Below are 53,042 nucleotides of genomic sequence, written 5' to 3'. Positions count from 1 at the left end.
ACGCACCACCTCGCGCCCCGCCGGCATCGCTGACGGCAATATGTTGCCATTGGCATCCTGCTCGGACTCCGACACCTCGCCCCAGCCCTTGGCCGGATCCATCCAGTTCGATCCCGTCAGCAAATTCGCAAACGACCGCTCGCCGCTCCAATAGGTCACCACCGCCAGATTCACGCCCAGTTGAAAACCGGACGCAGGCGGCGTGGAAACAGTTGGAGCCGGAGCCGGAGCCGGAGCCGGAGCCGGCGTCGGCGTCGGGGTCGGGGTCGGGGTCGGGGTCGGGGTCGGGGTCGGGGTCGGGGTCGGGGTCGTGACCGATGTGCCTGAAGGGACCACCGTCACATCGGATGTGGTCGCCGGCTCACCACCCGATCCACCGCAAGCACTCAATGAGAAAGCCGCCGACAGCATCGCGACGGTCGTCACGATGCTCCGACCGGAACGGCCCCCCGGTCGAGTGGATAGTATGAATTCGTGCCGTGACAATGGCCACACTCCCGAGGATCTGTTCATCGGGGAGGTACGAAAAAATGATTATTGCCCAATTAATTGGCGGTTTATTTCCTCGTAAGGAAGATTGACGATCCGGCAACTGGCACCGCGATTCGGCGTGTGCGACCCGATCACTTCCTGCATGAGGCATCGAACCGGTTCGATGCCGGGCAAGACGACCGCATCCGTCGGGCATCCGGTGTCGGGACCCGGTGGGTGACATCGACCTTCCGCGTGGCGGCCCGAAGAGGGGCACCACGGAAAATTCGGTGATGGACGAGGATTGCGCGCTGCTGGTATCGCTGGCGAACCGACACGGATCGACGGGCGGATCATCAGCCAGCTGATCGTACAACGCGACAAACGGTGACGTTGACGCACATGGACTGGCCAGGCCGGTCACATGGACAGGGAATAATGGGATGACCGCCGGATGATCTTCGTTCTCAAGACAAGCATCACCATCTCGCTGCTGTCCGGTGCGATGATCTACCTGTTGCGGATGCTGGTGAAGCGGCCGTTTCGCGACACCACGATCACCGCCACCTATGTGACCATCCTGTCTTTCCTCGGCCTTTGTATCGGCCAGGTCTTCATCGCCTTCACCGCGCTGGGCACGATCGTGGCTTATTTCGCCCGCAGGCGCACGATCGCCGCCGGTGTCGCGCTGTTCGTCATCATCACCATGCCCGCCGTGCTCAAGACCATCATGGCGGGGTCGCTTCAGCTCATCAACATCTCGACCGAAACCAGCGCGACCCTCGGACTGCTGGCCGGCAGCTTCATGTGGGGCGGCCGTTCCGGGCGACACGACGCGACCCGTGATCTTCCGGCCTATATGATCATCGCCGTGCTGACCTTCTCGAACGCGCGCGACACGACGATCACCAATGTCCTGCGTGTCGTGATGGAAAATCTGATCGCATTCGTGCTGCCCTATCTGTTGATCCGGAACGCGTTGCGTGACGCGATCAGCATCCGCAACGCGTTCCTGTTCGTCACGGCGGCGGGGCTGTGCCTGTCGGCCGTCGCGATCTTCGAGAGCGTCCGGGTCTGGCCGATCTATCAGGCCTATGGTCAGCAGTTCGGCACGATGTCGTTGGCCAACGTCAAGATGCGCGGCGGCATGCTGCGCGCGGGCGGGCCATTGATGAACCCCCCGCTGTCGGGCGCCATCCTGGCGCTGTGCTTCGTCACCGCCTTCGCCGCGCGCGACCTGTTCAGGACGGCGATGGGCCACCGGATCGTATTGGCGGTGCTGGTGGGAGGATTGTTCGCCATGCAGACGCGGGCGGCCTGGCTGGGCGCGGTGTTCGGTACCGTCGGGGTGGTCGTATCACGTCGGGGTATCAGGGGGATCATCGGCTATCTGCCCATCCTGATGATCGCGGGCGGCGGCCTCTATGCCGCCGCGCTGGTCAGTCCACGCGTGGCCGGGCTGGTGGGCTTTTCGGCGGATGCGCAGGGAAGCAGCCAGTATCGCGACCAGCTTACCGATCTGGGTGTGGAGATCGTCAAGCAGCATCCGCTGATCGGCCAAGCCCCGGCGATCGTGCAGATCCAGATGTCCAGCCTGCGTCAGGGCGAGGGCATCGTCGATTTCGTCAACGGCTATCTGGGGATCGCCCTGTTCTCGGGCCTGATCGGGCTGGGCCTGTTCGTCGGTGCGCTCCTGCTGCACGGTTACCGCGCCTATGCGGGCAAGCGGGTGGCACGGGCGCGCGGGGGCGGCAGTTTTGCCGATCTCGGACTGGGCGTCGTCGCCGCGGCGGGATCGATGTTCCCGTTCGTGCCCCCCGACTATCGCGTCGTGACGACGATGATGCTGTTGTTCGCCCTGAGCAATGCGGTCGAGGCACGCTCGCATCTCCAGCCGGCGGAGCGGAGGCCCTCGCCCCCGGCACCCCCCGCCCGCCACCGCGATGAGGACGACGCGCTCACCACGGCTCCCGCCTGAAACCGACCGAGGCAGGACGCATCAGATCGATTCTACCGTCATTGTCTCGCCACGCGGGGCAATGACGGAAGGGCCGGGGACGGAAGGGCCGGGGACGGAAGGGCCGGGGACGGAAGCGTCAGGCCAACGTCATCCCGCTCTAGCGGATGTCGAACAGTGCCATGATCGCCTGTTCGCCGCCATAACCGATGGCGACGCCGGTGAGGCCCACGACGATGAACAGCAGTTCGCGGGAAACGTTCAGGAACCCGTGCCGCCGCAGCGCGATCCACGCCACCACCTGAGCGGCGAACTCGACGGTGCCGACCGCCCAGACGATGCCGACCGGCCCCAGCTGCGACCATGCGATCCAGCCCATGATCGCCAGATAGCCCAGCCGGGCGAGATTGGTCACGAAGGTGAAGCGCGTGTTGCCGATCGCGATCATCACCTCGTTGGCGGCGTAATTGCCTGCCGCGAAGAAGGTCGAGATCGACAGGATCTGCAGATACATCGCCGCGCCCGCATAGCGCGGATCGTACAGCAGGGTGATGACGAGATGGGCGCAGCCGATGAACCCGCCGGCGGCGAAGGTATAGAACAGCGTCTGCGGCATCCGGACGCTGTAGAACTTCGTCCGCAACGCTTCCGGCGACTCGCGGAATATCTCGGCGTAAAGCGGATAGAGAACGCGGCCGGCATAGGCGGTGACCAGCCCGATCGGCGCCACCGCCAGGCCGGCAGCGATAATGTAGATACCCATCATGTCGAGCGGGAACACCCGCGCCAGCACCAGCTTGTCGCCCTGCGTGATCAGCAGCGTCAGCATCGTCGACCCGGTGATGAACCGCGAGAACTGCCATAATTCCGCCGCCCGTGCCTTCGAGAAGCGGAACCGCTGGCTCGAATCCGGATAGAGCCAGTAGCTGACCCCGACCGATAGCAGCTGCCCCAGCAGCGTCGACAGGATGATCGCCCAGAAGGAACGGAAGATCAGCGCGCAGATGATCGAGATCACCAGCCCCACGATCTGGCTGCCGACATCGATCGAGCTCATCATCTTGACCCGCCGGGCGCGCAGCGCGTTGAACGGCGCCATCGATCCCAGCCCGTCGATCAGCGACGTCAGCCCCGCGACCGCGATCGGCCATTGCAGCTCCGGTTTCCCCATGAACTGCGCGATCGGGCCGGCCAGGATCGCGACCAGGATCGACAGGGCGATGCCGCGCACCAGCTTCAGCGTCCACACCTCGTCGCGGAAATCGCGGTCGATGCCCTTTTCGTGACGCACGATGAAGGCGATGATGCCGACATCGGAGATCAGCGCGAAGGTGACCATCACCGAGGTGATGATCCCGACGATCGCGAACGCCTCCGCGTTCAGCAGCCGGGTCAGGATGACTGAACTGACGATCCGCAGCACGTTCTGGAGCAGCATCACGCCGACCACGACCGACGTGTCGCTCGTCATCCCGCGCCGCACGGCACGAAAGGCCGCCGCCGGGGACATCAGCGGGTTCGGGAGTATTCTGATCGGCATCGATGCTCGCTCGAAAGACGGGGTTCAGGGAGTGGTCGTGGGGCTCCGGCGAGCGCGGCGGTACACGTCCTGCCAGCGGCCGAGAAGATCGCGCCAGCGAAAACCGAGCGCCATCGCCTTGGTCCGCGCCTGCCCGGCCAGCTGGTCGGCGAACGCGCCGTCCTGGCCCAGCCGGTCCATCGCCGCCGCCAGCGCCGCGACCACCGCCTCGTCGCCGTCGGGCGGGATCATGATCGCCTCGTCGGTGGTCAGCAATTCCTGCGGCCCGGCCCAGTCGACGCAGATCACCGGCAGGCCCAAGACCATCGCCTCCTGAAAGGCGATGCCGTTGGCTTCGGCCAGCGACGGCATCACGAGCGCGCGATAGCCCGACAGCCGGTCGTGCAGCGCCGGCCCGGTCGGCATCCAGCCGATGAAGCGCACCCGCTCACCCAGCCCCAGTCGCTCGGCCAGCGCGGTCAGTTCGCCGCGTGACGGCCCGTCGCCGATGATGTCCAGCGTCGCACCGGCATCGGCGCGCGCCAGCGCCCGTATCGCGAGGTCGCAGCCCTTGTACGGGACCAGCCGGCCGAGATGGACGAACGACCGGTTGACCCCGGCATGGCTTACCCGTGGCCGGTCGACCAGCGCATCGGGGATACCGCAATCGAGCGTGCGGATCAGCCGATCCTCGTCGCAACCGCCCAGCAGCAGCGCCGCCGCGGTCCGGTCGCCTCCCGACACCAGCAACAGCGCGTCCCGCTTGCCGCGGAACAGCCGGCCGAGCAGCCATTGCAGCGGCCGGAGGATGGCCGCGCCGATCGCCTTGCCCGCCGACTCGCGATCGCGAAACGCGGGCGGATGGGTGACGTTGCCGTTCAGCGGCCCGATCACCACCGCCCGGCCCGGCATCCGGAAATAGGGCAGCACCGGCGAGATCGGCGAGGTGAAATGGACGATGTCGGGCGAGAAGTCGTTCGCGACCCGCACCGCCAGCCGGTGCAACTGCCAGGCGTTGAGCAGCGCCAGCAACGGCTTGACACGCAGCCGGTGGAGCCAGACCTGGGTCGGCCCGTCCTCGACATAATCGATCGTCAGATCGGGCTGGTCGGCCAGCATCTCGTCGCGGACGCGGGCGTGCGTCACCTGCCGGACGTCATGTCCCAGCGCCTTCAACTCGCGATGGATCTGCAGCGCCTTGATCCCCTCGCCGCCCATCCGCCGCGAGATGTTGGGGGCGACCAGCAGGACGCGACGGATGCCGTCGAGCGTCGCCGCGCCCGCGTCTTCCTGCTCGGCGAGCGGCATCAACCGCCGCCCATCACCGAATACAGCCCCAGCTTGCGCGCGATCTGACGGACGCGGATCTTCCGCTCGAACTTGCCGCGGGGATAATCGACGAACGGCCGCACCGGCGTCGGCGCCAGTCGCGGGGTACCGTTCGCGAACAGCCCTTCGCGCTCGGCATCGACCAGCCAGTCCTTGGCGATGCCGCCGGCATGGAACGCCTTCATCTCGCCGAACGCCAGTTGCCGCAGCATGTCCGGCCCGGTCTTGCCCAGCCGCCGCGCGATCCGGCCGGCGACGGTGTTACCGAAGCAATGCCAGGCGGCGGGATCGAAATAGCCGCCCCCCATCTTCTCGGCGAGCGCAGCCCAGACGATCGATTCGACATGCATCGACCGAACATGCGCATCGGTATCGAGCGTCGCCAGCAGCTCCTCCAGCACCCGATACGGCAGCGGCGCACGGAACTGACAGACACCGATGTCGGTATGATCCGCCATCGGAATGCCCTGGTCATAGGCATCGCGGACCAGCGGTTCGGGCAGCAGACAGTTCGGCCGCTGCCACATCAGCAGCAGGCCCGTGGCCGGGGTCGGCTCGAACGCGAAGCGGTTGGGGAAATAGACGTCGGGATCGAGGATGATGACTTCCTCGCCATCCGCGGCATACAGCACCGGATCGGTGATCTTGCGCCAGCAGGGATGGCCGCCACGGAAATGGCGGATCGCCGGATAGTCCGTGAATTGTGTGGCAGCACGTTCGTCGGCATCCGCCTGATCGAATACCGACAGCCGGTGCGGCGTGCCGACGACCAATGGCGCCATCGCGGCGCGCAGCGCATCGGCATCCGCCGGCGCGTCGGTCAGCAGCGCCAGATCGAGCGGCTCCGCGGCATTGCGGAACAGGCTGGCCATGCACGCCTGCGCATAGCGGAGCGATCGGGCGCCGAGGACGCAATAGACCTTGCGCGGTGTCGTGCCGTTCACCTTCGCCTCCTGTCCGATGTCAGTTGTAATAGTCGGAATAGCCGCTGCCCTTGCCGTAGCCATAGCCGTAATCGTCGCCGGTGAAGCCCTGGACATAATTGTTCAGGACCGTGCCGAAGCAGCGAACCGACTTCATCAGCCGCATCGAATCGCGCACCTGCTTGGCGGTGGTGACGCCGTCTTCGACGACCATGATGTACCCGTCGATCATCGCGCCCAGGATCATCGCATCGTCGTTGGCGAACACCGGCGGCATGTCGCACAGGACGATGCCCGGCTCCGGCCGTGTCCGGGCCGCCGCGATCAGTTCCTGGCAACGCGAACCGGCGAGCAGTTCCGACGACAGGACGTTGCGCACCGCGGTGGGATAGATCGTCAGCTGCTGCCCCTCGATCCCCCAGGCCAGATCGGCCAGCCGGTCGTCCCGCCCGGAAAGATATTCGGTCAGCCCGCGCTCGACCGGGATGTTGTAGCGCTCCGCCACCGACCCGCGCCGCAGGTCGAGGTCGAGGATCACGGTGTGCTGGTCGGGCAACCGGGCCATCGAGGCGGCCAGATTGCACGCGACGAAGGTCTTGCCGACCCGCGGCGTGGCGGACGTGATGCCGATCACGCGCACCCCCTCCCCCATCAGCCGGACAATCTGGGTCCGGAGCAGGTTGAACGAGCGCGATCGCTCGTCGCGACTGCGAAACCCGACGATCGCCTCGCCAAGATCGGCGGCGGGCAGGATATGCCGGGGCTCGGTACTGATCGTGACCGGGCCGGGAATGGAAGGCGACTGGATATTCATCGACTGGGCGTTCCCGTGCTCAGGCTGGGGTGATGGCGGCGGGCGCCCGCTTGCGGAAACGGGGCAACCGGTCGCGCCAGCCCTTCTTGCGCGACAGTTTCGGCACGATCACCAGCGGCGGTTCGCCGATCACGTTCTGCAGCGCACCGACCCCGCGGATCGGCCGGGCGATCAGTTCCAGCAGGAACGCGATCACCACGCCCAGGCCGGCACCCCCGATCAGGCCGCCCAGCACCAGCACCGGCCGGTTGGGCGAGATCGGCTTGTCCGGCACCACCGGGGGATCGATCACCGTCAGCCGTTCGCCCCGGCGCTGCTCGCTGATCTGTGCAGACCCGCGTGCGTTCATCAGATCGGTCTGCGCCGCCTGATAATTGGTGCGCAGCCCGTCCGCGCGCGCCTGCAACTGCGAAATCTGCTCCAGCACCGCCGGCGCACGCGCCTGTGCCTGCGCTAGTGCCGCGGTCCGCGACTGTTCGGTGCCCATTGCCGATCGCAGATTGGCGATCGAGGCATTGTTGGCAGCGATCTGGTTGCGGATCGCCCCGCCGACATCGGCACGGCTGACATTCTGCGCGCCCAGCCGCTTGGCCTCGGCGAGCCGTTGCTCGGCGGCACGGACGTCGGGATGATTGTCCGAATAGATCGCGCGGGCCGATGCCAGCTGGGTCTCGGCGGCGGCGACGACGGGATCGCGGTCCACCGCGCCGCTCTGCTGGCGTAGCTGCGCGGTCAGCTGGGCATTCTCGCGCTGGAGCTGGGCGATCTGCGTTTCGTATCCGCCGCCGCCCGCCTGGATCATCATCGAATTGCCGGTCGACAGCGCCATGCCGTTGGCCAGCTTGATGCTTTCGATCTGACGCTCGATGGCGCTGACCTGCCCGGCCAGATCGTTGGCGCGCTGCTGCAGGAACTCGACCGTCCCCGTCGCCTGCTCCGCCGTCTGCGATGCGTCCAGCTTCACCAGTCGTTCGACGAAATCCTGCGCGACGATCTGCGCCTTGACCGCCTCGGGATAACGGAACGACAGCGAGAAGGCGATCGTGTTCGATCCCGGGCCGCCGATATCCGCCGATACCGGGGTGATGCTGGTCGCCCCGCGCATCGTGTCGAGCACCTCGGACAGTTTCCCCCGCCGCCGCTCATCGGGATACAGGTTGTTACCCTCGACCAGTTCGATCAGGTCGGGCCGGCTGAGGATCTGCTGGCGCACGCTGGCGATGCGGCGATCGATCAGGTTGGTCGACGACGATGCCATCTGGCCACCGACATTGGCCGGAATCTGCGGGCTTTCGACCAGCAACGTCGCCGACGACTGATAGCTGGCCGGCGTCAGCGATGCCGCGGCGACGCCGATGACGGTGCCGGCCACCGCCGGCGCGATGATCCACCAGCGCCGCTGCCACAGAATGGCAGGCAGGTACGGGATGATCCCGGCCCCCTGCTCGTTGTCCATGTCCTGTGCGTAACCTTCGTTCATCATCGTCTACCCGCCGACCACGACAGTCCCAGTCGTGCCCCTATGTCCGATCCGTCCGCGAACGAGCTGTTGACCCGGCGATAGCTGACCTGCCCGACGAGCGACAGCCGCTGCCCGATCTGGCGTTGCAGGCTGACGTCGCCCGAATACAGATCCTGATTGCCGGCATCGGACAACCCGCCCGCCACATCGCGCACCACGCCGCCATCGACATGGTTGATATTGCCGCCGATCCCCAGCGACAGTTTCTCGGACAGCCGCTGGCTGTAGCTGAGGCCCGCGCTGGTCAGCACGCTGACCCCGCCCAGCCCGGTGGCGCTGGGCACGCGCGCCGCGTTGATGCAGCCCTGCCCGCGTTCCGTGATGCGACACAGCGATCCTTCGACCGACAGCGAGACGTTGGTGCCCGACGATCCGTCACGCACGATGCCGGCACCCGCCGCCGCGGTCATCGACCAGCGTGACGACAGGCTGCGCGAATAGGTGAAACGCGGCGTGTAGACCTGCGACGACAGGCCGCGGGCGTAATCGACCTTGCTGAGCGACAGCTGGAACCCGCCGCTCGAAATCTCGGACAGCGACCGCGAATAGCCGAGATTGGCCCCGTAGCTGTTGTAATTGGCCAGCTGCGCCTCACCATCCGGGTAGGTCGACCGCACACCGTTCAGCCCGAACGACAGGGTGGAGCGGGTATCGACCAGATAGCTGCCGCCGAACTGCGCCTGCAACGTGTTGCGACGCTGCCGCAACCCGATCAGGCCGACGTCGCCGCTGATGCCGCTGGCACCCGGCTGCGTGATGACCGGATTTACCACGATCGGCGCCGTGCCGACCGCCACCGGATCGACGGCGGCGCCGCCGGTCGTGCCAGTGCCCGTGCCCGTCGTGCCCGTCCCGAGCGGTGGCACCGCCAGGGCCGACGGCACGAAGAAGCCGCCGCCCGCCCCCAGTATCTGGCTGTCGTACGTCGCGGAGACGCTCAGCGAGGTTCGCGGGCTCAGCCGCGTGCTCGCGCTGCCGTTGACGCCGTAGCCGTCGTTGCTGCCCAGCCCGCCGGACAGATAGTCCGACCGGGTGTAGTTGGCACCGATCACCCCGTCGCTCACCCCGTCGACGAACCGGACCTGCGGCCGGACGTCCAGCTGGGTCGATGCCGCGGCCTCCGACGATTCGGTCAGCAGCGGGTTGGTGGAATAGGCTCCGCCCGCCGTGACCGTGATCGACGGCAGCGTGGTCTGCGCGACGACGGACGCCGGCATGACCGCGGCGATCGTGCCCAGCAGCAGGGCGGGCAGCGACACGGAAGCGGGTCGCGGATCAGAGCGGCCCCGGATCATCACGGCACCACGACGGTGTCGCCGCTCTGCAGTTCCGGCAGGCCGGACAGATCGCGCGCGCTGGGATTTCCCTTGATGAGGTCGGTCAGCCGGACCCGCGTCGGCTCCAGGCCGCTGCCCTGCTTGCGCAGGATCAGGACGTCGTTCGTGTTGGCAAAATCGGTCGGCCCGCCCGCGCTGAAGATCGCCTCCAGGACGTTCAGATAGCGGCCGGGGGTGAACGATCCCGGACTGCGGACCTTGCCGATCACCGACACCTGGAAACCCGACGGGGTCCGGATCGACACGGTCACCTGCGGCACCTGGTCACGGAACTGGCTGGCCAGCCCCTTGGAGATCGCGGCCTCCAGATCGGCGGGCAGCTTGCCCACCGCGTTGACCCGGCCGACCAGCGGGAACGAGAAGGTCCCGTCGGGCAGGACGCGGACGGTGCGCTGCAACCGCTCTTCGCCCCAGACATAGATTTCCAGTTCGTCGCCGGGGTTGACGCGATAGGGGGGAAGGGTTGCCGACCGGCTTGCCCCGGGCTGCTGCGCCAGCGCGGGCAGCCCAACGGCGACCGATGCCGCCGCGCCGGCCACTGCCAGCGCCCGCATCACGACCATCTTCATCAACAAATCCCCATGTCTTGATCTCGACCCGTGCCGCCTTAGCCCGATGGCGTTGAGAAAGCCATAAGGCGACAAAGCCATAAGGCACATGCCATTACCGCCCCGTCGTTCCAGTGGCGATCCGCCGCCGCCCGGTGCTACAGGTCGCCCGGACCAACGATCGGGAAACGACATTGAAACGCCAACGCCGGCATGATGCGCCAATGCCGACACCCCCTGTACCCCCGCGTCATGCGCCGTACCGTGCCGCCCTGTCATCCGTCGCCCTGATCGGCACGATGCTGCTGGGCGCGGGCTGCACGTCGCGTGCCGAGCGCGCGGCGGAGGCGATGGCGGCGGGCCAGCAACTGGCCGCCGCCGGCCAGTACGGCCCGGCCCAGGGGCAATTCGACATCGCCATCGCCGCGCGCGACGACCTGCCCGAACTCTGGCTGCTGCGCGCGCGCAACCAGATCGCGCTCAACGATTATGCCGGCGCCTATGGCTCGTTCCGCAACGTGCTGGATCAGGACCGCACCAACCGCGAGGCGCTGGACGCGGTGTCGCAGCTGTCGCTCGCCACCGGCCGGCTCGACGATGCGCGCGATTATTCGTCGCAGATCCTGGCGCTCGATCCCAACAATGTCGGCGGCCTGATCGTCGCCGCCACCGCCGCCTTCCGTCAGGGCCTGTACGATCAGGCGGAAGGCCAGTTGAAGCGCGCGCTGCAACTGGCGCCCGACACCGAATCGGCGCTGGTCCTGCAAAGCCAGTTCGCCATGCGCCGGGGACGCTTCGATCAGGCGGGCGCGGTGCTGCAGCCGATCTTCCTCAAATCGGGCGGCAGCCGCGACGTCCGGCGCCAGTTGATGACGGTGTACGAACATGCCGCCGACGCGAAGGGCATGCTGGCGGTGGCGACACGCAACGTCGCGGCCGAGGGCGACGACATCGCCCACCGCCTGACGCTCGCCCGCCAGATGCTGCTGACCGGCGACCGGGCGGGTGGTGCGGCCCAGCTGAACCGCATCCACGCCACCCGTCCCGGCGATGCGCGCCGCGATGCGACGATCGCGATGCTGGCCGATGCCGATATCCCGACCGCGACGCTGGCACCGGCGCTGGCGACATTGTCCGAACCCGATCCCGACCTGACCCTCGCGCTGGCCGATTACGCGCTGGTGCGACAGGATCATGCGGTGGCCGAACGGCTGCTGGCGCCGCTGATCGCCGGTCGCCCGGCGGGGGTCGGCACCGCCGATCTCTACGGCGCCCGCGCCCACGCGCTCGCCGGGCTCGGCCGTTATGGCGATGCGGCCCGCTTCGCTGCCGCCGCCCTCCGGTTCGATCGCGAGCAGACCGACGCGCTGATGGCCCGCGTGCTAATCCAGCTGGCGGCGCGCAAGGCCGCCAGCGCCCTGCGCGACGTGCGGATCGTGGCGGCGGAGAATCCCGATTTCGCGCCGGGCTATGCGTTGTTGCGACGCGCCCTGATCGCCGCCGGCGAGCCGCTGCTGGCGGATCGCGCGCTGTTCGACGCGGTGAACGCCAACCGCAACGATCCGGTCGCGCTGCGTCAGTTGGCGGCGATGCTGGTGGCCAACGGGCGGGAACGCGACGCGCTGGATTACGCCCGGTCCTTCTCGCTGCGCAACGTTGCCTCGGTCGCGGGCTGGACGATCCGGGGTGATCTGTGCCGGATCACCGGCGACAATGCCTGTGTGGGCCGCGCGCGCGCGATCGTGGCCCGGCTTCACGGCCAGTCGGTACCCCTGCCCCCCGTCCCGGCGGACGAGCGCACCGACCAGAACGCCGCCGATGCGGCCGACGTAAAGGACAATTGATGACGTCGACCACCAGCACCGCCCCGGCGAAGCGCGCGTTCCTCGGCCTGGATTACGATCTGCTGCCGATCGACGACGTGCTGGCGCAACTGGGCGCACGGCCCGCCGATGCGCCGTTCGTCTATCTCGTCACCCCCAATGTCGATCATGTCGTCCGCCTGCACGACGACACGTCCGACGATCGCGAGACGATCTGGGCGGCCTATCGCGCCGCCCGATGGTGCACCTGCGACAGCCGCATCCTGGCGGCCCTCGCACGGCCGCGCGGGATCGATCTGCCGATCGCGCCGGGCAGCGACCTGACGCCGCTGGTGCTCGACCGGCTGTGCCGCCCCGGCGACCGGATCGCGGTGATCGGCGGCCGCGAATCGACCGTGGCAGCACTAACCCGTCTCTATCCGGGACTCGATATCGTCCAGCATCGCCCGCCGATGGGGATGCGCCGCAATCCCGAGGCGATGGCGGCGGCAGTGCGGTTCGTGGTGGAGGCGCGGCCCCGCTTCACCTTCCTCGCGGTCGGATCGCCCCAGCAGGAACTGCTCGCCGATCTGATCGCGCGCGACGGCGGCGCGACCGGTATCGGCCTGTGCATCGGCGCGGCGATCGAGTTCGTCGTCGGGGAAAGCAAACGCGCGCCGCGGCTGTTCCAGCGGCTGCATATCGAATGGGCGTTCCGGCTGCTCGCCGATCCGCGCCGGTTGTGGAAACGCTATCTCGTCACCGGACCGCGCATCTTCCGCCTGGTCCGCGACCATCATCCGGGCGACACCCCCGGCGCGTGATCCGCGCCGGGGATACCGGATATCAGGTGGTCGGGGCCGCCGCCTTGGGCGTGGCACCGGCCTTCGGCGCAAAGCCGGGCTGATAGTCGATCTTGGCGCCGTCGCGCGCCTGCTTCAGCTGCTTCTGCGCGATGTCGCCCACCGCGGCACGGCGGATCGCCTCGGCGGCGATGCGGCGGGCCGGGTCGCCCGCGATCGGCTGGGTTTCCTTGCCGGTGATGACGCTCACCACACCGCGCCCGCCCGTCGCGACGACGAAGGGCTCGCCCGCCGGCAGGTCGGTGACCGTCTTCAGGAACTGCGCCGGGGTGCCGCCGCTGTCGAGCTTGGCGGGCTGGCGCTGGGTCGGGATCGACATGCTCTTCAGCCGCGTCACGACCGCGTCCAGGGTGTGATCCGCCTCCAGCGCCTTCAATCGGCTCGGGTCGGCCGGCAGCGGGAAGATCACCTGGTCGAGCGAATAGATGGTCCGCTGCGCGAACATCTCGGGATGCTGGGCGATGAAGCCGTCGATGTCGCTCGCACTCGGCACCGGGACGTTCTTGGTCACCTGCTGGCCGAGCATGTTGATCATCAGCTCGTCGTTCACCCGGCGCTGCTGCTGGAGATATTCGGGGTCCTTGTCGATCCCGCGTTCGCGCGCCTGCTGGACCAGCAGCTTGCGGTTGACCAGGCTCTGCAGGGCCGCGGTGCGGATCGCGTCCTTGTCAGCGCCCGCCGGCGCGTTCTTCAGCTCGCCGTTCAGTTCGGACAGCGATACCTCCTCGCCGTTCACCACGGCGACGACCTGCCCGGTGGCGGAGCGCTTGCACCCCGTCACCGCGATCGCCGATGCCATGATCACGATCGTTAACGCTTTGGATCGCATAACTGTCTTTCACTCCTAACCAACGTCCACTAACCGGATCGGGCAGGCCCACCGGATGGCAGGGCTCCCGTACGTACCGCCAGGGGCGGATCTTTGGAAGGAACCACGTGATGCAGACTATCTACGATTGGATCACGGTCGCCTTCTTCGCCGGATTGGTGGTCCTGCTGCTGCAGCGTTCGGTCGGACCGGAAGAAAAGCAGGATTCGATGCTTCACTATATCGTTCCGGCCGGTGGCTGCGCGGTGACCAACTATCTGGGTAATGAGGGATATCACGCCTTCGCGATTCTCGTCTTCGTGGGAATCCTCGCCTATACCTGGTATTTCCTGAAACCGTTCGCGCGCACCTGATCGCGGCGGCGTCCCCCTGTCCGTCGCGGACCCGCACCGGCCGGGGATCAATGGGGCCCGATCAGCATCGCCCGCCCCGCCCGGCCCGAATCGGCGACCAGCGTCTGCACGAACCGGGTCAGCGTCGCCATCGCCTCGCCGCGATCGTCCGAGATCACCGACACGCGGGCAAGCAGGCCGTCCGGGATGAAGCCCTGCAGATTGGCCTTCGCCATCATCAACCGCTGGTCGAACCACCGGACCGGCATCGAATCGCCGATCCGGGTCCAGTACATCACATATTCCCGCCGCGCGCCGCGATCCGCCGCCAGGAAGCGGACGGGGATCGAGAAACGGTCGTTGATCGGCACCGTCGCCGCGCTGTTCTCGATGATCGAGAAACCGGCGGCCGGATAGCACACCTCCGGCCGGTGGACCTGCAACCGGCCCTCCTGCACGCTGCTATAGGCCATCACCAGCATCACCGGATCGGCGCCGCCATCGGTATAGACGCGCGTCAGCAGCTGTTCGTACAGGGTGCGCGACAGCTGGTCCTCGGGCGGCAGCACCAGCCCCGACTGGGTGGCATAGCGCCACGATCCCAGTTGCTCGGGGATCAGCTTGCCGAACGCCTCCTCGCCGATCCGCGCGACGCTGCGCCGGGGAACGTAGAGTTCGGACAGCGCCACGGTACCGCCCACCGCCAGTCCGATGATGAGCTTGCGGCGCGACAGCAGGTCGGGCCCGGTACCGGCCGTCCCGCCGTCATGCCGGCCGTCGCGATCGCCGGTCAGGTCCTGACCCATGATGACATCGCCCGCGCTCATGGCTTCATCAACCCCGTCCGATGGCCGATCGCGGTGAAGATCTTGTCGATCAGGAAGATCGTCAGCACCGACACCACGAACATGAACAGCCCCGCCGCCTCGTGCAGGAAGCCCTGTGCCACCGCCTCGCCAGCATAATAGGTCAGCAGGACCAGGATCAGCACGCGCAGGAAATTGGCGAACACCGCGATCGGAAAGATCATCGCGATCAGCAGCAGCGTGTACCGCCAGCTCGCATTGTGCCGCAGATAGACATAGAAACTGCCGATCGCCGTCAGGCTGATGAGCGAGTTCAGCCCGGCGCAGGCGGCGGCGATCAGCAGCTCGAACTGGCCGATATAGATGCTGACGCCCGACGTCGCGACCGGATACCCCAGCCGGGCGAGCAGCCCCACCACGCTTTGCGAGATGACCAGCTTCACCGGCTGCGTGCCGATATCGACCACGGTCTGCGGGATCGGGATCAGGAACAGCGAATACAGGATCGGGAACCACAGCACCGCCAGCGGCCGCCGCCCGCCGACCGCATAGAGGATCGCGATGAACGACAGATACGCCGCCAGCCCCCGCACTTCGAGCAGGCCGGTGATCCGCGCCGCGGCATAGAGCATCAGGCAGGGCACGAGGAACAGCGCCGCCTTCCACGCGGCGGGTGGCGAGGCGACCGCCGCCGCCTGCCTGGCGCTCAGGGCGAAGATCCAGATCGCGGTGGCGAACACGATCGGGGCATGGGCCGCCTGATCGGTGCCCCAGCCCCGCGCCGCCAGATCGAGCAGGGTCGGCCCGGCGAGCAGCGCCAGCCCCAGCCAATAGATCGGATGGCGGCGGAATGCCGTCCACAGCGTCAGCGCGGTATCGCGCCACTCCTCGCGCCGGGTGGGGCGCGGGGGCGGGGGTGCCGCCGGCTGGCCGTTGCCCGGTATCGGGGCAGACGGCACGGCACCGGTCCAGCCCGGTTCGGGTGACGCGGTGTCGGGAGAAACGCTCAGGTCCATGATACCGGCAAGTCTAACCGCCAAAAGTTAAGGGCAAGCCCAGAAAGCGCGGGATCGACCGACCGGACCTTGCGGGCCGCCGATCGAATGATGGCCCGACCCGCCGGTACTGCCGGTCATGGCTGACGATCACCTCTTCCAACACCGCTCGCTGTAGAAGGACGGCACGGCCTTGGCAACCGGCCGCCCCCTCCGGTGCCATTGAACCCCAGATGTACAGACCTGCGCACCGTCCCTAAAAGGGACAGGGCGGCAAATAACGGGGGCAAGGGGAGCATGACCGGGCAGGGGGTCGGCACGAATCGCGGTTCCGACATGAAAAACCGTGATGTTTCCACAGGATCGCCGCGATGACGGACGCAGGTGACGGGCCGGAACGACGGGTCCGGCGACGCCGCATCGTGCGGATGCTGGGCGGCTGGGCGATCCTGGTATCGCTGTTCCTCCTCTGGCAGACGCTGACCTATCGCGGGCTGATGGCGCTGGCGGCGGAGTGGCAGTTCAACACCTTCGGCCGCTACTATCCCTCGCTCACCTATGTTCTGCTCGCGACCGTCATCGCATCGCCGGTGCTGTGGCTGTTGCGCGGCGGCGACCGCGACGGGGAGGTGGTCGGTGGCGAAGGGGCCGTCATCGCGCCGTCGCCGTTGCCGGGCCGCGCGTTCATCCGCACCATATTGGGCGTCGCCGCCGGCTGTGCGGTGATCTGCCTCGCCGTGCTGATCGCGATGATGTCGCTGCCGGGCGATACCGGCGCGGTGCAGCGGGTCGTGGTCGGATCGCCCGCCGCGGTCGACCCGCGCACCGGTCCGACCGAATTGTCCGGCGCCCTGCTGCGGGGCCGGACCGCGGGCCTCAGTCAGGATCTGCTGGTCGCACGCCGGACGATCCGGTTCGCGCCGATGCTCTCCCCCGCCGGCGACCATGCCGAGCCCGTCCGCTATTTCGTGGAGATCGGCGCGGACGAGAATGCCGCGACGATGCAGGGCAATGGCCTGCGCGAGGGCATCCTGCGGCGCGGCGGATTGCCGGGCGAACTGGAATATTTGTTCCGATACGCCGGCTACGACGTGGCGACGCCCTATTATGTGCTGTTCGCGTCGCGCGCCGCGCTGCAATGGCCCTATCGCGTGGCGGCGATCCAGCTCGCGCTGGTCGGGCTGATCTGCCTGATCGCGGCGGGAGGGCTGCATCTGCGGCGGGAGCGGCTGCGCCGCCGGCTGCACGATCATGACAGCCGTCATACCGACCCCTTGCCCTGATTTCGTGCTGAACCGGCCATTAGCCATGAACGGAAGGCTGGCGTTCAGGGATGGGGGTGCACGACGATGCCCATGGCCCCGTCGCTGTCCCTCAAATCCTTTTCGCTGGCGGTGGCGGCACTCGGCTTCACCGGCATCACGCCGCCCGGCGGCGGCGCGCGTCTGACGCCGCCGCCCGCCGTGCCGGTGCCGTCAGGAAACGACTCGATCGATCCGCTGACGCTGACGCGTTCGGCGGACGGATTATTCTACGTCACCGCCGCGGTGAACGGCGTGCCGGTGCGCTTCGTGGTCGATACCGGGGCCAACGTCGTGGTGCTGACCAGGGCGGATGCCGCCGCCGCCGGGGTGACCGGCTCAACCGCCGGGGGCCGCGCCTTGCGGACCGCGGGCGGCACCGCGGCGATGCGCTGGGCGACGATCGAGCGACTGATTATCGGCGACCACGCCATCGCCGATGCCGATGCCGCCATCGTGGGCGATGGCGGCCTGCCCCATTCGCTGCTCGGCCAGTCGGCGCTGTCGCGACTCGAATCGGTCACGCTGCGCGGCAACCGCCTGCACCTCCGCTGATCCGGGAAGATCAGCCGCCCCGCCTCAGGCGACCACGCCGGCCCTGATCCGCGCACGCCGCGTGAAGAAGCCGATCAGCGCCATGCCGCACAGGATCATCATCCACGATGCCGGTTCGGGGACCGGCGACACCGGATCGGTCGCCTCGACGAGCGGATTGAGTCCCGCCGGATCGAGCGGGTCCACGCCGGTGCCGATGACCCCCGATCCTGCCCCGATTTCCGACCCCGCCCCCGACATGAACGACGCCTGCCGGAACCCGTCCAGATTACCCTGCGGCCCCAACGCGTCGCCATCGGCGACGAGCAGCGGCGCGACACCATCGACCAGGGCGAGGAACGCACGCGGCTGACCGGCGGCCGCCGGGATCAGGCCGGGCAGCATGGTGCGGGTGGCCGGACGCGCGCCGGCCGGGCGACCGGTGCGAAACGCCCGCGCGAACGCCGCCGGCTCCATGGTTCCGAACCGGCGCGGCAGCGGCGCGACCGGATCGGTCACCACCGCCGCGAAGGCGGACGGCAGACGCCCTTCCTCAAACAGGGCGCGCTCGGTATGCGGGGCCAGCGCGACGATCGCGAACACGGTGACCAGACCACCCACGACCACGGCCTGAAATCGACGTTCGTGCAAGGCCAGCGTCGAAGGGGATAGGGTCATGTCAGGGTTCCTCACCAGCGTTTCCATCCGTCATGCGCGCTTGCAGGGCGCATCGTCGGAGGGCCCCCGCACCACCGCCGCCCCCGTCATGGCGGTACTCGTCACGGCGGGGCTGCTGGCCGGTTGCGCCCCCGCCCCCACGACACCGGATGCCGCGATCGTCCGCGCGGTGCTCGCGCTGCTCCAGTCCGATCGCTCCCCGACCGCACCGGGCCTGTGCGTCGATGCCCGCCCGCGCGGCGCGGCGCTCGCGATCTTCCGCACCATGCGGATGACCACCGAACCCGACGAGCGACCGTGGCGGTCGCCGGCCCCGCTGGGCGCCGCGCCGCGCGTGAAGGGGCAGCAGTTGTTCGAGGATGCGGTCGGCCGCGACCGGTTGCGTATCCGCGAGCCGGAGACGCCGGCCCCCGCCCTGCCGCGTGCGGCGCAGTTGCGCCTCGACGCCGCGGCCCGTGCGCTGTCGCTGGCGGACCGGTCGACCGATCATGTCGTCGGCGACGATCTCGCCCCGCCGGGAATGGCGGTGCGCTGGTGGCTGCTCAACCGCCTGCGCGGGTGCGAGCGCACCTTCATTCTGTCGCGGATCGCCCGCAACGATGCGATCGGCTTCGTCACCGTCACCGCCGATCACTGGGGCACCACCTATGCCGTCGAACGCGTATCCGGCGGCTGGCGCGTGACCGGCCAGTGGGACAAATGGCTCTACTGAGCCGCCCATCGGGCTAGGCCAGCGCCGCCAGCGCCGCCCCGACCAGCAGCCACGGCAGCAGCAGCCCGGCGACGATGATCGGCCCGCGGAACTGGCGGATGCGCAGTTCCACCGCGTCGAGCGGCGGTTCTTCCAGCCCCGCGTCGCGCCAGGTGCTGGCGGGCGCGGCGACGGTGCCGAATTCGGCGCGCACGATCGTCTGCGCCGGGGTGGTGACGTCGACCGCGTCGATCGCCAGCGGCACGACGAAGCGGCAGCCATAATGCTGGCCGTCGCGCCGCACCACGCGGGCGGTATGCCGCCCCAGCCCGGCGATCCCGACCGACACCGTCGCGTCGATCGCGATCGGTTCGTCGGACAGCATCCGGAAACCGGTCGCTGACAGGTCGTCGACCTGGATGTCGACGGGACGCTGGTCGTCACGGCGCAGCGTCGCGCCCAGGTTCACCGTCTGACGATCGGCGATCCGTTCGTCCTGCTCGCGATAGAGCTTGGCCGTCACCGCCATGTCATGCGTCTCCCACCGATCATGTCGATCGATGTGCACCCGCCGGGGTTAGGGGAACGTAAACGCACACACGATTCACCCGCCATGCGGGGCAAATCGCGCCGCGATGCTGCATTTCAACGCCGAAACCGGCGTATCGGGCATGGGCGTATCGATACGCGGGCGTGGTTAACGGCCGGTTTATGATGAGCGACCGGTTAACATCCGGTTTCCCCGCCTGACGGAAAACGCGCGCCGATCGGTTCGTGCCGACTGATCCACGTTCTTGTTCGCTGCGGATTGAAGTGTTTAGCTCCCGCCATGCCCCCCGCCACCCGACCGGAACACGTCCCCGCCCGCCGAGTCGCGGTCGCCATTCCGGTCCGGGACGAGGAAGAACGCCTGCCCGCCTGCCTGGCCGCGCTCGACCGGGCGGCGGCAGCATGGGGATCGCGCGGGCCGGTTACGATCGTCGCGCTCGCCAACCAGTGCCGCGACCGCAGCGTCGCCATCCTGCGCGACACCCGCCTGTGCCATGCGACGCTGGTGTGGCGCGCGGTCTCGCTGCTGCCGGGATACCGCCATGCCGGCTGGGCGCGCCGCCTCGCCTTCGATGTCGCTGCCGACCTGCTGGTCGCGGACGACGACCTGCTGCTGTCGACCGATGCCGACACGCTGGTCGCGCCCGACTGGCTGGTCCGCAACGCCGCCTGCCTGACGGAGGCCGATGCGGTGGCGGGCCGCGCGGTGACGATCCGGGCGGAACGCGTCGCCACCGGCGCGACCGGGCATCGCCGGCTCGATCTGCTCGGTCGCTACTATACCGCGCTCGATTATCTCCGCGCCGTCCGCGATCCGGGGGTGGAGCCGTGGCCCCGCCATTATTACGAAGGCGGTGCCAGCATCGCGCTGACCCATGGTCTGTACCGCCGCATCGGCGGCGCGCCGACCCCGTCACTGGCCGAGGATCGCGCCTTGTTCGACCGCATCCGCGCCGCCGGTGGCCATGTCCGCCACCCGGTCGACGTGCGCGTCGCCACCTCTTGCCGGCTCGATGGTCGCGCGCCCGGCGGGATGGCGGATACCGTCGCCGGCTGGGTCGCGCAGAACGAGGATGCACCGCTGCACGACACCTACCGCCTGCCCGTCGCGCTCGATCCCGATCTGGCGGTGGCCGCCGACCGGCTCAGCTTCGCCACGCTGCCCGCCACGCTGGCGGAGGCGCAGCGGCTGATCCGCCTGCACCGGTCAGACGCGACGCCACAGGTCGAGCCGATACCGGTCGTGCCGGTCGCCCCGCCGCTCGATCACCGCGTCGCCGAGCAGGTCGCGGAGTTCGGTGACGGCATCGTCTCCGGACTTGGGATAATCGGTATCCCCCGTCCAGTGGACCAGCAACAGGTCCCCGCCTGACCGCAGCGCATCCCGCAGATACGCCGCCATCCGCGCCAGATCGTCACCGTCCCAGTAATAGATCACCTCGGACAGCAGGATCAGGTCGAACGGTCCGGCCGGCGTCTGCGCGGGCAGGCTGCGTTCCTCGAGCCGGACCTGCGGCAGGTCGCGGCACCGCGCCCGCGCCGCCGCCAGCGCGGTCGGCGACGGATCGACCGCGAGCAACCGGTCGCAGCGCGGGGCGAGCAACGCGGTCAGCACCCCGTTCGCGCACCCCACTTCCAGCGCGTCGGCGTAGCGCGCCGCCGGCAACGCCGCGAGCGTCTCGGCATATTTGGCCTGTTCGTAGGGGCTGGTCTCGAACCCCCAGGGATCGCCCTGTTCGCGGTACAGTTGCTCGAACCATTCGCCGTCGATCGATCGTTCGCGCCGGGTCACGACCCCGCCCTCACCACCATGGCTCCGCACCCCAGCGATCCGCCGTCAGCCACGCCGCCGCCGCCCGGTCGCGCGCCTGATCGGGCACCGGCTGGCGCAGGTACAGCCCCAGATCGCGGGTGATGCGGTCGATCGGATCGCCGTCGAAGAACGACGCGGTACCGACGCCGCGCGCCGCCGCCTCCATCACCGCCAGCCCCGCCTCCTCGACGATCCCGCGCGTCATCAGCACGAACGGGATCGCGTCCGCCGCGTGCGCCTGCGCCAGTTGCGCGGCGCGCTCCACCCACATGCCCGCGCTGCGCGTCGTCGCCACGCATTGGCCGAAGCGCAGGCGCTGCACCGGATCGTCGCCCTTGCCCGTCGTGACCAGATGATCGCGCAACAGCCGCACCAGCGCCTCCACCGCGCCCAGTTGCACCGCCGTGAAGCGCCACGCCCCCGCGCTGAACCGCGGTTCGCGCTCGTAATCGCCCGGCCCGCCGATCAGCGCATCCGCCGGCACGGTCATGCCGGTGAAGTCGAACCGTCCGCTCATCGTCCCGCGCATCCCGCGCACCGTCCAGCGGCGATTGTCCGCCCGGTCCGTCATCCCGGCCACGTCGGCGAGGATCATCTGCTTCGCGCCATCGGCGTCTCGGGCGGTAATGAGCACCCGGTCCAGCCGCCCCGCGCCCGACGCGAATATCTTCGCCCCGTCCAGCACCGGGCCGTCCAGCACCGGGCCGTCCAGCACCGCCCCGTCCAGCACCAGGCCGTCCAGCACCGGGCCGTCACCGCTGCGCGTCACCGTCATCCCCGGCGACGGTTCGGTGTTCCACACCCCCATCAGGCATCCGGCCGCCAGATCGCGCGTCAGCGTCGCCCGTTGCGCCTCGGAGCCATAGGCATGGACCAGCTGCACCGCATTGACGTGCCCTTCGTACAGCCGCCCCAGACTGAGGTCGGCGCCCCCGATCCGGCGCAGCACCCGCACGAAGCCGGTCGTCTCCTCGCCGGCCGCGACGGTGCGGAACGCCGCCAGCAGTCCGGCGGCGCGCAGGTCGTCGATCCGGGCGGCCGGAAATTCCTCGACCGGCGGTTGCGCGCGCCACCGGTCGATCAGGTCGTCGATCATCTGCTCCATCGCCGCCCAACGGGCGATGGGTCATGCGGGTTTCAGTCGCCGACGAAGTGGAGCGCGGGGACATGCCGTTCGCGCTCGTTCACGATCAGCGCCCGCCCGATCGGCGGATGCGATCGCTGCCGGCACGCCGGGCGGTGGCACGCGCGACAGCCCAGCCCGATCGGCGTCGCCCGTCCGCTCAGATCGATCCCGCGCGCGATCGCCAGGCTGCCCGCCTGTGCCGCCGCCACTCCCAGCCCGATCGCGAACTGGCCCTCCACCCCGCCCCAGCCCCGCGGGCTGACGGCGCGCTGGATCGTCAGCCAGCGCGCACCGTCCTCCAGCTCGACCAGTTGCGCCACCGTCTCGCCCGGCCGCGCGCCGACATGGTGGACCCGCCACAGCGGGCAACGCCCCTCCGCCGTCACCATCGCCGCGCCGCTCGCCCCGGCATGGCGCTTCGACACCTGCCCGGCCGGATCGATCCGGATCATGAAGAACGCCAGGCCGCGCGCGCCGACGCGCTGCAACGTCGTCAGCCGGTGGGCCAGTGGCTCGAACCCCACCCCGAACCGGTGGCCGAGCAGATCGAGATCGTAACCGCTCGCCTCGCATGCGCGCAGGAACCGCGCATAGGGCATCACGATCGCCGCCGCGGCATAACTGGACAGGTGGCGGCGGAACAGCCGCTCGGCGGTGCGTTCGGCAAAGCCGGCGCCGCGCGCCACCGCCTCGATCTCGCCGCGCATCTCGATCGCCGCCAGCTGATACGCCACGGCGAAGGTCCGCCCGGCCGCGTCCAGCGTCTCGCTCAACTGCACCTGCCGGGCGTGCAGGTCGATCCGGCGCAGCACGTCGGACATCACGTCGACCGGCAGCACCCGGATCGACAGGCCGTGCTTCACCCGCAACCGCTCGACGATCGCGCCGTACAGGTCGGCACCCACCAGCCGCAGTTCGTCCGCCAGCATTTCCGCGCCCGCGTCCAGATCGGCGAAGTGATTGCGCCAGCGTTCGACCTCGCGCTGCACCTCGCCCATCGGATCGCTGGTGGGCAGCGGCGCGGCATGGTCGCCCCCCGCCCGGTCGAACAGCCGCGCGAACGCCTCCGCCCCGCCCGGCGCCGCCGCCAGCCATTCGTCTACCTCGCCGCGATCGATCTCCAGATCGGCGAACAGCGGGTCGGCCAGCCGCCGCCGCATCGCCGCCGTGCCGCCGCCCGGCTCGCCATCCGCCAGCGTGCGCGGATCGAAATCGAACTTCTCCGCCAGCCGCACCAGCAGCGTCGTCGACAAGGGGCGATGATTGCGCTCGACGAGGTTCAGGTAACTGGGCGATACCCCCAGCATCTCGGCCATCGCCGCCTGGGTCAGCCCAGCCTGTCGCCGCAACCGCCTGACCGGCTGCCCCGCCAGCAGCTTGCGTTCCGCCACCGCCCGTCTCCTTCGAGCGGCAGCATGACGCGGTTGTCAACGATTTACAACATGACAGGTTTTGACACCGGATCGATCACGGTCAGACCCGAATCAATCCGATATTCCATTCCGTCCCCGCAGGGAATGCCGCATTCCGTTCGCACAGCGACACCCGCCACGCCGATGGGTGGATGATGGAGGACAGCATGACCAAGGAGCCGACCCGCAGCCGCGCCGTGTTTTCGACCGAGGATTTCGGCCTGATGAAGGAGGCGGTCGCCGACTACCTCCGCAAGGTCGCGGACGACCCGAAGTCGGTCAAGTTCGCCAACCTCTACCACCGCCTCGGCCGTCTGGGCTGACGGTCCGGCCCCGCCGACGGGGCCGACGCTTTTACCGACTTTCCTGGGGAGGAAAGGACGTCCGCCGGCGTGGATGACGCGCCGGCGGATGTTTCCGCCTGCCCGGACGCCAGAGGATCAGGGACATGACCTATCAGGATCGCATCACCACCGCCGACCGGCTCGTCCGCCGCCATGGCGAGGCATGGGCCGGCATCGATGCCGGCGCGGTCGCGCGGATGCAGGCGCAGAACCGGTTCCGCACCGGGCTGGACATCGCGCGCCACACCGCCGCGATCATGCGCCGCGACATGGCCGCCTATGATGCGGACCCGGCCGCCTACACCCAGTCGCTGGGCTGCTGGCACGGCTTCATCGCGCAGCAGAAGATCATCAGCATCAGGAAGCATTTCGGCACCACCGACCGCCGCTACCTGTATCTGTCGGGCTGGATGGTCGCCGCGCTGCGGTCGCAGTTCGGCCCCCTGCCCGACCAGTCGATGCACGAGAAGACGAGCGTGCCCGCGCTGATCGAGGAACTGTACACCTTCCTCCGCCAGGCGGACGCCCGCGAACTGGGCATGATGTTCCGCGATCTCGATCATGCGCGCGACGCCGGCAACGCGATCGAGGAACAGCGGCTGCTGAACGCGATCGACGCCCACGAAACCCATGTCGTGCCGGTCATCGCCGATATCGACGCCGGCTTCGGCAATGCCGAGGCGACGTACCTGCTGGCGCGCAAGATGATCGAGGCGGGCGCCTGCGCGCTCCAGATCGAGAACCAGGTGTCCGATGAAAAGCAGTGCGGCCATCAGGACGGCAAGGTCACCGTCCCGCACGAGGACTTCCTCGCCAAAATCCGCGCCTGCCGCTACGCCTTTCTCGAACTGGGCGTCGACGACGGCATCATCGTCGCCCGCACCGATTCACTGGGCGCCGGACTGACCAAGCAGATCGCCTGCTCCACCGAACCCGGCGACCTCGGCGATCTCTACAACGGCTTCCTCGACTGCGACGAGATCGATCCCGCGCGGATCGGCAACGGCGACGTCGTCATCAGCCGCGACGGCCAGCTGCTCCGCCCGAAGCGCCTGCCCTCCAACCTCTACCGCTTCCGCGAGGGGACGGGCGAGGATCGCTGCGTGCTGGACTGCATCACCGCGCTCCAGCACGGTGCCGACCTGTTGTGGATCGAGACGGAGAAGCCGCATATCGAGCAGATCGCCGGCATGGTCGACCGCATCCGCGCGGTGATCCCGAACGCGAAACTGGTCTACAACAACAGCCCCAGCTTCAACTGGACGCTGAATTTCCGTTGCCAGGTGTTCGATGCATGGGCCGCGGCGGGCGAGGACGTATCCGGCTATGATCGTACCCGCCTGATGTCGGTCGATTACGACGCCACGCCGCTCGGCATCGAGGCGGACGAGCGCATCCGCACCTTCCAGCGGGATGCGGCGGCGCGCGCCGGCATCTTCCACCACCTCATCACCCTGCCGACCTATCACACCGCCGCGCTGTCGACCGACCATCTCGCCCGCGACTATTTCGGCGAAGCGGGGATGCTGGGCTATGTGAAGGGCGTCCAGCGCACCGAAATCCGCGAAGGCATCGCCTGCGTCCGCCACCAGAACATGTCGGGCAGCGACCTGGGCGACGATCACAAGGACTATTTCGCGGGCGAGGCGGCGCTGAAGGCCGGCGGCGCCCACAACACGATGAACCAGTTCGCGGCGTGACGGGAAAGCCCCCCTCCCGGTCGGAGGGGGGCTTGGTCGATCGCGAACTCGCCAGCGACATGCGCGCCGTCACCCGTTGCCGAACGCGCCAGACGACCATCCGCGACCCTGAAAGCGGCTATCCGGCCCGTGTGGCCATTCCCGTCTCTTACCGTCGAACGGTAGCTGACGATCGGGAACAGGTTTTCGGGAAAGCAGATATCCGGAACGGCGGTTGGGGCGACTGTCCGAACAGGCCTCCCGATCGGGCGTTTTCCGTCTCGGCGTCGACCATCACCGCCCGGCCCCGATCAATGCACCCAGCCATGGGGCCGCTGCCGGCTGATGGCTCGGCTACTCGGATCACCACCCTGTCCGACGTTGAAAGGCGGAATGATTATCCTGACATTGACAGGATATACTATCGGGCACATCAATTACCACCAGATGGCAAAATGCCTGCATCCCGCAATTCCGAGATCGCCGAGTCGTAGAAAGATATATCCGACCGTCCTCGTGCCAGAAGCTGCGCCCCGGCAATGGCACTGAAGACGGCTCGTGCCCTTTTCTCGCTATTCTCTATCGGAACGATCGAGGCTGCGGATAGCTGCCTGGCAATCCACGCGACGTTGACGTCGATAAAGGCCTCTATTTCTGTTTTCACGACATCCGGCAAGTCGCTATACTCTGCTGACATGAAATTGTTCATGCACATCCGGTTGTCGTTCTGCAGAACCGCACGGAATATATCGGTGTATCGTTGCAGACAGGAGAGAGGGTCAGGCATCTCGTCGGAGATGGCCTCCAGGGCAATCGTGGCATCTTCCCGATAACGTTTTACGACCGCCACACCGAGATCGGCCTTGGACGCGAAATGATAATGGATGCTCGCCGATTTTATACCCACATCCGCGGCAAGATCCCGAAAGTTCAGGCCACCATAGCCTCGCGCCTGTGCTGTACGCCTCGCAGCGCTCAGAATCGCTTCCCGGGTGTTTTCACGCATTCCGATACCTCACACTCCGTCACCCCCTATCAACTGACAGATAGGCATTGACGCGCCCGATTGCGATGCCCTAATTCCCCTATCAAGTGGCAGGTAGAGAGGCTTCTTCGTGAGGATTTATGACCGGGAGGCCGGGCCGCATCCGATGCGGGTTCGAATCGTGCTGGCGGAAAAACATCTCGATGATGAGGTCGAGTTCGTCAGCGTCGATCTCATTGCCGCCGCCCAGAAGCAGCCGGATTTCCTGGCGATGAATCCGATCGGGAAGATTCCCGTGCTCGAACTCGATGATGGCACCATCATCTCCGAATCGACGGCCATCACCGAGTATCTCGACAATCTGGATGGCAATCCGATCCTGACCGGCACGACGCCGCGCGAGAAAGGCCTCATCCATATGATGCAGCGTCGGGCAGAGATGATGATGATCGATGCCGTCGACGATTATTTCCATTATGGCACCCCCGGCCTCGGGGCCGCGCTGCGACCTTGGCGAATGCCTGACTGGAGTGGCGCGGAAGAATGGGGGCAGCGGCGCGGCGCCTATGCCGTAGCCAATATGCCGTACTTCAACGATGTGTTGACGAAACAGCCGTTCCTGACCGGCGACCGGTTTTCGATGCCCGACATTACGTTGTTCGCGGGCCTGATGTTCGCCGACCTCGTCGGCTTGCCAATTGCGTCGGAATTCACCGCCCTGCACGCCTGGCGCGGCAAGGTGTCCGGGCGTCCCGCCGTAAAGAACCGCACCGGACAGACGCCGCGCCCAGAAGATATTGCACGGCTTAGTCCTGTGCCATGACAAGTTCGTCACTTCTTCGACATGTAGTCATGTAATTACAATTTCATTTGTTACCAACTCAAGGAGCTGGATTATTCCGCCAATCTTCTAACCGAACTTCTTATTGATAGTTATAGCAAGGATTTTTCCATGAGCAACGCAATCGACATCGTGAGCGAATTTGTTTCTGCAATGAACGCGGATACGAAAGGCATCACGGAAGCCTATCGCCGTTGGTTCACGCCATCGACCATCTGGGACAACGTCGGATTTGCCAAGACCGAGGGGCTGGATCAGGCTCTGGCGCTGATCGACCAGCTTGGTGCGGGCATGGGCATGGCGTCGATGAAGTTCGAATTGCTCGCCATCGCCGCCGTCGGGGACAAGGTGCTGACCGAACGGATAGATTACATGTACGATGCGTCGGGAAATACGATCGCCTCGATCCCGCTGATGGGAATCTTCGAACTGGATGCGGACGGCAAGATCAAGCGCTGGTCTGACTATTTCGATACGGCCGGATTTCAGGCCGGGATGGCCGGCGCGGCCAGCTAAATAGATGTGACCGCCTGCGCTGCTGCCCTCGATCATTCATCAGGCGGGACGCAGGCGGACATTTCGTTTGTGGATTACACGATGAACCCGGTGTATCCGAAATATTCGCACGGCGCGATACAGCCTCAGGAGCTATGATGTATAAGGGTAGTTGCCTCTGTGGCACCGTGAAGTACGAGGTTCGCGGCCAACTTGGTCCGGCAATCTATTGCCATTGCTCACGATGCCGTAAAGCCAGTGGAACCGCCTTTGCGACCAATGCTGGCGTTGCGGCCGGTGACTTCGTGATGATCGAGGGTGAAACCGCGTTGAAGGCGTTCGACTCCTTGCCCGGCGTCCAGCGATTCTTCTGTTCCAACTGCGGTTCGTCGATCATCAGTCGCCGCGACACCATGCCGGATGTCGTACGCCTGCGGCTGGGGACGCTCGATACGCCGCTGCCGGTGCCGCCGACCGCGCATTATTTCGTCGCCTCGAAGGCCGAATGGTACGAGATACACGACGGATTACCGCAGTTCGCGTAACGACCATATGATACCGCCCGCCGGCTGGAGACCTGCCACCATTACACGACCGGCAGCGGCGGACTGACCGGCTATCGGCGCCGGCGCCGTCGAAAGCCACCCCTCCCCTTACCCACCGGTCCCGCCATCAGCCCCCATCCCTCAATTCACCTGCCGCTTCTCCAGCTTCCGCGCCAGGGTCCGCCGGTGCATCCCCAGCCGCCTTGCGGTTTCGGAGATGTTGAACCCCGTCGCCGCCAGCGCCTCGTTGATATGCTCCCATTCCACCGTCTTGATCGAGCTGGGGCGGGCGCTGATCGGGGCGGAGGTGTCGCCGCCGCCCGCCTTGCCGAACGCGGCCTCGATATCGTCGGTGTTGGCCGGCTTGGCTAGGTAATGGCACGCGCCCAGCTTGATCGCCTCCACCGCGGTGGAGATGCTGGCGAAGCCGGTCAGCACCACGATCAGCATCGCCGGATCATGCGCATGCAGCGTCTGCACGCATTCCAGGCCGGAGGCGGTGCCCAGTTTCAGGTCGACCACCGCATGGCCGAAACTGCCCGCCGCCAGCAGCACCGCCAGTTCGTCCGGCCCGTTCGCCACCGACACGGTATAGCCGCGCCGCTCGAACGATCGCCGCAGCGTGCGCGCGAAGACCTGATCGTCCTCCACGATCACCAGCGTCGGCGCCTGCATCTGCGTCATCATGCGTCTCCCGTCATGCCGATCGTCGACAGCGGCAGCGTCAGCGTCACCACCGCGCCGCCATCCGCGCGGTTCGCGGCCTCCGCCCGGCCGCCCAGCTTGCGCACCACGTTCACCGCCAGGAACAGGCCGACCCCGTGCCCCGATCCCTTGGTCGAGATATAGGGTTTGCCGAAGTCGGCGAGAAGCGCGGGTGCGAAGCCCGGCCCCCGGTCGCGCACCGCCACCACCAGTTGCCCGTCGCCGCGGCTCGCTTCCAGCTCGATGCCGTCCGGGCTCGCCTCGCCGGCATTGTCGAGCACGTTGGCGATCGCCTGCCGCAGCGCCGGATCGGCGACGATCGCGACATCCGCCACCGCCTCGCGCCGGTAATCGAGCGGGACGCCGGCATGGGTCGCGCGCCATTCCGCCACCACCCGGTCGAGGAAGACGTGCGCCGAACTCACCTCGGGCGCCTCGCCGCGCGGTTCGCCCGCCGATTGCAGGATGCCGGTGACGATCGCCTTGCACCGCGCCACCTCGCCCTGCATCTCCGCGATCTCGGCCTGCAGGTCGCGGTGGCGCTGGAACACCGGCATCCGCCGCCAGTCCGACAAGGCGACCGACAGCGAGGCGAGCGGCGTGCCCAGTTCGTGCGCCGCGCCGCTCGCCAGCATCCCCATGCGGACGATATGGTCCTCCTCCGCCGCCTGCTGGCGCAGGTCCGCCAGCCGCGCGTCGCGCGCGCGCAGGTTGCGGGTGATCCGCGTCACGAACATCATCAGCAGCGTGGCGATCAGGCCGAAGCACAGCCACGCCCCCATGATGTACAGGCTGGCGGCGTCCAGCGTCGGCGGCAGCCGCAACGGGCGATGGACGACCGACAGCAGCGCGAAGCACAGCCCGGTGATCGCCACCACTGCCCATGCCGCCCACGCTTCCAGCAGGATCGCCGCCAGCACCACCTGCAACAGGAACAGCGACACGAACGGGTTGGTCGCCCCGCCGCTCAGGCCCAGTTGCGCGGTCAGCGCGACGATATCGAACAACAGCGCGACGAACAGTTCGAGGTTGCCGATCGTCCGCTGCCGCATCCGGGGTACGCTCGCCAGATTGACCAGCGCCTGCGCCCCGACGATCGACAGCATCGGCACCAGCGGCAGCGGTACCCGCATCGGCCCGCCGACGATCAGGATCGTCACCAATTGCCCCGCCACCGCCAGCCAGCGCAGTTCGACCAGCTGGCGCATGTTGCGCGCGCCCGTCCGGTCGGGACCGCCCGTCACGCGGCGGGCGAGCGACAGCCAGGGGGCGTCGATCATCCGCCCTTGCGCCGTTCGCCGCGTATCAGCACCGCCATCGCTCCCGTCACCATCGCCGCCAGCGTGAACCACGTCAGCGCGTAGACCAGATGGTTGTTGCGGAACCGCACCACCGTCAACCCGCCCTTCGGATAATCCCCACCGGCCGACGCCGCCGCATCGACGAACCACGGCGCGACCGGGGCGATCCCGCGCGCGGCGGCGATGGCGGCGACATCGCGCGAATACCAGCGCCCGGCGGCGGGATCGTTGGCGCGCAGGAAGCCGCCGCCCGGCTCGCTCAGCCGGATCAGCCCGACCAGCGATACCGCGCCGGCGGGTGCGGGCGCCGCCCGTCCGGCGGGCACGAAGCCACGGTTGACGAGGATGACGCCGGCGGCGGTGCGCAACGGCTGCATCGCCCAGAAGCCGCCGCCATAATCGGTCACCGCCTGCACCAGCGTCGGCGGTCCGGGCAGGAACCGCCCGGTCAGGCGGACACGGGTATATTCCAGTGCGGCGGGGTCGCGGCCGAACGCCGGCGGCGCGACCGGGGCGGCGTGGATGCGCGCCTCGACCCGCGCGATCAGGTCCAGCTTCCACGCCCGGCGCTGCACCTGCCAGACGCCCAGCGCCAGCAGCGCCGCGGTCAGCAGCCCGCCCAGCCCCAGCGCGATGGCCAGGCGGAGCGGGCGCCGACGGGTCGTCACCGCATCTCGCTCATCGCCTCGGCGGGCATCATGTTGGTGTTCAGGTGGTACATCACCCAGATCGAGCCGGACAGCGTGATGACGACCAGCACGGCGGTGAACACCAGCGCCATCATCGTCCATCCGCCCTCGGACTTGGTGTCCATATGGAGGAAATAGATCATGTGGACGACGATCTGGACGAAGGCGAACGCCATGATCGCCATCGCCGTCACCCCGGCGGACAGCGGGCCCGCCATCACCAGCCAGAACGGGATCGCCGTCAGCACCACCGACAGCGCGAAGCCGATCAGGTAGCTCTTGCGCGATCCGTGGCCATGCGTGTCGCCATGGCTGTGCAGATCATGATCGTGGTTCGCTTCATCATGAGCGACATTCACGGGGCCGGCGCTCATCGCAGCACTCCCAGCAGATAAACGAAGGTGAAGACGCCGATCCAGACGACGTCGAGGAAATGCCAGAACATGCTGAGGCACATCAGCCGGCGCTTGTTCGCCGGGATCAGGCCGTGCTTCGCGACCTGCGTCATCAGCGTGACCAGCCAGACGATGCCGAACGTCACGTGCAGGCCGTGCGTGCCGACCAGCGTGAAGAACGACGACAGGAAGGCCGACCGCTGCGGCGTCGCGCCCTCGTGGATCAGGGTCGCGAATTCGTAGAGTTCGATCGACAGGAAGGCGAGGCCGAACAGCCCGGTGATCGCCAGCCAAGCTTGCGTCTGCGCCTTCGCCCCGCGCTCCATCGCCAGCATCGCGAACCCGTAGGTGATCGACGACAGCAGCAGCATCGACGTGTTGAGCGCGACCAGCGGCAGTTCGAAGATCTCGCGCGGGGTCGGCCCGCCGGCATAGGCGGTGCCCAGCACGCCGTAGGTGGCAAACAGGACCGCGAAGATGAGGCAGTCGCTCATCAGGTAGATCCAGAAGCCGAGCGCGGTACCGCCCATGCCGCCGTGATCGTGCGATTCCTCCTCCGCCAGGAAGAAGGTGTTGCGCTGCGCGTCGCCCTCCTTGTCGCGCGCCGCCTCGGCGCGCGACGGATCGGGTAACGACTGCCCGGACATCGTGGTGGAGACGGCCATCAGTTCACACCCCCTGCGAGTGCCGGCGTCGCCGCCAGCCGGCGGGTGCGTTCGCCTTCTTCATGCGATACCTCGTCGGCCGGAATGTAGTAATCGCGGTCGTAGTTGAAGCTGTGGAAGATCGACACCGCGATGATCCCGGCAAAGGCGATCGCCGCCAGCCACCAGATGTACCAGATCATGCCGAACGCGAAGGCCACGCTGATCCCCGACAGGATCACGCCGGTGCCCGTATTCCTGGGCATGTGGATCGGGATATAGCCCTTCAGCGGCCGCTCGTACCCGCGCGCCTTCATGTCCGACCATGCGTCCAGATCGTGGATCACCGGGGTGAACGCGAAGTTGTAGTGCGCCGGCGGCGACGAGGTCGACCATTCCAGCGTACGGCCGCCCCACGGATCGCCGGTCACGTCGCGCAGCGCCTCGCGGTTCCGCACCGACACGAAGATCTGCATCAGGAAGGCACCGATCCCCACCGCGATGATCGCGGCGCCGATCGCGGCGATGATGAACCAGATCTGGAGCGAGGGGTCGTCGAAGTGGCGCAGCCGCCGCGTCACCCCCATCAGGCCGAGCACGTAGAGCGGCGCGAACGCGACCCAGAACCCGATCGACCAGCACCAGAAGGACACGAGGCCCCACTTCTTGTCCAGCTTGTACCCGAACGCCTTGGGCCACCAGTAGTTGATGCCCGCGAACGCCCCGAACACCACGCCGCCGATGATGACGTTGTGAAAATGCGCCACCAGGAACAGCGAGTTGTGCAGCACGAAGTCGGCCGGCGGCACCGCCAGCAGCACGCCCGTCATCCCGCCGACCGTGAAGGTCAGCATGAACGACACCGTCCACAGCATCGGCAGCTCGAACTGGATGCGCCCGCGATACATCGTGAACAGCCAGTTGAAGATCTTCGCGCCCGTCGGGATCGAGATGATCATCGTCGTGATGCCGAAGAACGAATTGACGCTCGCCCCCGATCCCATCGTGAAGAAGTGGTGCAGCCAGACCAGGTACGACAGGATGGTGATGACCACCGTGGCATAGACCATCGACGTATAGCCGAACAACCGCTTGCCCGAGAAGGTCGAGGTGACTTCGGAGAAGATGCCGAACGCCGGCAGGATCAGGATGTACACCTCCGGATGGCCCCAGATCCAGATGAGGTTGAAGTACATCATCGGATTGCCGCCGGCCTGGTTCGTGAAGAAGTTGGTGCCGACGTAGCGATCGAGGGACAGGAGGACGAGCGTCGCGGTCAGCACCGGGAAGCTCGCGACGATCAGGATGTTGGTGCAGAGACTCGTCCAGCTGAACACCGGCAGCTTCATCATCGTCATGCCGGGCGCGCGCATCTTGATGATGGTCACGACCAGGTTGATGCCCGACAACGTCGTGCCGACGCCCGCCACCTGCAGCGCCCACAGATAGTAATCGACCCCGACATCGGGACTGTAGTCCAGCCCGGACAGCGGCGGGAAAGCCAGCCAGCCGGTCCGCGCGAACTCGCCGATGAACAGCGACATCATGATGATGACGGCGCCCGCGGCGGTCATCCAGAAGCTGAAATTGTTGAGGTACGGGAACGCCACGTCGCGCGCACCGATCTGGAGCGGGATGACGTAGTTCATCAGCCCGGTCACCAGCGGCATCGCCACGAAGAAGATCATGATGACGCCGTGCGCGGTGAACACCTGGTCATAATGGTGCGCGTTCAAATAGCCTTCGTTCGCGCCGAACGCGATCGCCTGCTGCCCGCGCATCATGATCGCGTCGGCGAAGCCACGCAACAGCATCACGATGCCCAGCACCATGTACATGATGCCGACCTTCTTGTGGTCGACGCTGGTGAACCATTCCTTCCACAGGAAGCCCCAGAGCTTGAAATAGGTCAGCGCGCCCAGCACGGCGACGCCGCCGATCATCACCGCCACGAAGGTGGCGACGACGATCGGTTCGTGGATCGGCAGGCTTTCTATCGTCAGCCGGCCGAAGATGGTCTTCAGGATGGTGGGGTCCATGTCGGTTGCCTTCAGGCGCGAACGGGGAGGGTGAGGAAGCGGGGGTCGAGCGCAGTCATGTCGCGGTTGCGTGATGCGCCGGGATCGGTCTTGCCGGGCGAACCGGGCAGGCGATCCTTGCTCAGATGCGGGGACGTGCCCTTTTCGTCCGGGTCCTTCAGCAACGCACCTTCGGGCTTGTCGCCGTCCTGCGGGGCGTTGTCGTTGACGGGCGGGCTGCCCGCGCCGGGGCGCATGCTGTGCGGATCGCCGCCGCCGCGCCGGTCGTGCTGCATCATGTCGGCCATGCAGGTGGTGCCCGGCTCGACGCAGCGGTTGACGATCTTGCCGAACAGCCCGGCCTCGACCGCGGCGAAACGGATCACCGGCACCTTCTCGGTCGGCTTCTCCAGCCGCTGGTACAGGCCCGCGTCCAGCCGGCGCGGGTCAGCCTTGGCACGCGCGACCCACTGGTCGAAGCCGGACTGGTCCATGCCGTACATGCGGAACTTCATGTCGGAGAAGCCGGCACCGTTATAATGTGCGGCGATCCCCTCGAAATTGCCCGGCCGGTTCAGCACCGCGTGCAGCTTCGTCTCCATGCCCGGCATCGCATAGATCTGGCCGGCGAGCGCGGGGATGTAGAAGGAATTCATCACCGAGGCGGCGGTGATTCGGAACGTGATCGGCCGGTCGACCGGCGCCGCCAGTTCGTTGATCGTCGCGATGCCCAGTTCGGGATAGATGAACAGCCATTTCCAGTCGAGCGCGACGACCTGCACCTCCAGCGGCTTCACGCCGGGCTGGATCGGCCGCCCCGCCTTCAGCCGGTCGATCGGCCGATACGGGTCGAGCAGATGGGTGCTGCTCCACGTCAGCGCGCCGAGGAAGATGATGATGAGCAGCGGCGCGGACCAGATGCCCAGTTCCAGCATCGTCGAATGGTCGAAATCGGGATCGTAGGTCGCGTCCTTGTTGGCGGCGCGATACCGCCAGGCGAACACGCCCGTCGCGATCATCACCGGCACCACGATCAGCAGCATCAGCCCGACCGAGATCAGCAGCACGTCGCGCTGCTGCATGGCGACGTCGCCCGCCGGGCTCAGCACGACGAGGTCGCCGCACCCCGACAGCAGCGCCAGCAGCGCGAGCGGGCTCCAGCGACGGGCGATGCCCGGCAGCGCGGCCCGCAGGCCGCGCGATGAAGATGAGGGGGGACGATCCAGCATGACGATGCGCAGCTAGGGACTTACGCTGCACTGCGACATTGGACAGTTTGTCCAATCCCCGCGCCCATGCGTTGTCGTCATAAGCCCCTTTGCGAGCCCGCCCGTCCGGCGCCCGCACGTTTATTCGGAGCCATGGCCGTGAGTGCAGCAACCGTGTCGAACTCGACGCAACTCGAACGCGACGCGCGTCTGAACAATTCCGGCGGTTCCGACACCGCCGGCCACGGCATCGCCCCCGGCGAGATCGCGATCGGCGTCATCATCGGACGCACGTCGGAATTCTTCGACTTCTTCGTCTATGCGATCGCCTCGGTTCTCGTCTTCCCGTCGCTCGTCTTCCCCTATGTCGATGCGCTGACGGGCACGATGTATTCGTTCGCGCTGTTCGCGCTGGCGTTCATCGCCCGGCCGATCGGCACCGCGCTGTTCTCCGTGCTCGATCGCCGCCACGGCCGCAGCGTGCGCCTGACGGTCGCGCTGTTCCTGCTCGGCGGATCTACCATCGCGGTCGGGTTCATGCCCGGCTACGCCTCGATCGGCACCTATGCCGCAGTGCTGCTCGGCCTGTTCCGCATCGGCCAGGGCATCGCGCTCGGCGGGGTGTGGGACGGCCTGCCCTCGCTCCTGTCGCTCAACGCGCCGGAGGGAAAGCGCGGCTGGTACGCGATGATCCCGCAGCTGGGGGCGCCGATCGGCCTGTTCGTCGCCGCCAGCCTGTTCGCCTTCTTTCTCGCCACGCTGACCACCGGCGATTTCCTCGACTGGGGCTGGCGTTATCCGTTCTTCGTCGCCTTCGCGATCAACGTCGTCGCGCTGTTCGCCCGGCTGCGCATCGTCGCGACGCCGGAGTTCGAGGAGATGTTCGCTAGTCGCGAACTCCAGCCCTCCTCGATCCGCGAGACGGTCCGCAAGGAAGGCCGCGTGATCCTGCTCGGGGCGTTCGCGCCGCTGGCCAGCTTCGCGATGTTCCACCTCGTCACCGTCTATCCGCTGTCGTGGATCGTGCTGTTCACGCAGCAGGCGCCGGTGCGTTTCCTCGTCATCGAGATGATCGGCGCGTGTTTCGGCGTGCTGTCGATCCTGGCCTCGGGCATCCTTGCCGACCGGGTCGGCCGCCGCACCGTGCTCGGCGTCTCCGCGGTGGCGATCGCCGCCTATAGCGGGTTCGCGCCGCAGCTGCTCAACGGCGGCGACGTGGGCGAGACGATCTACACCATCCTCGGCTTCATCCTGCTTGGCCTCGCCTTCGGCCAGTCGTCGGGCGTCATTGCCTCGCAGTTCACGATCGCCCGCCGCTACACCGCCTCCGCGCTCACCTCCGACCTCGCCTGGCTGATCGGTGCCGGCTTTGCGCCGCTCGCCGCGCTGATGCTGTCGAGCAATTTCGGGCTGCTGTCGGTCGGCGCCTATCTGTTGTCGGGGTCGGTCTGCACGCTCGGCGCGCTTTACCTGAACAAGGAAATGGGCAAGCGGATGAGCTGACCCCATCGGCCGCGGTCGGCGGCCGGTGATCGAAAATCCCTTTCGCCACGACAGGCAAAACCGGTTTCCCTGCTGCACCGCAGCACGGTATGAACGGGTTCCACCTTGCGATGCACAAAGGAATTTCCATGTCGATCATCGGCACCAGCCTGAAGCCGTTCAGCGTCCAGGCGTACCGTCAGGGCAAGTTCGTCACCGTCTCCGACGCGGACGTGCTCGGCAAGTGGGCGATCTTCTTCTTCTACCCGGCCGATTTCACCTTCGTCTGCCCGACCGAGCTGGAAGACCTCGCCGACCAGCACGATACGTTCGCGCGCATGGGTGTCGAGATCTACTCCGTGTCCACCGACACGCATTTCAGCCACAAGGCATGGCACGACACCTCGCCCGCGATCGGCAAGATCCGCTTCACCATGCTGGGTGACCCCGCCGGCACCGTCACCAACAATTTCGGCGTGATGCGCGAGGGTCAGGGTCTGGCCGACCGCGCCACCTTCGTGGTCGATCCGCAGGGTGTGATCCAGTTCACCGAGATCACCTCGGAAGGCGTCGGCCGCAACGCGATGGAGCTGCTGCGTAAGGTCAAGGCCGCGCAGTATATCGCCGCGCATCCGGGCGAGGTCTGCCCCGCCAAGTGGGAAGAGGGCGAAGAGACGCTCGCCCCCTCGCTCGACCTCGTCGGCAAGATCTGACCTGACGGAGGGGGGCTTCCCGAGCGATGCGCTCGTCGAAGCCCCCCTCACCACCGGCCTTGCCGGTTCCCCTCCCCGCGCCGGGGAGGATGCATCACCGAAGGGAGCGACCCGTGCTCGACGCCAATCTCACCGCCCAGCTCAAGACCTATCTCGCCAATATCCGCCAGCCGATCGAACTGGTCGCCGCGGCGGACGATGGCGCGAAATCGCGGCAGATGCTGACGCTGCTGGACGAGATCGCCGCGCTGTCGCCGGACGTCACCGTCACCCGTGCCGACGATGCACGCATACCTTCGTTCCTGATCCGCCGCGCCGGCACCGATATCGGCGTCCGTTTCGCGGGCTTGCCCATGGGTCATGAATTCACCTCGCTCGTCCTCGCGCTCCTCCAGGTCGGCGGCCACCCGTCGAAGCTGGCGCAAGACGTGATCGAGCAGGTCCGCGCCCTCGACGGCGACTATGATTTCGAAACGTATTTCTCGCTGTCGTGCCAGAACTGCCCGGACGTGGTGCAGGCGCTGAACCTGATGAGCGTCCTCAACCCCCGCATCCGCCACGTCGCGATCGAGGGCGGGCTGTTCCAGGAGGAGGTCGCGCGTCGCGGCGTCATGTCCGTCCCCGCGATCTTCCTGAACGGCGAACTCTTCGCATCGGGCCGGATGGACGTGGAGCAGATCCTCGGCAAGCTCGACACCGGCAGCACCGCGCGCACCGCCGCGAAGCTGGCCGCCAAGGAGCCGTTCGACGTCCTCGTCGTCGGGGGCGGCCCCGCCGGGGCCGGCGCGGCGATCTACACCGCGCGCAAGGGCATCCGCACCGGCATCGCGGCGGAACGGTTCGGCGGGCAGGTGCTCGACACCATGTCGATCGAGAACTTCATCTCGGTATCCCGGACCGAGGGGCCAAAGCTGGTCGCGCAGATGGAACAGCATGTCGCCGACTATGCGGTCGACCTGATGAACCTCCAGCGCGCCGACCGCCTCGTCCCCGCCACGCATGAAGGCGGGCTGCACGAGGTGCGACTGGCCGATGGCGGGACGCTGAAGGCGCGCACCGTCATCCTGTCCACCGGCGCGCGCTGGCGGCAGATGAACGTGCCGGGCGAGGAGGCGTACCGAAACAAGGGCGTCACCTATTGCCCGCATTGCGACGGTCCGCTGTTCCGCGACAAGCGCGTGGCGGTGATCGGCGGCGGCAACAGCGGCGTGGAGGCGGCGATCGATCTTGCCGGCCTCGTCGCGCACGTCACGTTGATCGAATATGCCGGCGAACTGCGGGCCGATGCGGTGTTGCAGCGCAAGCTGGCCAGCCTGCCCAACGTCCGCGTCGTCACCTCCGCCCTCACCACCGAAGTGGTCGGCGACGGCGACCGGGTGGTCGGCCTGCGCTATGAGGACCGGCAGGGCGGCGGCGTCCATCAGGTCGAACTGGAGGGCATCTTCGTCCAGATCGGCCTCGTCCCCAACACCGAATGGTTGCAGGGTACGATCGCGCTCACCCCGCGCGGCGAGATCGAGGTGGACGATCGCGGCCAGACCTCGCTGCCCGGCGTCTTCGCGGCGGGCGACGTCACCACCGTTCCCTACAAGCAGATCGTGGTCGCGATGGGCGAAGGGTCCAAGGCCGGCCTGTCCGCCTTCGACTATCTGATCCGCCTGCCCGTGGAGGATGCGGCGCTGGTCGCCGCCTGAGCCTTCACCCCCGCCGCCGGCGGCGTCCGTCTTCCTGCCCTGCGGGAAAGGAAACGGGCGTCGCGGCGGCGGGGTGGGCCACCCCGCACCGGTCTTTCTCCCGACAAGCTGTTCCACCATCATGGAAAATACGCCATCGCCATCCATCCGGCGATGCGGCACGTAGCTGACGACGCACAGCGACGAAGGCCCCCGATGTTCGACGACCAGCCCGTTCACCGCACGATGGAGCGGATCTTCACCCCGTTGGGGCCCATCGGCACCGCGCCGCCCGTGCCGCCACCCTCCCGGCCCCCCGAAGCACCCGCCCCCCGCCGCCGCTGGTTCATGGGCCGGGATGGGATCGCCGCGGTCGGCTTCGCCCTGACGGTGACCGTGCTCGGCATGGTCATGGTGCCGCTGCTCTCGACCCCCGCCCCGCCGCCATCCGCCTCATCGCCATCCGCCCCGCCGCCGATGGTCGCGCGCGTGCCCGCCGCCGTCCCGGCACCGCCGCCGGCCCCGCCACAACCGGCACCGCTCCCGACGACCGCTCCGGTTGCCGCTGCCCCCGTGGTCGTCGCCCTCGCATCGCCGGTAGTCGAAACGCCGCGTCCCCGGGCCGGCACCATCCGCACCCGCACCCGCACCGTCCGCCGCCACCGCGCCCGGCCTGGCCCCTCACGCTATCGTCGTCGTGAGGCGCCGCGGCTGGCCGGTGCCGCGCTCCGCCGCGCGCTGGCCCGTGACGTCGTCCTCACCCGCCGCCTCAATCAGGCGGCGTTGCGCCGGCTGCGCGACCGCTGACCACCACGGCGGGGGCCTCCCGCCACCGTGCCAGCGCCGCCGCCGCGCCCGCCCCGGCGATCCGCAACAGCGCGCCCGCCGCCCGTTCGGACGCCCAGCCGATCGCCGCCCCGGCCACCACGTCGCTAACATAATGTTTGCCGCGCCGGGGCTGCATCGCCGCCACGCCGATCGCCGCCGCCTGCAACGGCAGCCCCGCCGCCGTCGATTCGTGCGCCACCGCCTGCGCCACCGCCACCGCGCCGGCGGTGTGGCCGGACGGGAAGGAATTGAGCGAGCTGTCGTCCGCCCCGTCGCCCTTGCCGATCCGGTGGCCTTCCTTCACCGCGCGCGCCGGGCGGGTGCGGTCGATGCCGCTCTTCAGCACCGTCTTGATCCCCGTTGCGATCAGATGGCTCGCCAGCATCCGCGTGCCCGCGCGCAGCACCGCCGGATGGCGCAGCACCATCCCCGCCACCATCGTCGCGGTGGACAGCGCGATCAGCGGCGGCTGGTCGGCCAGTTCGCTCGCCTTGCCCGCCGCGCGCAGCACCGGGCCGTCATGCTGGCGCGTCGCGCGATGCGTGCGCTTCACATCCTCGCGCGCCATCGCCTTCACCACCTTCTTCGCGCCGTCCGTCGTGGACTTGCCCATTGTGACCGTCTCCTGTTGCCGACCGAACGAGCCGTTGCCCGTTATGGGCCCGCATCCTACAGGCGGGCCGCATGAACGATCCCTCCGTCATCCGCCGCCTTTACGGCCGCCGCCAGGGCCACAAGCTGCGCCAGGGTCAGGCCGCCCTGGTCGAGGACCTGCTGCCCCGTCTGTCGGTGCCCGACACCGGCGCCCTGAACGCCGCGACCCTGTTCGGCGAAGACCGTCCCCTGCACCTGGAGATCGGCTTCGGCGCGGGCGAGCATCTGGCGGGGCAGGCGGCGGCGAACTCCGATACCGGCTTCATCGGGTGCGAGCCGTTCCTGAACGGCGTGGTCGGGGCGCTCGGCCATATCCAGAACGGCGGTCTCGACAACGTCCGGCTGCACATGGGCGATGCGCTGGAGGTGGTGGAACGGCTGCCCGATGCCAGCCTGTCGCGCGTCTACCTGCTCCATCCCGATCCGTGGCCCAAGGCGCGCCATGCCAAGCGCCGGATGATGAACCACGGCCCGCTCGATGCGATCGCCGCCAAGCTCGCCCCCGGCGGCGAGTTCCGGCTCGGCACCGACGATCCCACCTATTGCCGCTGGTCGATGATGGTGATGAACGCGCGCCGCGATTTCCGCTGGCTCGCCACCGGCCCGCAGGATTTCCTCGTCCGGCCCGACGACTGGCCCGAAACCCGCTACGAACGCAAGGCGCGGCGGCAGGGGCACGAGGTCTGGTATTTCCGCTACCTGCGCGTCTGATCGATCGCCGGCCCGAACACCGACCAGCCGGTCCGCGCCGCCAGCATCTCCAGCGCGCGGACGCCCAGGATCGAATTGCCGTGCTGGTCGAGATTCGGCGACCATACCGCGATCGATGCACATTCGGGGGCGATGGCGATGATGCCGCCCCCGACCCCGCTCTTGGCGGGCAGCCCGACGCGGACCGCGAAATCGCCCGACCCGTCATAATGGCCGCACGTCATCATCAGCGCCAGCACGGTGCGCATCCGTCGTGCGCGTTCCGCCTCCCCCTCGTTGTGCGGGTCGATCCGCGTCCGCGTCAGGAACCGGCCGGCCAGCGCCAGCCCGACGCAATCGACCGCGATCGCGCATTGTTTGCCATAGGCGTCCATGACCCGGTCGATCGGCCCGTCCAGATTGTCGTGATGCTTCATGAAGCTGAGCATCGCGCGGTTGAGGTCGCCGCCCTCGTTCAGCACGTCCTGATCCAGCGTGACCGGATGCCCCTTCAGCTGCCCGCGCACGAAATCGACCACCGCATCGCCGTCCGGCCGGTCCGCCACCAGCATGTCGACGACGACCAGCGCCCCGGCATTGATGAACGGATTGCGCGGCACGCCCTGCGTCCGTTCCAGATCGATCACCGAATTGAACGGATCGCCCGACGGTTCGCGCCCCACCCGCCGGAACACCCGATCCCCCTGCGCGCACAATGCCAGATCCAGCGCCAGCACCTTGGCGATGCTCTGGATCGGAAAGGGGGTGGCGGCCGCCCCGGCGGTCAGCACGCCGTCGCCGGTCGCGATCGCCATGCCGAACGGGCCGGGCGTCGCCCCCGCGTGCTTCGCGTCGGCGGCGGCCTCGATGGTCGCGGCGTCGGTGGCGATCTCGTCGGCGATATCGGTGATGATCTGGTGCAGGTCCATCGCGGCGGAACGTGCCGACGGGGGTGCGGGGTCCGCGATATCCGCGATCCGTGCGGCAGCACCGCGCCGTCATGCGTTGCACGGCGATATGTTGCGCCGTTATGCGTTGCACCGTTATGCCATCGCTGTTTCCCCTGATCGTCGTGCTGATCGCCGGCATCGGCCTTGCCGCCCAGCCGCCCACCAATGCCGCGCTGGCCCGCACGTCCGGTTCGGTCGTGCTCGCGACGCTCGTCTCGTTCGTGATCGGCAGCGCGATCCTGTTCGCGGTGTGGCTGGCGTTCGACCGCACGCCCCCCGCCGCCCTGCGGGGCGCGCCGCCCTGGGCATGGCTGGGCGGCCTGTACGGCGCGGCGTTCGTCACCGCCGTGGCGTTCGCGGCGCCCCGGCTCGGCCTCGCCACCACGGTGACGGTGGCGATCGCGACGCAGGTCGGGGTCGCGCTGATGCTCGATCATGTCGGCGGGCTGGGGCTGAAGACCGATCCCGTCACCCTGCCCAAGCTGGTCGGGGTCACGCTGATGCTGGCCGGGGTCGTCATCATCCGTCGCGGCTGACCGGTCCCGACCGATCGGGCCTTGCCCTGCCCGTGCGCCGCGTGCCAGCGTGGCCGTCCCGCTTTTCCTCGACAGGTTCCCGCATGATCCCGACGCTGCCCGGCATCACCACCGTCGCCCAGACGATCACGCTGGCGCTGTCGCCGATCTTCATGCTGACCGCGATCGGCCAGTTGCTCAACGTGCTGGCCGGCCGGCTTAGCCGCGTCGTCGACCGGGTACGCGCGCTGGAACAGCTGCATCCCCGCTCGACCGGGCCGGAACATGATCGCCACATCTGGGAACTGCGCCTGCTCGACCGGCGCATCTCGATCATCAACGCGTCGCTGTTCCTCGCGGTGTCCAGCGCGGTGATGACCAGCCTCGTCGTCGTCAGCCTCTTCGTCGCGACGCTGGGCAAGCTGCATTTCGCCAGCATCGTCGCGATCGCCTTCATCCTGGCGATGATCCTGCTGATCGCCTCGCTGGTGTCGTTCATGTTCGAGGTGCGACTGTCGCTGCGCGCGATCCACGTCCGCAAGGAATATCTGGACAGCTAGCGCGTGCCGTCCAGCCCCGGTCCGGCCTCCGCCGTCGCCCGGTATCGCGGGGCGACCCGTGCCCTGGCCCGCTGTTCATAGGCATAACCGGCCCCCAGCACCGTCGCCTCGCCCAGCCGCCCGGCGATGAACGACAATCCCACCGGCAGCCCGCGGACCAGCCCCATCGGCACCGTCAGGTTGGGATAGCCCGCCACCGCCGGCCATTCGGATGACGACGGCCCGCCATATTGATCCCCGTGTACCGGATCGCTGGGCCATGCCGCGCCATAGCTCGGCTCGACCAGCACGGTCGCGTTCGCGGTCTTCAGCATCGCGTCGATCCCCTCGGCGCCGGCCTGTCGCAACGCCGTCGCCCGCGCCCTTTTATAGGCGGGATCGTCCAGCCCCTTCGTCGCCGCCGCCGCCTCGAACGTCTCCTGGTCGAAGAACGGCATCTCGACGGCGCGGTGGTCGCGGTTGAAGGCGATCACCTGATCCAGCGTCCGCGTCGTCACCGCCGCCGGGGTCGTCGCCAGATAGGCGTTCAGGTCCGCCTTCAACTCCGTCTTCAGCACGGTGAACTCCGCCTCGCCCAGCCCCTTCGCCTCGGGTGGCGTCACCTCGACCAGCACCGCGCCGGCCGCGCGCAGCACCGCCAGCGCCGCCTCGAACCGGGTGGCCAGATCGGGCGTCATCGCCGGCCGCACCACCGCGATGCGCAGCCCCGACAGCGCACTGGCCGACAGACCCGCGGCATAATCCCGCCGCACCGCCCCCGCCGTCACCGGATCGCCGGGATCGGGCGCCACCATCGCCGACAGCATCACCGCGACATCGCGGACGCTGCGCGCCATCGGCCCGGCGGTATCCTGCGAATGGCTGATCGGCACGATATGCCGGCGGCTGACCAGCCCGATCGACGGTTTCAGCCCCACCAGCCCGTTGATCGACGCCGGGCACACGACGGACCCGTCGGTTTCCGTCCCCACCGCCGCCGCCGCGAAGCTGGCCGCCACCGCCGCGCCCGATCCGGACGACGATCCGCACGCCGTCCGGTCCAGCGCATAGGGGTTGCGCACCAGCCCGCCGATCGCACTCCATCCGCTCATCGACCGGGTCGAGCGGATATTGGCCCATTCCGACAGGTTGGTCTTGCCCAGGATCACCGCTCCGGCGCGGCGCAGTTCCGCCACCACCGGCGCGTCGCGGCCGGTGACGTTGTTCTTCAGCGCCAGGCTGCCGGCAGTCGTCGCCATCCGGTCCACCGTCTCGACATTGTCCTTGATCAGGATCGGCACGCCGTGCAGCGGCCCGCGCACCCTGCCCGCCTTGCGCTCCGCATCCAGCATCCGCGCCTGTGCAATCGCATCGGGATTGATCGCGATCACGCTGCGCAGCGTCGGCCCCTTGCGATCCATCGCGGCGATCCGCGCCAGATAGGCACGGACCAGATCGACGCTCGTCGTCCCGCCCGCCGTCATCGCGGCCTGAACCTCGTCGATGGAGCGTTCCTCGACCTGCACCGTGCGCGCCGCCGCGGGATCGGCGAGTCCCAAGGCCAGCGTCGGGCCCAGCGCCAGCGCGGCAAACGCGGCCATTCGTGGCAGGACGGATCGGTGCATGACGTTTCCCCTTCGATATCGCCATGATGCTATCCCGCCGGCGACGCGGATGCACGATGAACCGTACCGGCCCCGCTGCGATACTGAACCGGAGCGGTCGGCCCCGCGTTGGCGGCACATCACATCGGGGAACAGCTATTGGCCGCCATCGTCCGGGTCCTCGTCAGGATCGCCCTCCCGCTGGCGGTCGTCGTCCTGCTCGCGGCCACGATCGTGCCGCACTTCCTCGACCGGATCTATTATCGCGGTCCCGTCACCGCGCATTTCGACGGGGCACGGTTCGCCAATCCCGACGACGACAGCGATACCGCGCGTCCCCCCGGCGGCAGTCGCTGGCGCTTCCTCTGGAACGCGATGACCGGGCGCGACGGCCGCCCGACATGGCCGCAGGCGGTACCGATCCGCGCCGCCACCCCCGCCGAACTGCTGCCCGCCACGACGCCGGTACCCGTCCTCACCCCCGCACAGCCAGGCACCACGCCGATGCGCGCGACGTGGATCGGCCATGCCAGCGTGCTGGTCCAGACGCCGGGTCTGAATATCCTGACCGATCCGGTGTGGAGCGAGCGCACCGGTCCGCTCGGCCGTGGACCGAAACGGGTCGTCGCCCCCGGCATCGCGTTCGACGACCTGCCGAGGATCGACCTGATCCTGCTCAGTCACAATCACTACGACCATTTCGATCTGCCGACGCTCGAACGGCTGTGGCGGCGCGACCGGCCGCTCATCGTCACCGGTCTGGGCAACGACGCGATCCTGCGCACGCGCGGCATCCCCGCGATCGCGGCGGACTGGCGGCAGGCGGTGCGGGTCGGTGAGCGCCCGGTGCGCGTCCACGTCACGCGCAACCATCACTGGGGCAGCCGCTGGTTCACCGATCGCAACCGGGCGCTCTGGTCCAGCTTCGTGGTGACGCTGCCGGGCGGCAATCTGTTCTTCGCCGGGGATACCGGCATGGGCGATGGCCGCTGGCCGGCGGAGGCCGCCGCGCTCGGCCCGATCCGCCTCGCGCTGATCCCGATCGGCGCATTCCGCTTCGCCCTCGGCCAGATGGCGAGCGGCAGCCATATCGGCCCGCCCCAGGCGGTGCAGGTGTTCGAACGCCTGCGCGCGACCACCGCGATCCCGATCCACTGGGGAACGTTCCGCCTGTCCTACGAAGGCTATGACACCCCGCCCGCGCTGCTCAAGGCGGCGATGCGCTGCGCCGGCCGCACCGGCTTCGCCCCCGTCGCGATCGGCCGGCCGCAGGATATACCGCCGGTGGCGGACCGGGTGCCGCCACCGGTCATATCCGACGACGCGATGACCCGCTGCCTCGATACGCCGGCGGTCGCGGCGATGCGCTGACGGGCTCCCGGTCTATCCCATCACCCCACGAACGCCCGCTCGATCACGAAGCTGCCCGGATTGGCGTTCGATCCCTCGACGAATCCCTTCTCCTCCAGTGACTTGGCGAAGTCGCGGATCATCTCGGTCGATCCGCACAGCATCACTCGGTCCGTCTCGGGGTCCAGCGTGGTGCCGCCATCGATCCCGGCGAACAGCCGCCCGTCCTCGATCAGCGTACCCAGCCGGTCGGCGGTGTGGAACGCCTCGCGCGTGACGGTCGGCACGTAATGGAACTGCGTCGCCGCCTCGTCCGCCACCAGCGGGTCCTCCGCCAGCCGGCCGTCCATCTCCGCGTGATAGGCCAGGTCGCTCACCCGCCGCACCGAATGCGCCACCACCACCTTGTCGAACACCGAATACACGTCGGGGTCGCGCATCAGCGACAGGAACGGCGCCAGCCCGGTGCCGGTCGACAGCATCACCAGCCGCTTGCCCGGCAACAGCGCGTCGAGCACCAGCGTGCCCGTCGGTTTCTTGCCCAGATACAGCTCGTCGCCCGGCTCGATCAGTTGCAGGCGCGACGTCAGCGGCCCGTCCGCGACCTTGATCGATAGGAACTCCAGCTCCTCCGCATAATGCGGGCTGGCGATCGAATAGGCGCGCATCAGCGGCTTTTTCTCGCCGGGCAGCCCGATCATCACGAACTCGCCCGACCGGAAGCGGAAGCTGGCCGGGCGTTCGATCGCGAACGAGAACAGATGCTCGTTCCAGTGCCGCACCCACAGCACCTTGGCGCTCAGGAAGGCGGAGTTCTCGGGGATCAGCGCAGGCGCGCGGGTTTCGGTGGCGACAGTCATGGGTTCCGACAGCTTTCTTGCGAATGGGCCGCAATAAGTGTGGGGCGCCGGGGGGTCAACCATAGTCCCCCTGTTGCGCCGCCATGCCCAGCTTGTCGCGGTCTTCGGCTACTGGCCAGAGGAGGCGGCCGGCGCATTGCCGCCGAGGTTCATCCCGTCGAAATCGCCGATTCCCGTGGCGTACATCAGCACCGCTATCATGGTGGTCATTTGCTCGAAGTCGGCCGGCGACGTAAACTTTTTGAAATTGTTGACGAGCACCCCCTCACCAGCCAAGTCCAATATGCTTCCCGCCGGAAATCCGCCATGACGTTCGAGTGCGCGGACATAAGCCTTGCCGTCGGCATAGGCCGAGCGCCGGGGGAAACCCTCGATCAACCCCAGCTTGGCGAGTTGCGGTTCGGCGCTGGCCCGCAGCGCTGGTCGGGAACGGTCGAGGGCATAGCGGCGATAGGCGTCCCGCACCGCCGGATCATCAAAGAACACCGCCGCCGTCTTCGTGGCCTGATGGATGCAGGCTATACGGTCCGCCGGGACGCGGGCCTCGCGCCGGACCTTGATGATGATGCCGACTTCTTCATTATCCACCGTCACGACGATCCCGGCACGATCGACCCCGCATTCGACCATCTTCTGCACGATCTGTTGCGACGATGGCGGCACTGCATCGATCATGTCGGCGCTTTCGTAACGGAAGGCAGAGATCGATAAGGCACGAACCGGCCATAAAACACAATGTGGGAAACACCGTCCGCCGGCCTCGCCATGCGTAATCCGGCCGCCCCCCACGTTGCCTGTTCCGCTCCCGTTCCCCATATCCCGCGCCATGGCCATCCAGATCCGCACCAGTCTCGCCGAGCCGGAAACGGACGCGAGTTTCGTCCCCCACCGCCCCGCCCGCCCCGAGAAGGTGGAGGGTGGCAAGCCGTTCGAACTCGTCAGCGAATACACCCCCTCCGGCGACCAGCCGACCGCGATCCGCGAACTGGTCGACACCGCGCTGACCGGCGAGAAGGATCAGGTGCTGCTCGGCGTCACCGGCTCGGGCAAGACCTTCACGATGGCCAAGGTGATCGAGGCGCTGCAACGCCCCGCGCTGATCCTCGCGCCCAACAAGATCCTCGCCGCGCAGTTGTACGGCGAGTTCAAGTCGTTCTTCCCGAACAACGCGGTCGAATATTTCGTCAGCTATTACGACTATTACCAGCCCGAGGCGTACGTCCCGCGCTCGGACACCTATATCGAGAAGGAATCCTCGATCAACGAATCGATCGACCGGATGCGCCACTCCGCCACCCGGTCGCTGCTGGAGCGCGACGACGTCATCATCGTCGCCTCCGTCTCGTGTCTCTACGGCATCGGCTCGGTCGAAACCTATTCCGCGATGATCTTCGACCTGAAAAAGGGGCAGAGCGCCGACCAGCGCGAGATCGTGCGCAAGCTGGTCGCGCTGCAATACAAGCGCAACGACGCCGCCTTCCAGCGCGGCAATTTCCGCGTGCGGGGCGACAATCTCGAAATCTTCCCGTCGCACTATGAGGACAGCGCGTGGCGCATCTCGTTCTTCGGTGACGAGATCGAGCAGATCGTCGAATTCGATCCGCTGACCGGCGAGAAATCCGCCACGCTCAATTCGGTCCGCATCTACGCCAACAGCCACTATGTCACGCCGGGGCCGACGATGAAGCAGGCGGCGGAGGCGATCCGCCACGAACTGACCGAACGGCTCAAGGAACTGGAGGCGGAGGGCAAGCTGATCGAGCATCAGCGCCTCGAACAGCGCACCAATTTCGACCTGGAGATGATCGCGGCCACGGGCAGCTGCAACGGCATCGAGAATTACAGCCGCTTCCTCACCGGCCGCCTGCCGGGCGAGCCGCCACCCACGCTGTTCGAATATCTGCCGGAAAACGCGCTGCTGTTCGTCGACGAAAGCCACCAGACGATCGGCCAGATCAACGGCATGTCGCGCGGCGATCATCGTCGCAAGATCACGCTGGCCGAATATGGCTTCCGCCTGCCCTCGGCGATCGACAACCGTCCGCTCCGTTTCAACGAATGGGACGCGATGCGCCCGCAGACCGTCTGCGTCTCCGCGACGCCGGGGACGTGGGAGATGGAGCAGACCGGCGGCGTCTTCGCCGAACAGGTCATCCGCCCCACCGGGCTGATCGATCCGCCGATCGAGATCAAGCCGGTCGAGGAGCAGGTGCAGGACCTGATCGTCGAATGCCGCAAGACCGCGGAGGCGGGCTACCGCACTCTCGTCACCACCCTGACCAAGCGGATGGCGGAGGACCTGACCGAATATATGCACGAGGCGGGGATCAAGGTCCGCTACATGCACTCCGACGTCGAGACGCTGGAGCGCATCGAGCTGATCCGCGACCTGCGGCTGGGCGTGTACGACGTGCTGATCGGCATCAACCTGCTGCGCGAGGGACTGGATATCCCCGAATGCGGCCTCGTCGCGATCCTCGATGCCGACAAGGAGGGGTTCCTGCGTTCGGAAACCTCGCTGATCCAGACGATCGGCCGCGCCGCGCGCAACGTCGACGGCCGCGTCATCCTCTATGCTGACCGCATCACCGGCTCGATGGAGCGGGCGATGAACGAAACCTCCCGCCGGCGCGAGAAGCAGGAGGAATACAATATCGAACACGGCATCACGCCGACCACGATCCGCCGCAACATCGGCGACATCATCGCCCATGTCTCGCAAGGCGATCAGGTCACCGTGCCGATCGACGAGGATCGGCCCCACATGGTCGGCCACAATCTGCGCGCCTATATCGAGGACCTCGAAAAGCAGATGCGCCGCGCCGCCGCCGACCTCGAATTCGAGACCGCCGGCCGCCTGCGCGACGAAATCCGTCAGCTGGAGAACGACGAACTCGGCCTGCCCTCGCACGAGCAGAAGGCCCCGATCATGGGCCGCAGCAACGAAGGCAAACCCGGCACCCGCAAGACCCGCTTCGGCAAGGAAAGCAAGATGCGCATGGGCGGCCGGCGCGGGGGGCGGTAGCTTCCGCCGGTCAGGCGGGCAGGCGAGCCACCTCCGCCTGCGCCGCCGCTGATACGGGCCACCGCCATCGCGTTATGAACACTGGCGCCAGATTGCGGTTTGCAGCGATCGATGCGGCTACGACAAAATTATCGACCGCGTCTTGCGTAGTCTGCGCCATCCGTCGCCGTGCCGCCTCCGTCCAGAGTCGTCGGACGAACACCTCGCCGCCATTATCGCGAGCAAGGCGGAGACAGATTGACGCGAACAGGTCGGTGGCGCCGAGTTGCGACGGATTGTTTGCCTGCGCACGCCCGATCTTAAGGGTGTTGTCGAACGTCTGCGTAGTATCGTCATGGTATAGATCGACCATCTGTTCGACGCGCATGCGAAAATCTGCAAAGGTCCAGCTACCGAATGGACCACCCGCTACGCCGACATTGTTCATGGCCATGAACCGCATGAATACCGCAAATCCGGTTGTCACTACGTCCGAGTCGGGGGCTCGATAGGTCAATCGAGAAGTCAAATTCCAAAAATTGCGACCGAATTCGTAGAAAACTGCTTGGTCATATTCGTCACGTACCAGCACCCCGGTATAGAGCGTATCGAATGTTGCGGTTGACAGTTCGATGCCACGCGCGCCGATAAAGCCACAACCTGCGCCGCAGGTCGTGGCCACCTGGGCTATTGATAATTTATTATTGAACGACTTGCCCGATCCGGGTGTGAACCCGGTCGCCAATTCATAATAAATATATGCCGAGTCAAGGGCCCCAAGTAACGCCGCGACCGCCGGGTAGGACAATGTGTTTGCCGTCGTTAACAATGCGACCCGTTTTCCCTCCCAAGCATAAAGCGGTATTGTCCGATTATCAAAGGATACGTAATTCACTGGGGTCGGGTTCAGCGTCAGTACGGACAGGATGGCCGTTCGGCTTGCCAGCGTTCCGGTGGCATTGCTCACCTCGACGGTAAACCGCGCTTGATCGTCGGCGATACTGGCCGTTGGAAGGGTCAGCGTGCCGGACGTAGCGCTAGGGATGGCGGTGCCATCACGCTTCCACTGATATGTCAGGCCGGTCCCCGACGCCTGAATGGCAAAGCTGATGGGAAAGCCGGCGGCGGCGGTTCGATCCGTTGGCTGGCGCGTGATACCGACGGGTATCGTCGTTACCGTGACCGCAGCGGCGGCGCTGTTGATGCTTCCCCCGGCATTTGAGACGACGACATCGTAGCTGCCAGCGTCCGCTGGCGTCGCCCGCGATATGGTGAAGGTCGCTCCAACCGCCCCGGCGACAGCCACGCCACCCTTTCGCCACTGATAACTCAAGGGACCCGTTCCTGCCGCCGTCACGGACAGGACAACGGGTTGATCCGCGTTGACCGACGTGGCGGCAGGCTGGGCCGAAATCGTTACCGGCACCAATGACGGCGTGATCTGCACACCGGTGCCGCCGCCATCACTGCCCCCGCATGCGCAGAGCGCCAACAACAAACCCGAAGCCGGCACCAATAACCTGCGCATGGTCCCCCCGCCATTACCTGAGGGCCACTTCGACTATCGGTCCGACTTGGGCCATACTCCATAAGGGGTAGATATGATGGCGATCCGTCAGTCCTTCAGTCCGGCCGGCACGGTGCCGCCGTTGTTCTCCAGTTCGCGCATCACCGCCTTGTGCAGCCAGATGTTCATCTCGGCCGACCCGTCCTTGGCGCCGGAATAACCCAGTTCGGTCGCCAGTTCCTTGCGGTTGTCCAACGAGGAGTCGAGGTCCAGCAGCTTCATCAGGTCGACGATCGAGGTGCGCCAGTTCAGCGCGGGGCCGCCCTTGCGCTGCGCGATGCCGGTCAGCACCGCCTCGACATCCACCGGCGGCTGCGCGGCGGGCGCGGCCTGCGGCGTCGGCTGCAGGGGTTCGGCGGCGGTGGTCTGCGGGGCGGTAGTCGGCGCGGCGGTCGGCGCGGCGGGGGCCGGCGCGGGGGCCGCATCCTTCTTGCCGCTGAACTGACCGCCCAGCGGGCCATGCTCGCCGAAGATGGCGGACTTGATCTTGCCGAAAATGCTCATGGCTGTTCCTTGGGTGCGATGACGTGAAACGGGGGTAAGGCGCCGGGATCAGGCGACCGACAGGTTCTCGCTGCCAGTGCTGTAGTAACTGGCGACGCGGTCGGCATAG

52 protein-coding genes (1 of these 52 running past the window's edge) are annotated in these 53,042 nt (G+C 67.5%); 21 read left to right on the top strand and 31 right to left on the bottom strand.

Annotated features, from left to right (window positions below):
• The first annotated feature begins 925 nt into the window (after positions 1-925).
• The gene (locus tag IFT82_RS15385) at positions 926-2,449 is read left to right on the top strand and encodes an O-antigen ligase family protein (protein WP_192128383.1); all 1,524 of its coding nucleotides are present in this window, start codon (positions 926-928) and stop codon (positions 2,447-2,449) included.
• Between the two features lie 139 nt (positions 2,450-2,588).
• Here IFT82_RS15385 and IFT82_RS15380 read toward each other — a convergent pair whose 3' ends face one another.
• Genes IFT82_RS15380 through IFT82_RS15350 form a run of 7 tightly spaced genes read right to left on the bottom strand, consistent with a single transcriptional unit; the run spans position 2,589 to position 10,441 of the window.
• Complete coding sequence (locus tag IFT82_RS15380) at positions 2,589-3,938, bottom strand: oligosaccharide flippase family protein (RefSeq protein ID WP_192128380.1); 1,350 nt, start codon at positions 3,936-3,938, stop codon at positions 2,589-2,591.
• 54 nt (positions 3,939-3,992) lie between these two features.
• Positions 3,993-5,255 (bottom strand): glycosyltransferase family 4 protein, encoded by a 1,263-nt coding sequence (locus IFT82_RS15375; RefSeq protein ID WP_192128378.1) that lies wholly within the window; start codon positions 5,253-5,255, stop codon positions 3,993-3,995.
• Positions 5,255-6,220, bottom strand: a complete 966-nt coding sequence (locus tag IFT82_RS15370; RefSeq protein WP_192128376.1) for a hypothetical protein — start codon at positions 6,218-6,220, stop codon at positions 5,255-5,257. The genes IFT82_RS15375 and IFT82_RS15370 overlap by 1 nt, the downstream gene beginning before the upstream one ends.
• A 19-nt stretch (positions 6,221-6,239) precedes the next feature.
• Positions 6,240-7,013 (bottom strand): CpsD/CapB family tyrosine-protein kinase, encoded by a 774-nt coding sequence (locus IFT82_RS15365; protein ID WP_192128374.1) that lies wholly within the window; start codon positions 7,011-7,013, stop codon positions 6,240-6,242.
• Positions 7,014-7,032: 19 nt separating this feature from the next.
• Positions 7,033-8,496 carry a GumC family protein gene (locus IFT82_RS15360; RefSeq protein WP_244646808.1) on the bottom strand — a complete coding sequence of 488 codons (1,464 nt, stop codon included), beginning with the start codon at positions 8,494-8,496 and terminating at the stop codon, positions 7,033-7,035.
• On the bottom strand, positions 8,493-9,794 hold the full coding sequence (locus IFT82_RS15355) for a hypothetical protein (RefSeq protein WP_192128372.1): 1,302 nt from the start codon (positions 9,792-9,794) through the stop codon (positions 8,493-8,495). The genes IFT82_RS15360 and IFT82_RS15355 overlap by 4 nt, the downstream gene beginning before the upstream one ends.
• A 35-nt stretch (positions 9,795-9,829) precedes the next feature.
• Positions 9,830-10,441, bottom strand: coding sequence for a polysaccharide biosynthesis/export family protein (locus IFT82_RS15350; RefSeq protein ID WP_244646806.1), 612 nt, complete (start codon positions 10,439-10,441; stop codon positions 9,830-9,832).
• Between the two features lie 203 nt (positions 10,442-10,644).
• On the opposite strand from IFT82_RS15350, the gene IFT82_RS15345 reads away from it, so the two are divergent.
• Positions 10,645-12,264, top strand: coding sequence for a tetratricopeptide repeat protein (locus IFT82_RS15345; RefSeq protein ID WP_192128370.1), 1,620 nt, complete (start codon positions 10,645-10,647; stop codon positions 12,262-12,264).
• Positions 12,264-13,046, top strand: a complete 783-nt coding sequence (locus IFT82_RS15340; protein ID WP_192128368.1) for a WecB/TagA/CpsF family glycosyltransferase — start codon at positions 12,264-12,266, stop codon at positions 13,044-13,046. The genes IFT82_RS15345 and IFT82_RS15340 overlap by 1 nt, the downstream gene beginning before the upstream one ends.
• Before the next feature lie 22 nt (positions 13,047-13,068).
• Here IFT82_RS15340 and IFT82_RS15335 read toward each other — a convergent pair whose 3' ends face one another.
• Positions 13,069-13,914, bottom strand: a complete 846-nt coding sequence (locus IFT82_RS15335; protein WP_274602250.1) for an EpsD family peptidyl-prolyl cis-trans isomerase — start codon at positions 13,912-13,914, stop codon at positions 13,069-13,071.
• 110 nt (positions 13,915-14,024) lie between these two features.
• Between IFT82_RS15335 and IFT82_RS15330 the strand changes: the two genes are divergently transcribed.
• Positions 14,025-14,267 (top strand): XrtV sorting system accessory protein, encoded by a 243-nt coding sequence (locus tag IFT82_RS15330; protein WP_192128364.1) that lies wholly within the window; start codon positions 14,025-14,027, stop codon positions 14,265-14,267.
• A gap of 47 nt (positions 14,268-14,314) precedes the next feature.
• Here the strand turns inward: IFT82_RS15330 and epsI are convergent, their stop codons facing one another.
• Together epsI and xrtV are read right to left on the bottom strand one after the other, a co-directional pair.
• Complete coding sequence (gene epsI / locus IFT82_RS15325; RefSeq protein ID WP_192128362.1) at positions 14,315-15,073, bottom strand: exosortase-associated protein EpsI, V-type; 759 nt, start codon at positions 15,071-15,073, stop codon at positions 14,315-14,317.
• Positions 15,070-16,068 carry an exosortase V gene (gene xrtV / locus IFT82_RS15320; RefSeq protein WP_192128360.1) on the bottom strand — a complete coding sequence of 333 codons (999 nt, stop codon included), beginning with the start codon at positions 16,066-16,068 and terminating at the stop codon, positions 15,070-15,072. The genes epsI and xrtV overlap by 4 nt, the downstream gene beginning before the upstream one ends.
• 350 nt (positions 16,069-16,418) lie before the next feature.
• Here xrtV and IFT82_RS15315 point away from each other — a divergent pair, with 350 nt between their 5' ends.
• Entirely contained in the window at positions 16,419-17,330 is a 912-nt protein-coding gene (locus IFT82_RS15315; RefSeq protein WP_192128357.1) for a hypothetical protein, read from the top strand.
• A gap of 66 nt (positions 17,331-17,396) precedes the next feature.
• Positions 17,397-17,903, top strand: coding sequence for a retropepsin-like aspartic protease family protein (locus tag IFT82_RS15310; RefSeq protein WP_192128355.1), 507 nt, complete (start codon positions 17,397-17,399; stop codon positions 17,901-17,903).
• A gap of 24 nt (positions 17,904-17,927) precedes the next feature.
• Here the strand turns inward: IFT82_RS15310 and IFT82_RS15305 are convergent, their stop codons facing one another.
• Positions 17,928-18,560 carry a PEP-CTERM sorting domain-containing protein gene (locus tag IFT82_RS15305; RefSeq protein ID WP_192128353.1) on the bottom strand — a complete coding sequence of 211 codons (633 nt, stop codon included), beginning with the start codon at positions 18,558-18,560 and terminating at the stop codon, positions 17,928-17,930.
• On the opposite strand from IFT82_RS15305, the gene IFT82_RS15300 reads away from it, so the two are divergent.
• The gene (locus IFT82_RS15300; RefSeq protein ID WP_192128351.1) at positions 18,559-19,272 is read left to right on the top strand and encodes a hypothetical protein; all 714 of its coding nucleotides are present in this window, start codon (positions 18,559-18,561) and stop codon (positions 19,270-19,272) included. The genes IFT82_RS15305 and IFT82_RS15300 overlap by 2 nt on opposite strands.
• Positions 19,273-19,285: 13 nt before the next feature.
• Here IFT82_RS15300 and IFT82_RS15295 read toward each other — a convergent pair whose 3' ends face one another.
• From IFT82_RS15295 to IFT82_RS15280, 4 genes are all read right to left on the bottom strand, one after another.
• The gene (locus IFT82_RS15295; RefSeq protein ID WP_207105803.1) at positions 19,286-19,819 is read right to left on the bottom strand and encodes a PilZ domain-containing protein; all 534 of its coding nucleotides are present in this window, start codon (positions 19,817-19,819) and stop codon (positions 19,286-19,288) included.
• A 1,188-nt stretch (positions 19,820-21,007) separates the two neighbouring features.
• Positions 21,008-21,592, bottom strand: coding sequence for an SAM-dependent methyltransferase (locus IFT82_RS15290; RefSeq protein WP_192128341.1), 585 nt, complete (start codon positions 21,590-21,592; stop codon positions 21,008-21,010).
• Between the two features lie 10 nt (positions 21,593-21,602).
• On the bottom strand, positions 21,603-22,718 hold the full coding sequence (locus IFT82_RS15285) for an acyl-CoA dehydrogenase (protein WP_207105802.1): 1,116 nt from the start codon (positions 22,716-22,718) through the stop codon (positions 21,603-21,605).
• 32 nt (positions 22,719-22,750) lie between these two features.
• On the bottom strand, positions 22,751-24,130 hold the full coding sequence (locus IFT82_RS15280; RefSeq protein ID WP_192128337.1) for a short-chain fatty acyl-CoA regulator family protein: 1,380 nt from the start codon (positions 24,128-24,130) through the stop codon (positions 22,751-22,753).
• A 188-nt stretch (positions 24,131-24,318) separates the two neighbouring features.
• Between IFT82_RS15280 and IFT82_RS15275 the strand changes: the two genes are divergently transcribed.
• Positions 24,319-24,474, top strand: coding sequence for a hypothetical protein (locus IFT82_RS15275; RefSeq protein ID WP_192128335.1), 156 nt, complete (start codon positions 24,319-24,321; stop codon positions 24,472-24,474).
• A gap of 125 nt (positions 24,475-24,599) precedes the next feature.
• Positions 24,600-26,195: an isocitrate lyase gene (locus IFT82_RS15270; RefSeq protein WP_192128333.1), complete on the top strand. Its 1,596-nt coding sequence runs from the start codon at positions 24,600-24,602 to the stop codon at positions 26,193-26,195.
• A gap of 412 nt (positions 26,196-26,607) precedes the next feature.
• On the opposite strand, the gene IFT82_RS15265 is transcribed toward IFT82_RS15270, so the two are convergent.
• Positions 26,608-27,180, bottom strand: coding sequence for a TetR/AcrR family transcriptional regulator (locus IFT82_RS15265; RefSeq protein WP_192128331.1), 573 nt, complete (start codon positions 27,178-27,180; stop codon positions 26,608-26,610).
• Positions 27,181-27,289: 109 nt separating this feature from the next.
• Here IFT82_RS15265 and IFT82_RS21355 point away from each other — a divergent pair, with 109 nt between their 5' ends.
• From IFT82_RS21355 to IFT82_RS15250, 3 genes are all read left to right on the top strand, one after another.
• Positions 27,290-27,982: a glutathione S-transferase N-terminal domain-containing protein gene (locus IFT82_RS21355; RefSeq protein WP_192128329.1), complete on the top strand. Its 693-nt coding sequence runs from the start codon at positions 27,290-27,292 to the stop codon at positions 27,980-27,982.
• A gap of 129 nt (positions 27,983-28,111) precedes the next feature.
• Positions 28,112-28,516 (top strand): limonene-1,2-epoxide hydrolase family protein, encoded by a 405-nt coding sequence (locus IFT82_RS15255; RefSeq protein WP_192128327.1) that lies wholly within the window; start codon positions 28,112-28,114, stop codon positions 28,514-28,516.
• Positions 28,517-28,650: 134 nt separating this feature from the next.
• Positions 28,651-29,040, top strand: a complete 390-nt coding sequence (locus IFT82_RS15250; RefSeq protein WP_342355124.1) for a GFA family protein — start codon at positions 28,651-28,653, stop codon at positions 29,038-29,040.
• A gap of 141 nt (positions 29,041-29,181) precedes the next feature.
• Here IFT82_RS15250 and IFT82_RS15245 read toward each other — a convergent pair whose 3' ends face one another.
• From IFT82_RS15245 to cyoA, 7 genes are read right to left on the bottom strand one after another with little or no spacing between them, the layout of a single operon-like run.
• Positions 29,182-29,727, bottom strand: a complete 546-nt coding sequence (locus IFT82_RS15245; protein ID WP_446740978.1) for a response regulator transcription factor — start codon at positions 29,725-29,727, stop codon at positions 29,182-29,184.
• Entirely contained in the window at positions 29,724-31,025 is a 1,302-nt protein-coding gene (locus tag IFT82_RS15240; protein ID WP_244646805.1) for an ATP-binding protein, read from the bottom strand. Before IFT82_RS15240 ends, IFT82_RS15245 begins: the two co-directional genes overlap by 4 nt.
• Complete coding sequence (locus IFT82_RS15235) at positions 31,022-31,714, bottom strand: SURF1 family protein (RefSeq protein WP_192128321.1); 693 nt, start codon at positions 31,712-31,714, stop codon at positions 31,022-31,024. Before IFT82_RS15235 ends, IFT82_RS15240 begins: the two co-directional genes overlap by 4 nt.
• Entirely contained in the window at positions 31,711-32,109 is a 399-nt protein-coding gene (gene cyoD / locus IFT82_RS15230) for a cytochrome o ubiquinol oxidase subunit IV (protein ID WP_192128319.1), read from the bottom strand. Before cyoD ends, IFT82_RS15235 begins: the two co-directional genes overlap by 4 nt.
• Complete coding sequence (gene cyoC, locus IFT82_RS15225) at positions 32,106-32,777, bottom strand: cytochrome o ubiquinol oxidase subunit III (protein WP_192128409.1); 672 nt, start codon at positions 32,775-32,777, stop codon at positions 32,106-32,108. The genes cyoD and cyoC overlap by 4 nt, the downstream gene beginning before the upstream one ends.
• 17 nt (positions 32,778-32,794) lie before the next feature.
• Positions 32,795-34,813, bottom strand: a complete 2,019-nt coding sequence (gene cyoB / locus IFT82_RS15220) for a cytochrome o ubiquinol oxidase subunit I (RefSeq protein ID WP_192128317.1) — start codon at positions 34,811-34,813, stop codon at positions 32,795-32,797.
• Positions 34,814-34,824: 11 nt separating this feature from the next.
• Positions 34,825-36,021: a ubiquinol oxidase subunit II gene (gene cyoA, locus IFT82_RS15215; protein ID WP_192128315.1), complete on the bottom strand. Its 1,197-nt coding sequence runs from the start codon at positions 36,019-36,021 to the stop codon at positions 34,825-34,827.
• Between the two features lie 132 nt (positions 36,022-36,153).
• On the opposite strand from cyoA, the gene IFT82_RS15210 reads away from it, so the two are divergent.
• From IFT82_RS15210 to IFT82_RS15195, 4 genes are all read left to right on the top strand, one after another.
• A complete protein-coding gene (locus tag IFT82_RS15210) occupies positions 36,154-37,503 on the top strand; it encodes an MFS transporter (protein ID WP_192128313.1) in 1,350 nt (449 codons plus the stop codon).
• Positions 37,504-37,631: 128 nt separating this feature from the next.
• Complete coding sequence (gene ahpC / locus IFT82_RS15205; RefSeq protein WP_192128311.1) at positions 37,632-38,195, top strand: alkyl hydroperoxide reductase subunit C; 564 nt, start codon at positions 37,632-37,634, stop codon at positions 38,193-38,195.
• A 113-nt stretch (positions 38,196-38,308) separates the two neighbouring features.
• The gene (gene ahpF / locus IFT82_RS15200; protein WP_192128308.1) at positions 38,309-39,889 is read left to right on the top strand and encodes an alkyl hydroperoxide reductase subunit F; all 1,581 of its coding nucleotides are present in this window, start codon (positions 38,309-38,311) and stop codon (positions 39,887-39,889) included.
• Between the two features lie 195 nt (positions 39,890-40,084).
• Complete coding sequence (locus tag IFT82_RS15195; RefSeq protein WP_192128307.1) at positions 40,085-40,675, top strand: hypothetical protein; 591 nt, start codon at positions 40,085-40,087, stop codon at positions 40,673-40,675.
• Here IFT82_RS15195 and IFT82_RS15190 read toward each other — a convergent pair.
• Entirely contained in the window at positions 40,638-41,309 is a 672-nt protein-coding gene (locus tag IFT82_RS15190) for a phosphatase PAP2 family protein (protein WP_244646803.1), read from the bottom strand. The genes IFT82_RS15195 and IFT82_RS15190 overlap by 38 nt on opposite strands.
• 71 nt (positions 41,310-41,380) lie before the next feature.
• Here IFT82_RS15190 and trmB point away from each other — a divergent pair, with 71 nt between their 5' ends.
• Positions 41,381-42,061 carry a tRNA (guanosine(46)-N7)-methyltransferase TrmB gene (trmB, locus tag IFT82_RS15185; RefSeq protein ID WP_192128305.1) on the top strand — a complete coding sequence of 227 codons (681 nt, stop codon included), beginning with the start codon at positions 41,381-41,383 and terminating at the stop codon, positions 42,059-42,061.
• On the opposite strand, the gene glsA is transcribed toward trmB, so the two are convergent.
• Entirely contained in the window at positions 42,046-42,969 is a 924-nt protein-coding gene (gene glsA / locus IFT82_RS15180; RefSeq protein ID WP_192128303.1) for a glutaminase A, read from the bottom strand. The two genes, trmB and glsA, sit on opposite strands and share 16 nt — an antisense overlap.
• Before the next feature lie 116 nt (positions 42,970-43,085).
• Here glsA and IFT82_RS15175 point away from each other — a divergent pair, with 116 nt between their 5' ends.
• Complete coding sequence (locus IFT82_RS15175; protein ID WP_192128301.1) at positions 43,086-43,526, top strand: DMT family transporter; 441 nt, start codon at positions 43,086-43,088, stop codon at positions 43,524-43,526.
• Positions 43,527-43,609: 83 nt separating this feature from the next.
• Entirely contained in the window at positions 43,610-44,065 is a 456-nt protein-coding gene (locus IFT82_RS15170; protein WP_199860520.1) for a DUF2721 domain-containing protein, read from the top strand.
• Here IFT82_RS15170 and IFT82_RS15165 read toward each other — a convergent pair.
• The gene (locus IFT82_RS15165; protein WP_244646801.1) at positions 44,062-45,669 is read right to left on the bottom strand and encodes an amidase; all 1,608 of its coding nucleotides are present in this window, start codon (positions 45,667-45,669) and stop codon (positions 44,062-44,064) included. The two genes, IFT82_RS15170 and IFT82_RS15165, sit on opposite strands and share 4 nt — an antisense overlap.
• Before the next feature lie 138 nt (positions 45,670-45,807).
• Here IFT82_RS15165 and IFT82_RS15160 point away from each other — a divergent pair, with 138 nt between their 5' ends.
• Positions 45,808-47,019: an MBL fold metallo-hydrolase gene (locus IFT82_RS15160; RefSeq protein ID WP_199860519.1), complete on the top strand. Its 1,212-nt coding sequence runs from the start codon at positions 45,808-45,810 to the stop codon at positions 47,017-47,019.
• A 20-nt stretch (positions 47,020-47,039) separates the two neighbouring features.
• Here the strand turns inward: IFT82_RS15160 and IFT82_RS15155 are convergent, their stop codons facing one another.
• Positions 47,040-47,858 (bottom strand): ferredoxin--NADP reductase, encoded by an 819-nt coding sequence (locus tag IFT82_RS15155; RefSeq protein WP_192128299.1) that lies wholly within the window; start codon positions 47,856-47,858, stop codon positions 47,040-47,042.
• Positions 47,859-47,966: 108 nt separating this feature from the next.
• Complete coding sequence (locus IFT82_RS15150; RefSeq protein WP_192128297.1) at positions 47,967-48,533, bottom strand: hypothetical protein; 567 nt, start codon at positions 48,531-48,533, stop codon at positions 47,967-47,969.
• A 151-nt stretch (positions 48,534-48,684) separates the two neighbouring features.
• Between IFT82_RS15150 and uvrB the strand changes: the two genes are divergently transcribed.
• Positions 48,685-50,883, top strand: coding sequence for an excinuclease ABC subunit UvrB (uvrB, locus tag IFT82_RS15145; protein ID WP_192128295.1), 2,199 nt, complete (start codon positions 48,685-48,687; stop codon positions 50,881-50,883).
• Between the two features lie 10 nt (positions 50,884-50,893).
• Here uvrB and IFT82_RS15140 read toward each other — a convergent pair whose 3' ends face one another.
• The 3 genes from IFT82_RS15140 to IFT82_RS15130 form a co-directional block, all read right to left on the bottom strand.
• Positions 50,894-52,390 (bottom strand): immunoglobulin domain-containing protein, encoded by a 1,497-nt coding sequence (locus IFT82_RS15140; protein WP_192128293.1) that lies wholly within the window; start codon positions 52,388-52,390, stop codon positions 50,894-50,896.
• A gap of 87 nt (positions 52,391-52,477) precedes the next feature.
• Entirely contained in the window at positions 52,478-52,933 is a 456-nt protein-coding gene (locus IFT82_RS15135) for a DUF3597 domain-containing protein (RefSeq protein ID WP_192128291.1), read from the bottom strand.
• Between the two features lie 48 nt (positions 52,934-52,981).
• Positions 52,982-53,042, bottom strand: partial view of a PRC-barrel domain-containing protein gene (locus IFT82_RS15130; protein ID WP_192128289.1) — the final stretch only. Its footprint extends 311 nt past the window's final position; the window shows 61 of its 372 coding nt (coding positions 312-372); the start codon falls outside the window, past its right edge; its stop codon occupies positions 52,982-52,984.

The sequence above is a fragment of the Sphingomonas sp. CFBP 8760 genome (assembly GCF_014841615.1).
Classification (GTDB): Bacteria; Pseudomonadota; Alphaproteobacteria; order Sphingomonadales; family Sphingomonadaceae; genus Sphingomonas.
The sequence above is the reverse complement of the archived record's forward strand: the minus strand, read 5'-3'. Positions and strand labels throughout refer to the sequence as shown.

Bases quoted from the DNA above. Each gene is read 5' to 3' on its own strand.
- IFT82_RS15385 (WP_192128383.1), top strand. From the start codon at position 926: ATGATCTTCGTTCTCAAGACAAGCATCACCATCTCGCTGCTGTCCGGT.
- IFT82_RS15380 (WP_192128380.1), bottom strand. From the start codon at position 3,938: ATGTCCCCGGCGGCGGCCTTTCGTGCCGTGCGGCGCGGGATGACGAGC.
- IFT82_RS15375 (WP_192128378.1), bottom strand. From the start codon at position 5,255: ATGCCGCTCGCCGAGCAGGAAGACGCGGGCGCGGCGACGCTCGACGGC.
- IFT82_RS15365 (WP_192128374.1), bottom strand. From the start codon at position 7,013: ATGAATATCCAGTCGCCTTCCATTCCCGGCCCGGTCACGATCAGTACC.
- IFT82_RS15360 (WP_244646808.1), bottom strand. From the start codon at position 8,496: ATGATGAACGAAGGTTACGCACAGGACATGGACAACGAGCAGGGGGCC.
- IFT82_RS15350 (WP_244646806.1), bottom strand. From the start codon at position 10,441: ATGAAGATGGTCGTGATGCGGGCGCTGGCAGTGGCCGGCGCGGCGGCA.
- IFT82_RS15345 (WP_192128370.1), top strand. From the start codon at position 10,645: ATGCCGACACCCCCTGTACCCCCGCGTCATGCGCCGTACCGTGCCGCC.
- IFT82_RS15340 (WP_192128368.1), top strand. From the start codon at position 12,264: ATGACGTCGACCACCAGCACCGCCCCGGCGAAGCGCGCGTTCCTCGGC.
- IFT82_RS15335 (WP_274602250.1), bottom strand. From the start codon at position 13,914: ATGCGATCCAAAGCGTTAACGATCGTGATCATGGCATCGGCGATCGCG.
- IFT82_RS15330 (WP_192128364.1), top strand. From the start codon at position 14,025: ATGCAGACTATCTACGATTGGATCACGGTCGCCTTCTTCGCCGGATTG.
- epsI (WP_192128362.1), bottom strand. From the start codon at position 15,073: ATGAGCGCGGGCGATGTCATCATGGGTCAGGACCTGACCGGCGATCGC.
- xrtV (WP_192128360.1), bottom strand. From the start codon at position 16,068: ATGGACCTGAGCGTTTCTCCCGACACCGCGTCACCCGAACCGGGCTGG.
- IFT82_RS15315 (WP_192128357.1), top strand. From the start codon at position 16,419: ATGACGGACGCAGGTGACGGGCCGGAACGACGGGTCCGGCGACGCCGC.
- IFT82_RS15310 (WP_192128355.1), top strand. From the start codon at position 17,397: ATGCCCATGGCCCCGTCGCTGTCCCTCAAATCCTTTTCGCTGGCGGTG.
- IFT82_RS15300 (WP_192128351.1), top strand. From the start codon at position 18,559: ATGTCAGGGTTCCTCACCAGCGTTTCCATCCGTCATGCGCGCTTGCAG.
- IFT82_RS15305 (WP_192128353.1), bottom strand. From the start codon at position 18,560: ATGACCCTATCCCCTTCGACGCTGGCCTTGCACGAACGTCGATTTCAG.
- IFT82_RS15285 (WP_207105802.1), bottom strand. From the start codon at position 22,718: ATGGAGCAGATGATCGACGACCTGATCGACCGGTGGCGCGCGCAACCG.
- IFT82_RS15275 (WP_192128335.1), top strand. From the start codon at position 24,319: ATGACCAAGGAGCCGACCCGCAGCCGCGCCGTGTTTTCGACCGAGGAT.
- IFT82_RS15270 (WP_192128333.1), top strand. From the start codon at position 24,600: ATGACCTATCAGGATCGCATCACCACCGCCGACCGGCTCGTCCGCCGC.
- IFT82_RS15265 (WP_192128331.1), bottom strand. From the start codon at position 27,180: ATGCGTGAAAACACCCGGGAAGCGATTCTGAGCGCTGCGAGGCGTACA.
- IFT82_RS15255 (WP_192128327.1), top strand. From the start codon at position 28,112: ATGAGCAACGCAATCGACATCGTGAGCGAATTTGTTTCTGCAATGAAC.
- IFT82_RS15250 (WP_342355124.1), top strand. From the start codon at position 28,651: ATGATGTATAAGGGTAGTTGCCTCTGTGGCACCGTGAAGTACGAGGTT.
- IFT82_RS15245 (WP_446740978.1), bottom strand. From the start codon at position 29,727: ATGATGACGCAGATGCAGGCGCCGACGCTGGTGATCGTGGAGGACGAT.
- IFT82_RS15240 (WP_244646805.1), bottom strand. From the start codon at position 31,025: ATGATCGACGCCCCCTGGCTGTCGCTCGCCCGCCGCGTGACGGGCGGT.
- cyoD (WP_192128319.1), bottom strand. From the start codon at position 32,109: ATGAGCGCCGGCCCCGTGAATGTCGCTCATGATGAAGCGAACCACGAT.
- cyoC (WP_192128409.1), bottom strand. From the start codon at position 32,777: ATGTCCGGGCAGTCGTTACCCGATCCGTCGCGCGCCGAGGCGGCGCGC.
- cyoB (WP_192128317.1), bottom strand. From the start codon at position 34,813: ATGGACCCCACCATCCTGAAGACCATCTTCGGCCGGCTGACGATAGAA.
- cyoA (WP_192128315.1), bottom strand. From the start codon at position 36,021: ATGCTGGATCGTCCCCCCTCATCTTCATCGCGCGGCCTGCGGGCCGCG.
- IFT82_RS15210 (WP_192128313.1), top strand. From the start codon at position 36,154: ATGGCCGTGAGTGCAGCAACCGTGTCGAACTCGACGCAACTCGAACGC.
- ahpC (WP_192128311.1), top strand. From the start codon at position 37,632: ATGTCGATCATCGGCACCAGCCTGAAGCCGTTCAGCGTCCAGGCGTAC.
- IFT82_RS15195 (WP_192128307.1), top strand. From the start codon at position 40,085: ATGTTCGACGACCAGCCCGTTCACCGCACGATGGAGCGGATCTTCACC.
- IFT82_RS15190 (WP_244646803.1), bottom strand. From the start codon at position 41,309: ATGGGCAAGTCCACGACGGACGGCGCGAAGAAGGTGGTGAAGGCGATG.
- trmB (WP_192128305.1), top strand. From the start codon at position 41,381: ATGAACGATCCCTCCGTCATCCGCCGCCTTTACGGCCGCCGCCAGGGC.
- glsA (WP_192128303.1), bottom strand. From the start codon at position 42,969: ATGGACCTGCACCAGATCATCACCGATATCGCCGACGAGATCGCCACC.
- IFT82_RS15175 (WP_192128301.1), top strand. From the start codon at position 43,086: ATGCCATCGCTGTTTCCCCTGATCGTCGTGCTGATCGCCGGCATCGGC.
- IFT82_RS15170 (WP_199860520.1), top strand. From the start codon at position 43,610: ATGATCCCGACGCTGCCCGGCATCACCACCGTCGCCCAGACGATCACG.
- IFT82_RS15165 (WP_244646801.1), bottom strand. From the start codon at position 45,669: ATGCACCGATCCGTCCTGCCACGAATGGCCGCGTTTGCCGCGCTGGCG.
- IFT82_RS15155 (WP_192128299.1), bottom strand. From the start codon at position 47,858: ATGACTGTCGCCACCGAAACCCGCGCGCCTGCGCTGATCCCCGAGAAC.
- IFT82_RS15150 (WP_192128297.1), bottom strand. From the start codon at position 48,533: ATGATCGATGCAGTGCCGCCATCGTCGCAACAGATCGTGCAGAAGATG.
- uvrB (WP_192128295.1), top strand. From the start codon at position 48,685: ATGGCCATCCAGATCCGCACCAGTCTCGCCGAGCCGGAAACGGACGCG.
- IFT82_RS15140 (WP_192128293.1), bottom strand. From the start codon at position 52,390: ATGCGCAGGTTATTGGTGCCGGCTTCGGGTTTGTTGTTGGCGCTCTGC.
- IFT82_RS15135 (WP_192128291.1), bottom strand. From the start codon at position 52,933: ATGAGCATTTTCGGCAAGATCAAGTCCGCCATCTTCGGCGAGCATGGC.